The organism is Huintestinicola butyrica (genome assembly GCF_025567215.1).
Classification (GTDB): Bacteria; Bacillota; Clostridia; order Oscillospirales; family Ruminococcaceae; genus Huintestinicola; species Huintestinicola butyrica.
Window position 1 is genome coordinate 1 of sequence record NZ_JAOQKB010000013.1, and the last position, 56,038, is coordinate 56,038.

Consider the following 56,038-nt stretch of genomic DNA (forward strand, 5'->3'; position numbering starts at 1 on the left):
AAAAACAAATCCCCAACATTCCGCAAGGAAATGCACCATTAGCTCAGTTGGTAGAGCAACTGACTCTTAATCAGTGGGTCCTGGGTTCGAGTCCCCGATGGTGCACCAAACGGCCCGTTGGTCAAGTGGTTAAGACTCCGCCCTCTCACGGCGGCATCAGGAGTTCGAATCTCCTACGGGTCACCAAAGAGAGTTGGAAAGCCACCTCTCGGGCATAGTCGGTACAAATAGCTATGAGGTTCCACCTGTTCCCATTCCGAACACAGAAGTTAAGCTCATACACGCCGAAGATACTAAGATGGCGACGTCTTGGGAAAATAGGGCTGCGCCGACACCCTTTGTGTCAGCAGCTAAGTTATTACTTAGCTGCTGATTTTTTAAAGGGCCATTAGCTCAGTTGGTCAGAGCAACCGGCTCATAACCGGTCGGTCCTGGGTTCGAGTCCCCGATGGCCCACCAATTTTACTTTTAGGGGTATAGCTCAGCTGGTAGAGCAGTGGTCTCCAAAACCACGTGCCGAGGGTTCGAATCCTTCTGCCCCTGCCAAATTTAATGCTCTCAAATGACGTAGATGCGTTGTTTGAGAGCATTTTGTTATATTGTGTTTTTTAGTGTTAAATGCGGTTTTGGACGGTATTTTAGTACGTTTTCGTCCCGTTTTCGTTGAGAACTGTTGTATTTTTGTCGTATAAAGTCGTAGAAAAATGTGTAAGTTTATTACCTGTAAATGATGTATTATAGGGATTTGTTTATATATTGTTTTTGTGTTTTTTTGTGTAAAACAACCGTTTATCCTGATTTTTGCGTGTAAATAATCAACTCTACTGACAGTCGGTTGACTTTTTCAGCGTATATACAGTATAATTATGACATAATAAACTTCAAACAGGAGGACGATATTGTGGATATGCAGAAAATTGGCGGCTTTATTGCTGAGGAGAGAAAAGCTAAATCTTTTACACAAAAAGAATTAGCCGCAATGCTTAATATCACTGACAAGGCTGTTTCCAAATGGGAACGTGGACTTAGTCTCCCGGATATTTCTATGCTGAACCCTCTTTCGGAATGCTTAGGGGTATCTGTCAGCGAGCTTCTGAACGGGGAAAGGAACGTTACTTCAACGGACTCAGCGATAGAACTTGACAGTGTCATTACTTATGCACAGCAGTCATCACATAGCATAAACACTACATTTCGCAGAATGGTCGGAACGATTTTTTCAATCGTTATGCTGTTAGGAATTGTAGTATGTATGATTTGTAATTTTGCGGTTACAGGTGCGCTTACTTGGTCACTTTATCCAATAAGCTCAATTATTTTTGTATGGGCTGTAACCTTTCCAATTATAGTTCATCAACAAAAAGGAATGCTCATATCTTTATGCTCGGTTACTGTCCTCCTTTGCCCATTTATCTGGGTATTGAGCCGCCTCACCGATGCGGGAATGGTTTTTGTGGCTGGTTGGCGGATATCTGCAGCTGTTATTTTGTATTTATGGATCGTTTATGTGACAATGAAAATTTGGAGAAAAAGAAAATGGTTTGCGGCAGGAATTGCAATCTTTGGTGGAATTATACTTTGTATAGTAATAAATCTGATAGTATCTGCCTTGTTTTTCGCTCCTGTTACTGATGTATGGGATATTATTGCATATGTAATAATGGGTATGTTGGCAGTTGGTTGCTTTGTTTACGATAGAATAAAGCAGTGAGTAATTTGTTTTTTATGATATGTTATAGCCTAAATTATAACTTTCTAATATAACAAAAGCCGTCCGTTCATAAGTCCGGACGGCATTTTCGTTATAAGCAAGGTCCGTCATTGCTGCGGCTTCTGCTTTTGTCTTTTTCTGTCAGACGGTCATATTCCTCGGCTATGCTGTCACCAAGTCCATATTTGGTGTCTATCTCCTCGGCAAGCTCGGGTTTTTCAAATTTGCGGCAGAGCGCAGAGCCTGCATTGCATATAGCATCAATTACTCTTTGCTGCTGTTTTGTAAGGTCAGCTCTCCATTCATTTTTGGCAAATATGAGTGTTGCGACAGACATACACATATCCCTTATAAACTCCATTGCATCGTTGAATTTGTTCGTCAGTGCTTTGAGGGTAGTTTCCAATATGCTGATTTTTTCGTTCAGTTCCGAAACCTCTTTTTCGTGTTTTTCGGTAAGGATATGTTCCTGCTGTTCCAATGCAGCAGTCAGTCGTTGTTCGTGTGCGTTTTCGTTGCTTACTATCCTACAGTTTAGAGTTTGTATTTTGCTTTCCTTTTCATCAATAAGTGCGTCCAAATTTGCAATTTTGCTGTTTTTCTCGGATATGGTATTGCAAAGGTCGGCAATTTCCGCTTCTTTGCTGTTCAGCTCAACATTTTTCTCAAAAATGATCTCGCCGTAGTATTCGTGAGGACTGTTCTTCTGATTCATCAGTTCACGCCGTTCTTCCTCTATTTCCGATTCCGTCTGTTCAAGCTGAGCTGCAATGGCAAGGTTTCTTTCGGCAGATGCTTCGTTGATTTCAGCCTGCTCATTTACAAGCTGTTCTGCCCTGGCAAGCTCCTCTGACCTTTCCGACAGCTCCTTTTCACGGTTGTCAAGAATAGTCTGCTGTTCGGCACGTTTCTTCTCCCATTCGGCTTTCTCGGAGCTGACCTCAGAGGCCATATTGTCCGCTTCGGTCTTTGCATCTGCTATGATACAGCCTGCTTTTTCCTCGGCAGCCCGAAGGCGTTCTTCTGCTTTTTTATTCTTGCGGTCAGCCTTGTGTTTCTGTTCGGTTAGATCGGAGATTATCGAATCTTGATTGCTTGATATGAGCTGTGTGTTTTCAACAGCCCTGTTCACTCGTTCAAGCTCGGAACGCTTTACAACTACCTTGTCTATTCCGAGGAGCTTGTACACGGCAGAATTTTCTTCGATAGGTACAGCCTTGAACGCTTTAAGGTTTTCGGACATCTTTTTGAGCTGCTTGATTGTTTTGTTTCCGCTTACAGTCGCTCCGTTGAGTATTCCTATATCTTTTCCGAAAACGGCTGTCATATGTTTTGTCAGATCTTGGTGAAATGTACTCAGGTCTTTTCTGGTGATGCGCTCCTTTGCGGAGAGCTTGGGTATTCCTTTTTTCTTGTCTGTCACCACGGGAATAAAACTGTAATGTATATGCGGTGAAGTTTCGTCCATATGAACCGGAGCGGTAATTACATTTTCTCTTCCGTAGCGTTCAGTCAGAAATTTGTAGCACTCATCGAAAAATACGGGAAGCTCGTCCTCTGTCAAATCTTCGGGGGCGGTTATTACCCAATCGCACATTACATTTACATCCGCCCTTTTCAAAACCTTGATCTCACTCATTCTCTTGTGCAGAAAATCAAGGCAGGAGAGGGGCTGATCAGTTTCTGCAAGATTGTAATTGAGGTGTATTCGGCTTTCGTCAATGTTGCTTGTACTGCTTGAATGTGTGCGGTCATAATGTGCAAGCATATGTCCTGTTGCGGCCGCTGTATATTTTTCTAAATGAGCCACTTGCATATCTCCTTTCGGTTGCGTGGTGGAAGAGGGTGACGGCTCGTCCACCCAAACTCCGTTTTGGTGGAGCAAGTTATACCAAAATTCTGAGCCGTCAATTTCGCCGGGGCAATGCTGCCCCAGGTGATCTTGACTGAATTTTGGTTAACTTGCTCTCAAACGCCGAGGGCTTTCGATGTTTCCTGCGGAAACATCGCTTTGGGGGAACGGGCGTGTATCGCCGATATGTAGGATAGTTAATATAAGTTATTTAGCGTCATAACCGCAGAATGCTTCTGCTGCTCTATGACATGATGATAAGTATTCAGAGTAGTTGAAACATCTTCGTGACCGAGAATTTCCGAAACCGCTTTTATGTCAACTCCGTTGCGAATGAGCGTTGTAGCGAATGTGTGACGGAGTGCGTGGACAAGATTTTCCTTGTCGGTTATCCCGCACTTTTTCAGAATACACTCCATCGTCTTGTAAACCTTTCGGGGAGAAGTTATGGTGTGATTCTTTGTGGCGATAACTCTGTCCTTGTCCTTAATGATCTTGCGGAGATGTTCAAGTGCATCAACAGCATTGTCATTTAGCGGAATGTAGCGAGTGGACTTGTCCGTCTTGGGGGTGTCCTGTTCAAGAAGAACGTAACTGCTCTCGGCATTTTCAGCACGATTTTTCACTTCCACAACATTTCCGTGAATGTAGATATGACGCTTTTCAAGGTCAACATCCTTCCACTTTAGATAAAGCGGTTCGCCCTCTCTCATTCCCGTGTTCAGAATGAGAATAATCAGATAGCCGTATCTGTAAACGGGAGCGCCGTTCTTGTAAGTGCGCTTTGCTTCTTCCACGATTGCGGCGATCTCTTCGGGAGTGTATGCAGTGATCTCCTTTCTCTCCTTGGTCTTTGAGGACGGGAGCTTCACACCCTTGACGGGATTTTTGAGAATTTCCCCACGCTGAACGCCCAGCTCCATACAGGCGTTCAGATTGTTGTACGCCTTCTTTGCGGTGGAGTAGGATTTTTCGTTGATGATAGTGTTTATCATTTTCTGAACATCGTTTGAGGTCAGGGCGTTTATCTGGATATGACCGATTGCAGGGAATATCTGATATTTCAAAGACTGCTCCACACGGTCGTATGAGCTTGGCTTCAGCTCGGGCTTTTTTATATCTTCGAGCCAATGGGTCATATACGTTGATACCGTCATTTTTTTGACGTTGGAAATATCATAACGCAATGCTTCTGCAATAAGCTCACGGGCTTTCCTTCGTACTTCCGCTTTTGTTGCTCCGTACACGGACTTTCTGTTGTTGGGCGAAATGGTGACCTTCTGCTCAAAATATCCGTCCTTGCGCTGTTTTATTTCGGGAGGTTTCCTGGACATTGGATTCTCTCCTTTCTGTATCGGGATATATGGGATATGCCCCGATATAATAGTCGTTAGGTTTTCAGCCGATAATGAATGACTTGCCTGCATAGGTGTTCAGCCACTTTTCAAAGGCGGTCTTTTCGATGCGGAGGATACCGCCCATCTTAATGGAAGGAAAGCCCTCGGAGCTGAACAGCTTGTAAACGCTGCTGCGGCTGATGTGCATAATTGCCATAATGTTTTCGGGTGTGTAGAGGACAGGGGCGTTTTCCACGGGTGCTGCGGTTGTCTTTGTTGCATTCATAATGATTTACCTCTTTCTTTTGTGATTTTTATGTTTAAGGGACATTGGGACAATGGAGTATCTTATTGTCGGAAAATCCCTTATTTACATTGGTTTTGCCGAGTTACTCGGTCGGGACAATGGGGGGACGATCATCGGTTTGTCCGGGACAATGACCGTTTTCGAGCAGTATCGGATTAAGAGCATAGCTTTCCTTCCGCCTGTTTCCGCTGTTATGTTCCGGTGGAACATATGATATGTATTTGTGAGCAGTCAGCATTTCAAGAGCGTCCTTGACCTGTTCATCTGTCAGCTTGCGGACGGAACGTTTTATATCCCGAAAGGAAATGGTTGAAATGCCGTTCTTCAAAGCGTGTGCTATCATTTTATCAAGGACAAACTGCGGAGTGTCGTCATAATTATCCGCACACATCATTTTTAGATATTGCTGTCCGTAATACTTTGAGATTTCTATTGCAGCGGACATTGTTTCGTCCGATATACATTTGGAAGGGGAATGTTCACAAAGGTGAAGAAGTCCTGCTATTCTCAGCGTTTTGCCCGGCAGCTTACTGAAAAACTCTCTGTGATCGGCAAGTTTTTCGTTTTCCGACATCTGATATTCGATCTTGTCCGCATAAGCGGTAAACAGATCTGTTGCCTTGCAGGTCAGCTCAATGTACTGCTCGGGGTTAGGCGGCATATTCAGTAGGCGGTAGATAAGTTCCTTGTACCGCTTTGTGACCTCTGTTCCGTTTATATCCTGTATGAGCTTTCGGTGTCCAATCATACTGTCGGGCAGGCAGAACAGAAATCGTTGCGTCAGACCTTTTCCGATAAACTGCTGATTTGATATGACGTTGTTCAGCACTTGCGGTTGGGCGCATATCCCGAAAGTTAGCAGAGGGTGCGAAAGTGTGACAGAGCCGTATTTGCGGTCTATCTTCACAGGCTCGCCGTCATAGCTCGAAAGGAATATGTTCAGATTAATAATGCTGTTGGAGTACATTCCCGAAATTACATCGAAGATACCTCCTTCGGGTGACATAATTCCCATTGTGTCGTTGTTGTCGCTCATAATGGCGGCAAGTGCTTCGGCAGTAACGTCTGTTGTTATCAGCTTCATTTCCTTTACAGGCTGCAAATTATTGATCTCCATTTGAATGTCACGGATAACTGAACTGTCCTCACCTTTTTCAATCGCCTTATTCAGCTTGGAATCAAGCATTTTCTTGGAATTGAAATAGGTCTGCACATCAATGAGGTGAAGTGTATTGTATTCGTTGACAAATTTGTTTATCGGTGAAGTCATTGCTGAAAATACTGCTGATTTGCGTTCTCCCGGAGGTGCTATTATCAGCATATAAAGGTTAAGCTCCTCCGACCAATAGGGGCTGAAACTGACCTTTGCTTTGCCCTGCAGGCAGACAGATAATGCTGCAAGTGCTACTGATGCGGGCATATCGGGATAGACTTGGGTTGTTTCGGAAACGAAGTTCACCATAGCCTGTATTGTCGGTGGCAATGCTCCTATCGGGAATGGCGGCGGAGATTTTGATGGGGCAAGCGGTGTGGGAAAAATATGATCTTTTTTGTTTTCCATGTCAAACTCCTTTTCAAAAATTAATTATTTTTATTTGGGGTAGTGTATTACTTGATTTTTTTTATAAATTGTGGTATGATTTTCTTAATGCGTTTATTTTTGCTTCTTCTAGAACATTATATGCTACAATGTGTAAAATGTCAATATAAAAACGCTAATTTATGTTGCATAATTATAAATTTGTGAAACAGTCACATAAGAGAGGAAGATATATTTGTATGTTTTGGCAAAAGTATGTAGAACTATGTGAGCAGAACAATATTAAACCTAGAATGCTTGCTAAAGAATTAGGGGTTTCTCCGGCTACTGTTACACGTTGGAAGAACGGAAGTGTTCCGGGTAAAGAAACACTAGAGACAATTTCAAAAAAATTTAATGTTACAGTTGATTACTTAATTAATGATGCTGAAATATCGATAGATATCAATAGCAAGAAAAGTACGTTGAAAACCTTAGCAGCTCTTCCGCAAAGATGGGCAAGTCTTAGACATGGTCCTGATATAAATAATGATATTCCAGAAATAATTAAGTTTGTGCGATGTAATCAATTTTTCTTAACAAATTTAAATTATAAAGAGTTTGAGGGTCCATTGTCAGATCGTTCAGATAATAACGTATTAAATCTTTCTACCCTTGATTTGATCCTTGGTATTATGGATAGATGCCCAGACACAGATGAATTGCGTATTATTCAAATACAGTTATCTCATATCGTTCGATATTGGCTTGGTGAATTTAAAACAATTGATCATCCTGAAGGGATAAATTATAAATCGCTTCATTCTCCTGATTTTCCTGGAGTGAGTAATGATAAACTTGATTTTTTATATGATAAAGAAACAATTTTAAACAAATATGATTCAACTTTTAAGTATGGCTTTAACTTTACTGAATTAGATGCGATTCGTGAAGTGTCGGGTGTTTCTTTTTTATATATGTTTACCGGTATAAAATATTCAGAATTATCAAAATACGTTATAGAAGATGATACACTATAAATCGTATGTTCTTTGTCCCCATTGTCCTGAATTGTCCTATCATTGTCACGAATAGGGAAATGACAATAAACAATGATGATAAGCCACTTGACGGTGTTTGAGGACTTCATTGTCCCATTGTCCACAGGATATAAGGGCGAGCTAGGAGTATAGATATGTATGAAAAAGAAAATAAGAGTTTCAGTAGGAGATTATGCTGAAAAAACATATAATATAGTACGAAACAGCGTTATAACTAAATAGGATTGAATTCTGTATATGTCGGATAATTGCTTAAAAAGCTACACATTGTGTAGCGAATTATAAGAATTGTGAACGCACTGTGTTCGCAATTGAACAGTTCGCATTTGGAACACAGCGTGTACCGAATTGAGCAGTTAGCATTATCGTGTGCTGATGTCTATTTACATTGAAAAGTCCGTATAATGGCTTTCTTTGCTCCTGTGCAGGATTTCGACAGAAGTAGTTGAAAAAAGCATCGAGATTATAAGACATTGCGCTTCAGACACAATAAGCACATAAGATATAAGCTAATAACAGCATCAACTGATCATTATGGTTCAGTTGATGCTGTTTTGTGTTTTTGAAAATATTACTATTTTGTAATTGCTTTTTTTGTCTGGATATGATATAATATAAATGGTAGTCAACGATCCGACATCTGTCGGTGCTAACAGTATTTTTTACAGACTGCCAAGTAATATAGCGAGCTGGTCTATTATGACCATAGGAGGGCTACAATGAAAAAAACGATATGTGAGTTATTTGCTGGAGTCGGCGGATTCCGGCTTGGTTTCGAGCGCCTTGATTCAGGTTGGACGACGACCTGGTTCTCACAATGGGAACCAGGAGCAAGAACACAATGGGCGCATGACTGCTATGTAAAGCACTTTGGCGATAGTAAGAATCTAAATGGTGAATCACATACTTGTGATGATATTGGCTTAGTTGATAAGGCTTCTATCCCAGATCATACTCTTCTTGTTGGTGGATTTCCCTGTCAGGACTATAGCGTTGCACACACTCTTGCATCTTCAAAAGGTATCGAAGGAAAAAAAGGCGTTCTTTGGTGGCAGATCAGAGATACGCTCATAGCAAAGAAACCTCCATTCTGTATTTTTGAGAATGTTGATCGTCTGTTGAAGTCACCAGCAAAGCAGAGGGGCAGAGATTTTGGCATAATTCTTTCCTGCCTTGCTGAACTTGGATACAGCGTAGAGTGGAGAGTAGTCAATGCGGCGTTATATGGAGCAGCTCAGCGTAGAAGAAGGACATTTATTTTTGCATATTATAATGGTACAGAGTATGGAAAAAGAATGGCTTTGTTATCCTCAGAGGATATTATAAAGCGGGACGGACTTATGGCTAAGGCTTTTCCGTTAAGTGAAACGGATAAAATAGTATCAACTAAGATAAGTACGGATATAGTTGAGGTAAGCGATAATTTCTCGTTTGGATTTGAAAATGCAGGATATATGACAAATGGCGAGATATACACCGTGAAGATTACAGAACAGGAAGAGCAGCCTATCGTTCTTCGGGACATTGTGGTAGAAAATGCCGAGCAAAAATACTATATCCCAAATGAAAAAATGCAGAAATGGGTTTATTTGAAAGGCGCAAAGAAAATACCCCGAAAATCTGCCGATGGTCATGAGTATGTGTTTTCTGAAGGCCCTATTGCTTTTCCAGATCCTTTGAATAGACCAGGACGTACTATGCTGACTAGTGAATCAACTCTCAATCGTTCAACACACGTCGTATGTGACCCATATACAGGTAGTTTGCGCTTGCTCACACCTGTTGAAGCTGAACGACTGCAGGGATTTGATGATGACTGGACTAATACGGGTATGCCAGATAGAATGAGATATTTCTGTATGGGCAATGCTCTTGTTGTTCCGATGATAACCCGAATGGGAAAAGTTCTAGATAGTATTATCTCTGCTGAAAAATAATGCTTTTGTAATGGATCTTATGCGACATAGCATAGGGTCCATTTTTTGTTTGCAGGAGGGGCTTTTATGGAAGGAACGAAATACACCACTAAGGAAGAAATTCTGAAAAGAGCGCAGGAAGTCATAGGTATACCACTTAAAGAAGTGGACAAAACAGGCCGTCTATCTACCGGAAAGGGTGCTATCGGTACTGTTATCGAAGAAAGCTGGTATGGGTATTCACCTAACTCCGAAGCAGAGCCTGACTTTCCCGAGGCTGGTGTTGAGCTAAAAGTCACTCCATATATCAAAGTAAAGAATGGAGATATAAGGGCTAAAGAACGTCTTGTATGCAATATCATCAACTATATGGAAGAGTATGATAAGACCTTTGAAACAAGCTCTTTTTGGCATAAGAGCCAGACTATGCTCTTAATGTCCTATGAACATATCAAAGACATACCCAAAGGTGAGTTTAAGATAGATAAGGCTATCCTTTTCAGCTTTCCCGAGGAAGATCTTATGATAATAGAGCGTGACTGGAGCATTATAATGGATAAAGTGCGCCGTGGAGAAGCAAATCTTATCTCTGAGGGTGATACACTTTATCTTGCTGCTTGTACCAAGGGTGCTAATTCTTCAAGTGTGCGTCAGCAGCCGTTTTCTGATATTCCTGCTAAGCAGAGAGCGTATTCTCTTAAATCGTCATATATGACGCAGATACTCAATAGGTACATATTTGGTAATGCAGAGAATGAGCGAGTGATAAAGGATCCTAAGCAGCTGCGTACTCGTTCATTTGAAGATATTATCGTTGATAAGCTCCGTCCTTATTTTGGAAAAACGCAGGCACAATTGAAACAGCATTTTTCTGTTGAAAGCACGGCAAAGAATCTTAATGAAGTATTGCTTGCTAAAATGCTTGGGGTAACGGGTAAAATCGCATATACTGATGAATTTCAGAAAGCCTGCATCATTCCTAAAACGATAAGAGTACAACGCAACGGTAAAATAAAAGAGAATATGTCATTCCCCACATTTGACTTTATCAAGCTGAGTAAAGAAACCGAGTGGGAGGATTCTGAGCTTTATAACTATCTTGCTCCGACAAAATTCCTTTTTGTTATCTTTCAAGAGAACGATGACGGAGAATTAGTCCTGGACAGAGTAAAGTTCTGGAATATACCATATGACGACCTTGAAGAAGTGCATCGTGTATGGCAGAGGACAGTTGATACTATCCGTCAGGGAGTAAAACTTGTTCAGACACCTCGTGGAGCATGCAATAATTTGCCTAAACAGTCAGAAAGTCCGGTATCACACGTTAGGCCGCATGGCAAGGACGGAAGCGATAAACTTCCTCTTCCCGATGGACGTATGATGACAAAGCAGTGTTTTTGGCTGAATAATACTTATATTGAAAAGCAAATCAGGGGATGAGTCACATGATTTTCGAAACTTTTTCACATAGACATGCAGAGGCGATAATAATGTCAGATCCAATCTTGAAAAATCGGTATTGTGAGTTTATAAACGTGATATCGAGTATTACAGATGATGATCTAATTAAGGACTTCTTAATCAAAAAGGCAGAACATTCAGAAAGAAATACTGCTTTTAAATCGCTGACACCAAGCATAAACTCTTTACTAAAAGACAGATTAACAAGGATAGATGGATGGAAATCAGAAGTTGATATTTTCAACGATACAAAGGGTGTGTTAGGGAATACTGAATGGAGATTAGATTTTGCTTGTGATAATACATTTTGTGTAGAAGTGGCGTTTAATCATGGAGAAGCAATTGCTTGGAACTTATTAAAGCCTGTTTTATCATGTGAATTAAATCATGTTAAAAAAGCCATTCAGGGACAGATCGGTATATATGTATGTGCTACAGATTTGATGAAAGTAATTGCTAATATAGATTCAGCAAGTGGTTCTTATGAAAAGGTGCTTAGATATTTACCACCAATGATGAATCAACTTACGATTCCTATGATGATAATAGGACTGAAGCCATCGGGAAACTTTAAGATTTCAAAGGAAGAAAAGGAAGTTATACATAGAATTGATCCAATAGATAATCCAATTACAAAAGAGTGGGTCAACAAAAAGGTTATTATTACCAAAAATGACTATACTACACTAATGGGCAAGGTAGTTGATGTTATACCTTCAGATAAAATCGTAATAAAAAATAGAAATAGAAATGTTGATTTGCAAGAACAAGATATTCGATTTATTGAAATCTACAAATCCAAATAAAGCAGCGAAGTAATTCTTTCAGATAACTTAATATATAATTATTTGGAGTGGACTATAGATGAAACACCCTAAAAGTTATGACTCTACACCTGAGATAAGAAAACGAATGAGCAAAGTTCGTCTTAAGAACGGAAAGGCTGAAACTATCCTTGCAAAGAAGATATGGCATAAAGGCTATCGGTACAGAAGAAATTATAAAAAGCTCCCCGGTTCTCCAGATGTTTCTATCCTTCGTTATCGTGTCGCAGTCTTTGTTGATGGAGAGTTTTGGCATGGCGAAAATTGGGAAGAACGAAAAGCTAAGCTAAAGCACAACAGAGAATATTGGATAGAAAAAATTGAAGAGAATATGGCAAGAGATAAGCGTGTTGATGCTCAGCTCCAAGAATTGGGCTGGATCCCTATACACTTTTGGGAGAAACAAGTGCTGAAAAATACCGATGAATGCGTAAATACGATACTAGAGCTTATAAAATAACACGAAGCAATAGTATATCTGGGTAGGTGATGAAATGGGCGATATAAGGACAGTCGAACTATTTGCCGGAGTTGGTGGATTTCGTCTGGGGCTTGAGGCAGCTTCTGAAAGATATAAAGTAGTATGGGCGAACCAATGGGAGCCGCATAAAGCTGACCAATGGGCGTTCGATTGCTACACCTATCATTTTGGACACAGCCCTAACTATGTCTGCAAGGATATTGCACAGGCGAAGAATGATATACCCGATCACGACCTTCTAGTGGGCGGATTCCCTTGTCAGGACTATTCCATAATGAAGAAGAATTCCAAAGGCATCGAGGGTGCAAAAGGCGTTCTTTGGTGGCAGATAAATGACATTTTAAGGGATAAGCAGCCGAGCTATGTTATTTTGGAGAACGTTGACAGGCTGATACGGTCTCCTGCCAAACAATGCGGACGAGATTTCTCCCTTATCCTTCGATGCTTTTATCAAAACGGGTATGCTGTAGAATGGCGTGTCATCAATGCTGCCGATTACGGCCAAGCTCAACGCAGGCGCAGGACTTTTATCGTTGCATATCATAACAGGACACGATTATTTCGGGAATTTGCTGAGCAAGTCTGTATCAAAGGCGTGAAAGCTATGCACAAACAGGTGATGGAAGATGGCATTTTGTCAAAGGCGTTTCCGATAGAATCACATCAACGTGATTATGTTGACCATTGGATAGATGAGATGAAGTTTGAGGACATGGATACTCTTTCAAGGCTTCAAAAGGTGTATTTGTATAATTCCGGAGTGATGATGAATGGCAGAGTGTACTCTGTCGAGGTGATTCCGAGAGTTGAGCCGTTTATCCCTCTAGGAAGGATCCTGGAGCAGGGGGATATAGATGAACGCTTTTTTCTTAAGGAAGAGGATATGGCGAAATGGATATACTTAAAAGGTGCGAAAAACGAGCAGCGACAGAGAAGAGATGGGAGCATATATTGGTTTTCCGAGGGTGCTGTCGGCTTTCCCGATGCTCTGGAAAAGCCGTCACGGACTATGCTTACTTCTGAAACGCAGGTCGGAAGAGCTTCTCATGTTGTCAGGGATATCCAGACAGGGCGATTACGGGTTCTTACGTCTATTGAATGCGAGCGACTGAATGGATTCCCCGATAATTGGACTGATACGGGAATGCCTGAGAAAATGCGGTATTTTTGTATGGGGAATGCGTTGGTTATAGTTTTAGTAAAACGTATTGGAGAAGGGCTGATTGAATATTTATAAAATGATTACAAGAATATCGTGAATATATCTATGACAAGAAATATACAATGGAGGAATATATATGTCAGTATTACATAGTTATGCATTATGGAATAATAAAGGTGGAGTTGGAAAAAGTACAATTACATTTCACTTGGCTATAAGATATGCCGAGTTAAATCCAGATAAAAAAGTATTTGTAATAGATTTATGTCCCCAATCAAATTCAAGTATGATGTTATTGGGCGGAGGTGAAAAAGGAGAAGATATATTAGTAGGGTTATGTTCTGAATCCGTTCCTAAGTCAGTAGTAGGTTATTTAAGTACTGTTATTACCAATGGACGTGGAGCACAGTTGCCAAAGATTGATGACTTTGTAATCAATGTAAGTGAGTATAATAATCAGTTGCCGAATAACATTTACTTGTTATGTGGCGATGGAAATCTTGAGCCTATGGCACCAGCAATAAATGAAACTGCATCGGCTAAAGCACTTACCCCACAAGCCCAACCGTGGAAGTGGACGTTAGAGATTATTAAACGATTAATTCAATCCATAAATGATGATACAGAGAATGATTGTATTGTTTTGGTAGATACTAATCCAAGTTTTAGTATTTATACACAAATTGCAATTTCTGCTGTAGATAGATTGTTGATTCCTATAAATGCAGATAATTCATCAAAAACTGCAGTGTCAGCATTAGTAGCTTTATTGCATGGTACGGAACCACCGCATCCAATCTATGGCTCATGGACGTATGCAGCTATGGCAAAGGAGCAAAAAATTGAAATTCCACAGATTCATTTATTAATTGGTAATAGATTAACGCAGTTTGAAGGACCAGCACGGGCATTCGGAGCTATTTCGGATTCAACGGCTTCCGTTCTATATGGAGTTTTTAAGTCGCACCCTGAATATTTTGTGGCAAGGGATCAATCTATTCAGGATAAGCAAATGTTTATAAATCAGTATTCAGTACCATTGAGAGATTTTAATACAGCTGGTGTTGTATGTGCACATATGGGAAACAAATTATCTGCAATGAAGCAGGGATATTATAATGTGTATTCTGCACAAGTTAAGGTGAATGCTGATAAGATAAAAGAGTGTATAGAAGCTATTGATACTGTTGTTGAAATGCTGTAAACTATATATGAACTAATGCACAAATATATCTTTTGTTTTCGGTAAAATTAGTTCTTTTACATTATCAAGTAATTTCAACTGTGTTTTCCAAATAAGAATAACAAGTGTCAGAAAATAAAAGCCTCAAACGATGTAGAATCACAGATTGAGGATAATAATAGTTTTGTTGATTTTTTGGATTATTAATACAAAACAACGTAAATTGCTGTGTAGTCCAGTATAATACTAATAACCAATAAAACTGTAGACAAAAAATCATCGCATAATCCATATATGCAAGATTATGCTCGATTTTTTGTACAGTTTTTAATTGGTTCTTAGTATAAATCGTCGTAAATTCGTCGTATTTTCCCAAACATCAAAGCCACCAACAGCGTAAATACGTCGATTTCAAGCGATTAGGGACACCACCTCCAAAACCACGTGCCGAGGGTTCGAATCCTTCTGCCCCTGCCATGATTAGTCTGTAAAAACGACGTACTAAAGCCGTTTTTACAGACTTTTTTTATGAGGCAGTGATCTGTCCGTTGTTTGTCCGTTTTTTCTGAAATACTGAAAAACGATGGTTTCATCTGAATTTCTGACCGTCTGTATTGTCCGTTCCGAGAATGCAGTCTGCTACACTGTCCATTGCCATAGCTTGTGCTTTGCGGAACGAGTGAGCATAGATCTTCAAAGTCGTTGTAGCATCATTGTGTCCAAGGCATGCCTGCACAGTTTTTACATCAACACCTTTAAGGATCATGATCGAAGCATTAAAGTGACGGAACGAATGAATATTAACGAATCGTAATCCTGTTCTTTTGCAGAACTTTTCATAGAATTTGTAGGGTGACCGCAAGCCCATAGGCTCTCCATTGATTTTATTAAACAGACGGTCGTTTTCTATCCATTTGGAACCAATAGAATCTTTGTAATCATTCTGCATTTTTCTGAAGTCACGCAGTTTTTCAATAATTACATCGGGAACCTTGATAATGCGTAAGCTGCTGTTGGTTTTAGGCGTATCTGTATATATACCCTTTTCCTTTGTCCATGCAGATGTCCTTTTGACAGATATCAGATGATTATCCCAGTCAATATCTTTCCATTCCAACCCAAGCAATTCTCCTCTGCGAAGCCCTGTGAAAAAAGAATATAACGTATTTCAGGTTGGCTTCGCTTTCCTTTTCAAAAAATGAAAGCATTGACTGCACCTCTTCCAAGGTGTAAACAGTACGTTCTTTAGCAATAAGTTTGGGCAAAGTAACATTGCGGCAAGGGTTGTTCTGTATCATCTGCATTTTGACCGCATAATCAAATACAGTTGAAATAAAAGTTACATAATTTCGTACTGTTTTCGGAGCAAGTCCTCCTTCCGGTATAGGCATATCTGCTTTGTCGTTGGCTGTTCCGTTTCCTGAAAGTACAGATACAAATTTCTGAATTGTTCTTATAGAGATCTTATCCAGTCTCATATGTCCCATATTGGCATATACACGCTTTTTCAATGCATTGTATGTACGGATAGTCTGTGTTTTCAGGTTAATAGATGCATAATCGCAGAACCATTGTTCAGCAAAATCTTCAAACTTTGTTGAAGCGGTAAGATAACCATTGTTGCACGCTTCCTCAAAGAGCACGGTCTGACGTTTCAGTTCCTTTTCAATCTGCTTTGCTGTCATCTTAGGGTCAGGCGTCCATGTCATGGAACGTTCTATTTGTTTGCCGTTAACATTATATCCTTGCGATGTTCTGATTTGATATGAGTTTCCTCTTTTTCTTATTGTTGCCATAATCTGAATCCTCCTATTTCAGATCTATGACACTTCTGTATTTATATATTATCGCTTTACTATCATAAAGCCAAGCTTGCTTACAGAAAAAGTCATATTATTGTTCTACAATTTTTCGTTCCCAATGCAGATATTGCACCGGGAACATTTTTATTTATCTGATGTTATTTATGTAATCAAAAAGCGTTGCTTTACTGATAAGTATCTTTCCACGCTTACCATTACCTGTTCGGATATACGGAATCTTTTTCTGCGCTACAAGCTGACGTATGGTATGCTCCGATAAGCCGGTTATTGCTGCGGCACACTCTTTTATCGTCAGCATCTCAAAAGAACTTTCAGTATTTTTCTTAGCAGGTGATTCCTGATGATTATCATTGTCATCAACAAGCTGTGACAACAGCGCAGCAATCTGCGCAATAATTTCGTTTTTATTTTTCTCCATAAACTTCTCCATTTATCTCAGGCAGATATTCTGATTTTTCAATTTCGGCAATTTTTCTGATTTGTTTAAGTGAATCACCGCAGCAATAAAATGCTCTTGTGATTTTCCTCAGCTCATAAAGATCATATCTTTTCAGATTTCCCTGAACAGCAATTTTGCGAATGAACCTACTTTCAGGAATTTTCAGATATGCAGCTTTTTTGCAAATAGACTCGTATTCACTTTTTGAAAATCTCAGATGACGCATGATATTTCTGCTCATGGAATTTCACACTCCTTGACAATTTCAGGAATCGGAATGCGGAACCTTTCTGTGAAACTTTTCAGAATGTCAAGCTGCGTGCTCAGAGCGTTGATGTTTTTGACGCTTATTTTTCTGTAAATGTTTATTTCTTTGGCAATAGCGTTCAGTTTGTTCCCAACCATTCGGAAACTTATCAGATTGTCATGCAGCGACAAAAGGTCATACCGGAGAATATTGCCGTTCACAGCGGTTCGGCGTATGTATTCGCAGATGCTCACATTTGATTTTGCGGCTTTCCTTCTGAGAATATCATCTTTCTTTTCATTTAATCTTATATGCTTTTCTATATATCTTTTAGCCATAAATATAGCTGCTCCTTTCATAAATCATGGGGCTGGGGATATGCCTCAGAAACGATTTTGTAGGATACAAAATTTACGCTTGCTATCTTCCTGACCCGCCATACCTTGCAATATTGTTGCATCTCTTCTTTCAACACGTTGCAAGCTATCTCTTTCCAAGACCGAAAATACCCTTGCTGACCTTTGCCGCAGCAAGTGCTTCTTTCAGTTCGGAGCATTTATCTTTAAGTGCTGTTATCTCAGATTTCTGACTATCGCAAAGCACCTTTAATGATGCTATCTCACGTTCCAAATCTGAAATGCGGCTGTTCTTTTCATCAACTAATGCAGTAATATCGGATATACGATTTTCCAGCTCACTTATGCGTTTGTCCTTTTCTTGAGATAAGTGAAAATACATGTTCGAATCTGACCTAAAGCTTTCCGAAGCAGTCTTTTCTTTCTGCATCTGACTTTCAATTGCAGAAATATGTTTCTGTAAATTTTCATTATCCGAAACAAGCAAAATATTCTGTATTTGCAGTTTGTTGTTTTCTTCACAAGCTGAATTATACATTTCCGTTGAAATTTTCTTAGGTTTCAGAAAATTGACTGCGTTATCATCAAGTATTTTAACTCCATTGTTGTTTTTGGAAATATGATTTTTCAGTTCTTTTTCGTGTCTGCGGATTGTGGCATAAACGGCCTGATGCGAAATATGATACATTTTGCAAAATTTATTTATAGTCACTTCCTTTGTATATGCCGCCCCGAAAACCGCAGCTGCACGGAGTCAGAACCGCACCCTTGCAGCTCATGAACCGCAGTAGTATAATGATAGTGGCACACGGAAGTGTGACTACTAACATTAGGAGGTTCTGATATGATAGATTATCGGGAAATATTGCGGCTTCATAGCCAGAATCATAGTCAAAGGCGAATTGAAACCAGCGTACACAGTTCGCATCAGACAGTAAAGGCAGTATTGGAGAATGCTGCCAAGTATGGTATCTCATGGCCGCTTGATGATGATATGACAAATGAAAAACTTGATGAGATTCTGAACAACTCTGCAAAAAAGCATGGATTCATTCCTTATGCCGAGCCGGACTATGCCTACATCCACAGGGAGCTTTCCAAGAAGGGCGTAACACTTACCTTGCTCTGGAGCGAATACTGTGAGCGTTGTTATGCAAACGGAGATAAGCCGTACATGAGCACGCAGTTTGGTGACAAATACCGCAGCCGGGCGAGAATCACTAAGGCTACAATGCGTATCAATCATAAGCCGGGCGAAACTATGCAGGTTGATTGGGCAGGCGGAACTATACCCTACTATGATTCGGTAACGGGCGAAGAATACAAGGCATATCTGTTTGTTGCTGTGCTCCCGTGCAGTGGCATAATTTATGTGGAAGCGTGCACGGATATGAAGCAGGAAAACTGGCTGCTTTGCCATGTTCATGCCTATGAATACTTCGGCGGAGTTACAAAAATTCTTGTTCCGGATAACCTTAAAACAGGTGTTACAGCCAATACACGCTATGAAATACAGCTGAACGCAAGTTATCGTGAACTTGCAGAATACTACGGAACAGCCATTGTTACCGCAAGAGTTCGTAAGCCGCAGGATAAAGGACTTGTAGAAAAATCTGTCGGATTTTCAACCACATGGATCACAGCGGCACTTCGTGAGCAGAAGTTCTTATCGTTTTCTGATGTTAAAACAGCTGTTGCGGAGCGTCTTGAGGTTATCAACAACAAGCCGTTTCAGAAACGACCCGGCAGCCGCAGAGAAGCATATGAGAATGAAGAAAAGGAGTTTATGCTTTCTCTTCCTGCACATCCATATGAGCCTGCAATATGGACTCAGGCTACTGTCGGAAACGATTATCTCATAAGTGACGGCCGCAACAAATACTCTGTACCCTTTGATCTGATCGGCGAAAAGGTTCTGATTCGTCTCACGAAGAATACGGTTGAGGTCTATTTCAATGGCAGCCGAGTCACGTCACATAAAAGGCTTGAAAAATACAGTGTTCAGCCTGTTGTCAATCCCGATCATATGCCCGAAAACCATCGTAAATATCTGCGGTACAATGCAGAAGAATTCAGGCGTTGGTCTGCAGATGTGGGTAAATGTACCGAAAGCGTTGTTAGAACCTGTCTTCATAAGAAATGTGTGCGGATTTTCGAGCATAATTTTGTTGCAGAGTAGGCAAAAATCCGCAGGCGGGCTTTCGCCCGGCAAGGATTTTTAACGCAGTCTGCGGCAAAATTTGCCGAAAAGACGTGCGCATATGCTTGTGAAGACGGGTTCTTAAGCATTTTCTGGAAACGGGCAAGGCTCCCGAGCAGGGGTACAAGTCCTGTGTCAGTCTTGTAAAACCGGGTGAAAAATATAGTAAAAAGAAGCTTGAAAGCGCCTGTGAAAGAATGATCCCGCTCTCGTCTGCACCGTCGATCCGTACAATAACCACCATTCTCAAGAACAGCAGACAGCCGTCGGAAAATACTGATGCAAAGTCTGATGCCGAGGACAGTTGCAATAAATATGGCATTACCCGTGGAGCCGCATACTTCAGAAAGGGAGGTGCGGACAATGAATGATATATTCACAGTGCAGCGTTTGCGCAGCATGAAGATGAACGCTTTTGCCTCTGAACCGGAACGTCAGCTTGCGGATAATGCTAACTTTTCAAGTCCTGGATTTGAAGAACGTCTGGGATTGCTTGTTGACTGCGAATGGGACCGACGTCAAGCGAATAAGCTTAACAGATATATACATAATGCACGCTTTTCAGAGAGCAACGCTACTATTGAGAGCATTGAATACCTTGAGGACAGACACCTTGACAAAAAACAGATATTACGTTTCTCCACTTGCAAATACATTGACGATGGGTATCATATCATTCTCAAGGGTGCATCGGGGAATGGAAAGACGTATATTGCCTGTGCTCTTGGCAATTCTGCCTGCCGTAGGTTCAGGACAGTAAAATATATCCGTATGCCTGAACTGCTTGATGAACTTACTGTTGCTAAAGATAACGGTGAATTCAAGAAGGTGATTGACGCATACAAGAAAGTTGATCTGCTTATCCTTGATGAATGGCTTATCCGCAGGCTTACACCTGCAGAATCGTACATTATGCCTGAAATCGCCGAGGCTCGCTGCAAAAGGTCAATGATCTTCTGCACACAGTATGAACCGGAGGGATGGTATGAAAGGATCAATCCTGATCCCGGAAGCAAAAGCCCCATTTCAGAAGCAATCATGGACAGGATCATTCACAACTCATTTATTATGCCGATAGACGGCAGGATATCAATGCGTGAACGTTATGGAGTATCATCGGAGGTTGAGTCATGACGGTGAATGAAGTCATGCTCGATGAACGCTATTCATGGTTATTTCTGCACTGTCAAAACGTTTCCGCTGCAAATGCTGAAATCCTTGAATTGTTTTCTGAAGAGCCTGTTGATGAGCACACCTGGGCGGAGCAGGATATTACCGAGCAGATTAGAATGATCGTTCGCAAGTATGAATAATTAAATGCTGTGGGTCTGTCCGGTGCTGATGTACCGGGCAGGCCTATGCTGACTAATATGTTGGGTAATGTTGATGCACTTTGACACTGCGGTTCTCAAGCGGCAAGGGTGCGGTTCTGACTCCGTGCAGCTGCGGTTTTCGGGGCAGCATATACATCCTTCCTCCTTTCGGTACTTTTTATATGTGCGGTACTCTTATTCCGGTATCATATCGGTACATTTCATTTGTTTAGGATTTTATGACTTGCTTCTTTATTGGTATCACTTCTTTCATTTTGATGCGGAAAAATTTTTTTGTCCGCTGAAATTATTATATCATAATGAATTTTCAAAAAACGCAGCTCTCTTTCGTAGCGGAAACATCGCCAAAATGCGCCAAACGTTGCGAAACGTTCTCAAACGTCACCTGAAATGCAGAATATCTTATATTTGTTAATGGCTTAGACTTAAAATTTGCGTGCCTGAATATTTTGTAAACTGTTATGCGGTATTGTGTTATTTTGTATCAGGCGGTTTACTATAAAGTAGGATGCAGTTTATAAATTTTGCCTATAAACTAAAACAAAGCATTGAAGATTTACGACCTTCAATGCTTCGTTTTTATGGCTATTTGATTGTATTATCCAACCTTTGAGCGTTCTATAGGGAGATACTAAATTTTATTTACAGCTGAGCTAGTTTGTTTTTTATTATATCCAGACTCTTGAAACCACTATGTTCAGATGAAAAGCCAGAAATAATTGCTTCCATCGTTTCGGAACTCCAGTAAATCGTTAGTTTTTTCTTTGTGCGAGTTATTGCTGTGTAAAAAACCCCTTTTGTTATTTTTTCAGAATTAACACTGGGAATAATCACTTTTACAGAATCATATTCTAAGCCTTGTGCTTTATGAATCGAAACGGCATATGCTAACTGGAAAGGTATAATAGTCTTCTTAGCGTCTTCCTCGTCATCAATTTCATCTTCATCGAAAGCATATACAATAAGTTTAATCCGAGTTTTTTCATCAAGTGTGTCAATATACTCAATCTGGTCTGATTTACACTGTTGTTCAGTGATTATAGTTTCGACATCAATAATAAATGCTATTTGATCGTCTGTCTTTTCTATGTCTACAATAATTCCTTTAAGGTTATTATAGAGGTATGTGAAACGAGAGTTATCATTAAAAAGGATTTTGTCTCCCTTTTTAAACCTCCAGCCTTGCCATATTATAGCTTCACCATTTGGATTTGCATTTTGAAAATAACTGTTTATATTATTTAGCCCAAATTTTCCGTCATAGTTTAAGCACAGAACAACTTCATCTGTTACATTAGAAGTAAATATATCTGATCCTATTTCCTTTGAAAAGGGTCCATCTATGACGAGTTTTTCGGTGATCCTAACATCATTGTTCCTTACTTCTTCCCATAGACTCAGTAGGCTTTCTTCCTGAGTCCGCCAAGTATCAAGTAATTCAATATTAGCACCATGTGTAGTTATGATGTGCTTGGCATAATAAAACCAGTTACCAAAATCAATTGATTCGATTTGATTGATGTCTCCTGCAAGGACAAGCAATGAATCCGAACTAATTTTACTAATAAAGTTAAGCATTGTTCGATTATCTATTGTACTGCACTCATCTACAAAAATAATATCATAATCTGGCAAATTAACTCTTCTTGTAAAACTATCAATACAAATAAAATCAGAATCTGATCCTGGATTATCAATTCTTCTTTGAAGGTGTTGAATGGCAGCATGTGTTTTAGTAAGAAAAAGCTTTTTTGATTTGGGCATAAGACTAGATATATAATTAATAAGTGTTGTTTTACCCGTTCCAGCAGCACCATATATCAACAGTATTCTTGAATTAACAAAAGCATATTTAATTGCTTTTTGCTTGGAAACATCAACCTTCTCAAAGAGTGCTGAATGATCTTTTATAAATCGTGCGTTTAGTTCTTTTTGACCTTTAATTCCTGCTTGCGTAAAATCTAACAATCTCTGTAGAATCTTAAGTGTAATGGTTTCATAGGCAGATATTGTAACTAAGCCGCTATCATTTACTATGCTATATCCTTGATCTTGCTCCCACTCAACTAAATACTCATTATAATCGTTAATGGATTTGTCTGAAGCAATTTCGCTTGCTTTGAAATATAATTCACCCGATTTATTTATCGCATTTCTTATTCTTAGATATGGTAAAAGAATATTGATTTTTTCTGTTCCAGATGCACTAAGTATTTTTGTTATACTAACTTCAGCTGTTTTACTATGTGGTAAATTTGCTAGAAGCGGATTGCGTTCAAATGGACGACATCCTGATGCAAGGTAAAGAGGGGAACCAGCTAGCATTTTTGTGAATCTATTAGGCATTACATCAATTAGACTTTTTTCACGAAGATTAATCAAAAGATAACGAACAACATTTTTTCCAAATATTACGGAATCGGAAGAATAATCTCTTCTCAATATCTCAATCACTTCTCTAAAGTGATTAGTGTTTGTATTACCATATATTTGATCGCGAATTGAATGGAAATCCATTTCTTGTAAATCAATAATATCAAGCAACGTCATTCCCGTTTTGGTGAGAAAACTCATTAATTCAGCATACTCGCCATAGCTTGCATTCAACCTTAATGGAATATTTAATATTCTTCCAAGTTTGTTTAAACAAGTAGGTGCAATGGATACCCTCCAGTTTGTGATGATTTTTATATTTGAAGCAATACCCCATAAATCAATCGTTGTGTCGGTATAGCCAATATTAATTGAATAAGCAGTTGAAATATTCTGCTTTGAATAAACAGTTATTCTATTAAATTTAGTAGCATATTTATTGGCTAATTGCAAGGTGATTTCATAATAGCGTTCGGTGCCAACATAAAATGGTGTTTTCTTTTGAACATAAAAACGTGTGCTTTCCAAAGAATGAGGTGATAAATCTGTAGATTCAATTGCTTTTGCAACTATGTTATAGTACTCATTGTCAAGTTGGTCTGTGTTAAGTGGGAACTTTTCAAGATTTTGAAGAATAGATATTCTATTGTTATCCCAGAAGTATTTTCTGATCTGCCACATGAAGTTATAGTATTTTAACATTAAGCGTTCAGATTGACCTTCTTCCGGAATTCGGCAATCAATATACTTTAAGCATCGTAAGAAATTGGCAAGATATTTAGTCCTCAAATCGAGTTGAGCTTGTTCATATGCTAATTGAAGATTTGGCTTTGTGCATCTAATATTATAAGAGTTTTGTAATAATGCAGCTCTGCATAGGTCATTTAATCTTGGTAGAATATCTTGAGATATTTCATCTCTGGTTGCACTACGGTTTTCTATTGTATCAATACTTCTGACTATCGACCTATCACAAGCCATTACAATTCTTTTGATATCATCAAGATTAAGCTGAGTTGAACTAAGCTTATTTACAAATGAATGATGTTCAATTATACGATCAAGTTTTTTACAAAAATCAATAATACTTTCATCGGTATTAAAAATTTCCTCTTCTGCCTCAAAAGCAACAGTTGTACTACCTTTGGAAAAATCAATCGAGTTTATATAGTCCACTGACATATATTTCCAGAAAACACGCTCAGAGCCTCTTTCGTCAGGATCAAGTACAACAAAGAGTATTCCGGGGTCTAAGGTGACATCCATAGCCATCGTTGCTGGGAAACCAAGGCTTTGCAACGAATACTTGATTCTCCCATTATCCTCTTTGTATGAATGTGAACCTTTTATCTGAACAAAGAAATTTTGCTTAGGTCGTCTTGATACATCAGGGTCTGCAACATATTCAAACGTTCCATCGGTGTTAGGCCATTTATCGTTAGATGCAAATAATGGGTTGATGCGTCCATTTGAACGAAAAAAGAATTCTAATGTAGAGACAGCAGCTTTGTCTTCTGCTGATCTTTCCGTATGCGTTTTTATATGCTTTTCTATTAGTTCTTTGGGCTGATCTAACATTTTTTACTCCTTTCTCTGCCTAAGGCAAGCAACCGCATCATTCGACCATATTATAATAATCCAGTCTTAAATCATTAAGTTCTTTTCGTACAGCCCGCCAATCCTTCATGTACAAATCCATATATGAAATAAAAGCTGAGTTATGAGTACGCTCCTTTAAATGGAGAAGTTCATGCAATATTACATACTCTAAACACTCGATTGGTTTCTGTGCAAGCTGTAAATTAAACCATAGTTTTTTCTTCTCTGTATTACAAGTTCCCCAGCGAGTTAACATATATTTGGTTTGCCAAGAATCACAGTATAGCGCGGTAAGCCTTTCCCACTTCGGAAGTAATCTTTCAATTTCCGCTTTTAGTAAGATACGGTACTGCTCTCGCACATAGTTTTCTCTTTGCTTTACTGTACTTTCTTCACGCATAGAGAGTATTACCTTATCTCCTTTTATTTTAAATCCGTTCTTTTGTGAATTAGGCTGAAAGGATAGATAATATTGTTTTCCCCATATGAAAAGCGTTTCTCCGCTTACATACTGACGTTTAGTGCTTCTTTCCTGATGTTGAAACTTTTCAATCTGTTTTTTGATCCAAATAAGATTTGTTCGGGCATATATTTCTATTGCCTTATCATCAATAGATGCCGGAGCAGAGATAACGACGTGTCCATCAGGAGGCTTGACCTGAAGATGCATATTCTTGATATTCTTTTTATGGATATCAATAGGTATGCCAGAAATCATAATTGTCATATATTAGTATTCCTCCTGCTTTTCGATGATTTTAAATAATCTTTCGACTTCAGAATCATCATTAAGAATAATGAATAAAGCTTTCTTTATTCTGTTTTCTTTTATAGGATCACCACGGAATCCGCTCATTTTACTGCTAAGAACAGCATTATGAAGTTTGATTGCTAATATTTCATTACCGTCAGTATTATCGTATAGAGCTTGCAAAGCCTTACTTTTTCTTATGCTTTCAGGATAGTCTTCATTTTGTTCCGGATGTTCAACATTTTTAGCAAGTTTTATTTGTTCCTCAAGGAGTTCCTTATAAGAGATAACGCCTTGCTTTCTTTTTTGAATCAGCTCATCCAGTATTGCTGACATCTTTTCATAATACTTAGGGTTGACCGCAACTTTTTCTACCATTTTACGACGAATATTATTTTCAATCGCTTCAGCTGCTCCTTCTTTTTTATCTGAGGGAGCATTTTCATCAGTCATGGTTTCTCCCTGTTCTGCTACGAAATCAAGCAGTGTTAGATCATCGAACTCACCGATTTTAACGCTATCTGAAGCTGTAATATAGTTGTCGATCAATTTACGCATATCCGGCTCATAAGCTTTAAAATCCAAGAAGTCTCCGCTTTTATTTCCGATTGTCTGTTTCAGCTCAACATAGAATTTTACTTTTTCATCGTATGCAGATACTTCTTTGGCAGTATAAATATCAACCATGTATGGCTTGGCTTCTGCAAATGCACGAACTAAACCACTTACAAGCTTATACAGCCTTTCTCTGAGACGAGAATAGATCTCATCAGTTTCTTCGCTCATGCCGGATTCTCCGCAGAAATAATGCATATACTGTAAATCACCCTTTGGAGCTTCTACGCCTTCGCACAGTTCTTCCAACTGATCGTACACTTCATTGAAATGCTTGATTGCTTCAGCGCTTCTATCTTTGATAAGTCCATCGACATCTTCCGGATCATAGTTTTCAAATGCACCCGATGTATAGGTGTCCATCGCATTCTTTAAATCTCCGAAAAGCTGCTTATAATCAACAATATATCCAAATTCCTTTGTATCACCATCCAGTCTGTTAACACGGCAAATGGCTTGGAACAAACCGTGATCCTGCATACTCTTATCAATATACAGGTATGTACACGGCGGAGCATCAAATCCTGTGAGGAGCTTATCAACCACAATGAGCAGTTTCATATTTGCAGGCTGGTTGATAAATTTATCTTTGACATCCTTTTCAAAATCCTCAACCTTTTTCTGAATGGATAGCTTTTCGGGAAGATTATCAGGATCAAGTCCTAACATACGGAGATATATCTCGTATTTTTCAAAAGTTTCAGTTTCATCATCGGCACTTACAGTATCAGTTCTCAGATCACCGGCTTGCGGAGTGTAAGAGGATATGATGGCACACTTTTTGAAACCTCTCTGCTGGAAGATCTCATAATACTTGCAAGCAGTATAGATCGAATCTGCGACAAGAATTGCGTTTCCGTTGCCATCCATAAGGCGTGGCTTTAAATCAAAATCCTGAATTATATCCCAAGCGACACGTTCAAGCCTTGAACGGGAACTATAGATTTTCTGCATACTTGCCCATTTCTCTTTCAGCTTTGCTTTAGCTCTGCTTGAAAGAGAACGTGTTTTAACGTCAAACCATTGGTCAACTCTGTCATGTGCGCTGAGCTCCTGTGGGATATCTCTGTATTCATATCTCAGATCAAGTACAACACCGTCACGCACTGCTTCGTTATACTTATAGGTATGAATATAAGTGCCGAACACCTCTATACTTGTCTTCTTATCCTTTTTCAGGAGCGGTGTTCCTGTAAAACCGATGAATATCGCATCCGGCATGATTGCCTGCATTGCAGCATGAAGCTTGCCCGACTGCGTTCTGTGACACTCATCAACAAAGACAAAGATTTTTCCTTTCGCCTTAAAGTCAGCAGGGAGCGACCTCTTCAACTCATCAATATACTTGTCATAATCGGATTCAGTAGCTTCTCCGCCACGGCGACCAAATTTATGCACCAATGAACATAAGAGTGAACTGTCATAGGAATTCAGCTTGCGAAGCAGATCATCACAGCTCTTGGTTCTGGTGATCTTTTCATCAACACCAATGTATGTCTTCTCGATCTGCTCGTCCAGCTCATCACGGTCGGTGACGATAAGCACACGAGGGTTTTCTTCTTTACAATTGGCAAGGATCCATTTTGACAGCCATACCATTGTCAGCGTTTTACCGCTGCCCTGAGTATGCCATAGAATACCGCCACGCTGTTTTGCTAATCTGTTCTGAGTACGTTTTATACCGAAATACTGATTATAACGGCACACCTTTTTGATGCCCTTATCAAAGACAACAAAGTTCTCAATGAGGTCAATAAAGCGTTTCTTATCGAACATCTGATACAGCTGCTGAAGCAGAAGATCATCTATATGATCGCAGTATTCCATAATACGTGCATCTTCAGGATCACGCTCGTCTTCGTTTTCATGGAATCCGTCAGGCTTCCATTCCATATAGTATTTTTCACCTGTCAGAATAGTGCCGTAACGCAGACCTTCTATTTCATTGCCTGCCATACAAAACTGCACTGTGGTAAAGAACGATGCAATAAAGCCGTCCTTCTGATTGGTAAGGTTCTGCCTGATACCGTTTGAAACGGACACACTGCTCTTTTTAAGTTCTATAACTGCCATAGCGATGCCGTTGACATAAATAACAAGGTCAGGTCTTTTCTCCTGACGGTCAATAACCGTTACTTCCTCGGCTATTGCAAAATCATTATTTGAAGGGTTATCAACATCAATGAAGTAAACCGTCTTAGGGGAGCTTTCGGGAGTTTCCTTGACCTTGGCACCGTATTTCAGCAGCGTATAGACCTTATGGTTAGCATCATAAAGCCCATGTGTCATATCATCAGCAGCCTTTATAAGTTCGGAAACAGCACCGTCTATCAGCCTTTCACTATAACCGCTAAGGTGAAGGTACGCACGAAGTCGGTCTTCTCGGATATTTTTATTTGCTCTGTCTTTCAGGTTGCCAATATATTTATAATCGAGGATATTTCTGTTCTTAAAGAAATCAATTACACGATTTTGCGTGGTTCTCTCGGTATCACCGATACTCATACGTACATTCCTCCTTAATGTGTTTGTTATTTCATGGAAAAAGTTTTCTGATCAATCCTGCTTTTATGCTTTTATATTTATCACACTTACGCTGATGAAGGGTGATAAGGGTGTCGAGGTTATCAAAAAAGGCACCTATCATCTTTTGCTCTAATAAAGTCGGAACCATAATGTCAAAGTTCTTGATGTCATTTAAACTTAAATGTGGAACAGCAGTTTCCGTCTTGTTCATGTTTATATATGTCAAAAAATCACGTTGAATTGTTTGATACATGAAGTTAGAATCAGCAATCTCATTGTTTGTTCTTGCTCTGGTTACACGTTGCACTAATAACGCAGGTAAGTGGCTTTTTTTGATTATACCGTAGCTTTTTCCAATTAAAGCACCGTCCATTTGAATTATTATATCGTTTTCTTTAAGCAAGTAGCTTTCTAATCCTTTTGACGAATTCCACTTAACACATATTTCACTTGATAAATCAATGTACCCTCTTTTAACATTCATTCCTCGAATCAAGTTTATACCTGTTTCAGAAAAATACTCACTTTCAAATGGATGGCCTGTAATCAAATCATTCTCGTCCCCAAACTTACGCTGTTCCCAAGCGTCAGTAAATCCTTTGAATCTTATTTCAGGCTTATCAGCACCATTTTGGGGAAACATTTTTTTCAGCATAGCCGCTTTGAATTGAATCAACTTGTCATACTTACGCTTATGAAGGGTGATAAGGGTGTCGAGGTGGTCAAAATACTGTCCGATTCTTGCTTGTTCTGTTCTTGTTGGATAAACAATATTTACTGTTTCCAAGTCACTATTATGGAGATGAACGACAGACTTTCCTTGTGCTTTTTTTGCGAGATTTTTCTGTTGCTCACCATTGGAAATTGAAAGTGCTAAAAATGTCGGTTCAATGGTATCATTTGGATAGATTATATTCAAGTCACCACCAAGCAGAATGCCCGATTTTGCGACGTATGAAGCCCTTGCAATATCCTCCGAAGTTTCACCGGAAGCAGGCACGATTACCTCACACCCTTTACTGTAAATCGAACCTTTTTGTGGTTCTGCAAATGTATCAACCTCATATATTTTGGTTTCGTATTTTGTATAGAGCCTACCATACAAAATAAGCGGTGTTCCTTGCTCTTTAATATCGTTTTTAGAATAGCCTGAACCTTTAGCAAATGAAGCAAGCTCTTTCAACTCACGCTGTTCCCAAGTGTCAGTAAATCCTTTGAATCTTATCGCCGGAGTTTTGTTATTATTCGACATTGTTTGAACCTCCGAGCAATTTTATTAACTCTGCAAAAGCTTTCATATCATAATCATCGCCTGTTAATTCACCAAGCATATCTGACAGTGATGATTCTGCTTCGTTTATCTTACTGTCAAGGTCTGTAAGTGTAAGCTCATATCTTTTTGAAAGCTCGGTGATACGCTCGGCAAGCTTATGAGAGATCGCTGTGTACAGATCAATAATTTCCTTGCCTATGGCATAATACCACTTCTTGTTGACAAGCAGTTCCATGATCTCTTCGTCGGTAAGTGAAACATATCTCTCACGAGCCTTTTCATCAAGCGCCTTATCCATTTCTTTTATAAGCTTAGTCGATTCCTCAGACCTTTGTGCAAGCTCAAACGCTTTCTTTAACTCTTCATAGTCATCGGCGTATGCAGCAGGTGCAGGCGCTTCTGCACGGGCTGCACTTAAAGCATTATTTATGGATGCATTGGTTACAGTTCCTTTATCGGTATACGCAACTTTCAGTTCAGTGTGCTTGTCGATATACTGTGTATATTCCTTCTTTTTCATTGACGGAAGAAGATTCAGAAGCGTTACAAGGCTGTCAATAAGCGGAGTATGGACATTTTCCATGATCTTGTCGATTTTCTCCTGAATGTCCTTGCTCTTGACTTTTCCACCCTCTGCAAGTTCTGATAATGCCGAGTCTTCTGCCGATTCCTCGATCATTGCCATGAGTCTTGAATCGGTCTCTGCGACAATATCCATAAGGTCATCTATCGCCTTTTTCTCCTCGGGGAATAGCTCTGAGATAACTATTTCCTTCGGAATAAGCTTGCCTTCCCAGCCTGCAACCTTTAACTCAGGGTTGCCGTCGGCATCGGTTTTCTTTGTCTCCTTCATGATGTTCTCGGTCTCTCTTGCAATTTCATAGCCCTTATCATCCGAGATTATCAAAGAAACATCATCGTTAAGCACTTCGTTCCAGTATGCAAGAAGTATCTGGTAAATATCATACTTGTTGATAAGCAAGATATCTTCAAATGCTTTCATTATATTCTCTGCCAACTCGGATATGAGAGTTTTGGCAGAAACGGAGCTATCAAGTTTTTTCAGCTTTGTATCTGCAAAAGATTTCCAGCCTGTAAATGCCTTGTCGATAAGTTCTCCGTATGCCGAGAATTCATCATTAGCATATATCGTTCTGCGAATGTCGCTTTCTTCCACATTCAGCTTATAATAGCTATCACTAAGCGAACTGAGCAACTCATCTTTCAGCGTCGGGAATGCATCCCAGTATTTACTCAGTGCATCTATATCCACGGCAGGGATACCGCCGTGAATATGAGCATAAATATCCTGAATATCCTCAGGCTCGGAAGAATCTATGTAACGGGAAATATTCAGGTTATAGCCATTCTTCTCTTTGATCTCCTTATTGGGAACAAAGCGAGCATATTTAGGATCATCTGTAATCTGCTCATTGAATGTTGTGACAATACGATAGATATCCTGTTCACGCAGTCTGTTCTTGTTTCCGTCCTTTACAAATCCCTTGCCTGCATCTATCATAAAGATTCCGGAACGGTTTTCAGCACCTTCTTTATCGATTATAATAATACAAGCAGGTATTCCCGTACCGTAAAACAGGTTAGGCGGCAGACTGATTATGCCTTTGATCCAGCCCTTATCAACGATAGCCTGACGAATAGTACCTTCGGCATTTCCACGGAACAGAACACCATGAGGGAGAATGACAGCAGCTTTACCCGTAGATTTCAGTGTTTTTAATATGTGCATCAACCAGTCATAGTCGCCGTTTTTCTCAGGTGGTCTATCTCCATAACCTGAGAACCTTCCATACTCCTTCAAACCATCTGACCAGTTTTTGAGGGAAAAAGGGGGATTCGCAACAATATAATCAAATCGTTCCAGTTCGGAAGCATCTTCATTTTTGATAAACTGAGGATCAGAAAAAGTATTACCTGCCATGATCTTGATAGTAGCTTTATTATGGAGAACGGCATTCATTTTAGCAAGACCTGCCGTCGAACTCTCTTTTTCCTGTCCATAACCTGATATCTCGAAAGGGACCTCTGCAAGTGCTCTGATAAGTAATGAACCACTACCACAAGCAGGATCACATACTGTGGCATCATGATCCGTACATTTATCTATGCCTATGACCTTTGCAAGAATGCGTGATACTTCTGCCGGGGTATAGAATTGTCCTTTACTTTTGCCGCTTTCGGTGGCAAAATTCCTCATAAGGTATTCATAAGCATCACCTATGATATCGTCACCATCGGCTTTATTGTTTGAAAAATTCAATTCCGGGCGCTGAAAAATAGCTATAAGCTTTGTGAGCTTATCGACCATTTCCTGCCCTTTACCGATTTTTGCTTCGTCATTAAAATGTGCGATGTCAATTACACCTTTTAGACTGTCATTTACTTCAGCAAGACGTGCAATAATTTTATCTATACCTTCGCCAATATTCTTCTTGTTTTTGAGTGCAATAAAGTCATCAAAAGAACAGCCTATTCTTTTTTCGGGATCAGGATTGGGATCATGTTCTTTATCGAAAACGGTCAAATCTCCGTATTTCTGTCCCTTATACTTATCCGTTACATACTTCATAAACAAAAGGGTTAGTATGTAATCCTTATACTGTGATGCATCCATTCCTCCGCGCAGTGCATCACAACTTGCCCATAGTGAACTATATAATTCCGTTTTCTTAACCGCCATAATACGAATCTCCTTACAATTAAGTTGCTATATTTCCTACTCAATAGCACTTTTGCCGCTCTTTACCCATGCATCAAGCTCCGAACGTTTAAATTTCCATTGCTTACCGATTTTGTGGGCAGGGATATCTTTATTATTTCGGATCCAACTTCGGATAGTAACAGGCTTTATTCCTAAGTAATCAGCAGCCTCATCAATACTTATCCATTTTTCATTAACAGCGCTATTTTCCATTTTGTCACCTCTTGTAGTAGATGAAATATATAATAATCCACTATAATTATACTATATCGGTTTGAAAATCACAAGAGGTTTAATGTTATTTCGTGATATTTATACTAAGTTTATGTATATGCATTGTGCATTTTCTTAGAGTAAGGAATAAAGCTCTCAGAACCATTCTGAGAGCTTTGCTAAATACTTATGGATATCATATTACATTTCCATTGTCAGCCTATTTATTGCCTACACTTTTAGCACTCGTAGTGACATTTGTTTTTGAAATAATCATTTAAATATATTATATCAAATTATTCCCCAAATACAATAATATTACTCAAACCTAACAATAATTTGCGCTATTAATCTGATTTCAACAGTGATATAATAAATATGAAAACAGCCGTAGTTACCTCAGTGAGAAATATGGCTGAAAAGCAGAAGTGTCATAGATCCTGTCCGTTATTTGTCCGTTAAAGTTATAAAAACATACTCATAAATATGCTAAACTGCCGGAAGCACATACTCAAAAAAAGTACGTATTATAGGCATTTGCGGGAATGTGCAAAAGATACAGGAAACGAAATGCGGAGTTCGATTCCTTCTGCCCCTGCCATTCAAATTCTACAACATAAAAAATGTTGTAATAAGCCAATACGGAATAGTCATTCTATCATCTCTGCTCTCCGTATGAATAAAGCGTCGGGAATAACTTCTCGGCGCTTTTACTTTTCACTAAACAAGAAATCTCCCGCCCTCAAACGAGAGCGGGAGAAAATTTTTACATCACCTTAATAAATGCGCCCGGATAATATTTTTTGACTTTTGCCAAATATGCCTCAGCATTTTCCCTGGAACTAAAAGCCCCGACCTGCACATAGAACAGTTTTGTGTTGTTCTTGCGGTATGACTTAACCAGTTCCGTGAAGCTGTCCCACTTGGGGCGGATATACACGGGGCAGTTTTTATATCCATCGTCCAACTTGTTTAAGGCTTCAATGCTGCCTTTTTTTTCGTTGCGGACATTGCACCAGTAGTTGTGGGTGTACAGATCTCCGCCGTATGTATCCAGCAGATATGCTGTCAAACGTGCGGCATTGTCACGTGCCTGGCAGTCTTTTTTATCGCCGCTGCCGTTCATAATACATTCAATGGATATAGTTTGCATATTTCCGGCAGCACTGCCGTATGCGTCTGCCTTTCCCTTTTGCCCTGCGTGCCAGGACGTGTAGTCAATGGGCAGATTCTGCCATGTCCCCACATCGTCAACATAAAAATGCACACGTACAGTGCCCATGTTTCCGTTAACTGTGGCACGTGTGTACTGCTCAGCGGGCGTTGTGTTGGCTGCTGTGCTGATGCGGTCAGTGTTGTGCAGGGTAAGCTTCTTCTCAGCGTCCGCCCTGCCATTTTCGGCAGCGGATATCTTTTCCTGTGAAAGCTGTTCGGCAGTTTTCTGACTGTCCTGCCACTTGCGGAACGCTTCCATCTCTTCCTTTGAGGGCTGTCCCTTTGCCTGCCTTTCAAGTCTCTGCTTGACTATTGCGTCAAGCTCTGCCTGGGTAAATGTTTTTGCCGTCTGCTCAGGCTCAGACGTAGATACAGCCTTTTCAGGGAGATTTGCTCCGCCCTTTACAGCCTGTGTGGGATCACCTCCGTAGGCTCCCGTGGAGCCATTTTCAGCCTTGTTGGTTTCGGTTACGGTTGTGTTTGTTTCTGCCATTATGATTACCTCCGTTTATAGCCTGTCGGCTTGTTTTTTCCGTCCTCAGTTTAACGCCGTAAGCACGTTTAGGGCATAAAAAAAGCAGCCGTAAAGCTGCTGATTTACTGTTTAACCCCCCTTAATTTCGAGGGGGATATGTTTTGTCGGCTTCAACAAAATATGATTTATAGCCGTTTGCGATATCATATCACATAATGATAAACTCCACATCGTCTTCCGTAAAACGGGTTACATCATCACAGGATTTGTGGGAGCCGTGAATGATATAGCATTCATCGGGCGACATATGAAGGTCAGCGATAAGGCAAATAGGTTCCTTGTCTTTAAGCTTGACCATAGGGTTATGCCTTGCAGTGACCAGCTCGCCCTTGCTATCGAACTGATATGCAGGGATATCATAAGATATTGCGGAAATAAATTCAATTCGGCAGCCCCTGGCAGCTTCCCAATTATCACCGAGAATAAGCATATCGGCATCGGCAAGCAGTTCAAGAGCCTTTGAAAGATATTTCAGTGGGATACAGCCGTTTTTAGGGTCATAATCCTTGAAATAGCTGTCGATAACCTCCACTTCATCTCCGAGTTTTTCCGAAGCCTTGGCGATCATATTGTTTCTTGCTGCGAGGATCTCTTCCTTGCTCTTGCCATTCATCGGCTGAGAAATAAAAATCTTTTTCATAACATCATATCCTTTCATCTTGACATAAAAACAGCGCATATGTTACCGACAAAATGTCGTGAACATACACGCTTGTGTGAGTATAAAAAATCACCCTACTTGTGTAAGGTGATCAAAAGTCGATTATCTCTATATCTCCGCAAATTTCCGATAAGCATTTTCCGTCAAAAAAAGGGCGATCCATAACATCGTCAATGCTGTTGACGGTTAAAGTGTTATCACCGCACCACATATCGAATTTGTTTTTTGAAAACGGGTCAACGCCACAGGATTTGCCGTTGAATTCAAATGTGAAATGTGATGCTATTTCACTTATTCTGCTTTTTATTTTTTTAGCTGTCATAGTATATCACCATTTTCCATGCGTTCCTCATCTGTTAAATTTCGGGCTTCACTACGGGTTACATCTCCGTTTTCATCATATGAATAATCGTGAGCGTGTTCACCGTTTTTGCCAAACGGGTGGTTTTTGGGATTGCCATGATCATGATTTGAAACTTGCTTGGTCTGCTTGCCGTTTCCATCATAATAGTTTCTGTCGATCCCGCCCTTGGTATTTTCTCTTTGGGTAATGCTGTTGGGTTCGCCTGTAAGGTCAGTCCTTTTAACGATTTTTACAGGGGTACCGTTTGCGTTTGTGGTCATATTCATTATACCACTTCCGCTGCCATTGTCAAGCCCTGATTTCGCCTTTCTCTCCGCCCAAACCGTCTTGCTGCTCTTGCTCCTGTCATACCCATAAACCTGAGTGCGGTCATTGTGCTGCTTAAGCCCCGTCTCCTTGCAGTAAGCCCTGTATTTCTCCCTCTGATTGCGAAGCCGTAAAGAAGCCTTCTGCAAGCCCTCAGTGTCGCCCACCTCCTGCAGCATCATACATTCACGCTTGGCGGCTCTGATGCCCCGTTCCATAGCTCTCTGCTGCTGAAACTGCATATACCGCCTGTCATTTTCCTCTTTCGGATAAGGAAAATACCGCTGGAAATTTATGCCCGGAACAAACGGATATTGAACGTGCCCGCAGTTGATACCGAGTATTCCGTCAGGCTGTCCGTAACTCGTCTGAGAAAAAGGCGTAAAATGTATTTTATTTCCTGCGCCGTCTGTGGTTACTCCGCTTGTGCCGTCACGGGAATAAATTTTTCCTTGGTCAATGGCACATTTGGGACGTGCGCCCAGATGTGCGCTTAGTTCGATAAGGTTTATCCCGTATTCATCACAACGTGCATTCTGCGCCGCCCTCGCAGTGTTTCCGAGAGTTGACCGCATATCCATCATAACGTAAGCCTCGGGAGACCATTCACGCCCACGCTTGTCAACGAAAGCGGGAATGCCCTTTTGAGCAAGCTCCCGTATGGTTTTCCTTGTTGCTTCCTGCAAGGACATCTGCCCCGATACAGCCTTGGCCGCACCCTTGCCCATAATGTCAAGAGCGCCCTGTCTGCCCTCGGCAGTGTCACGATAAATGGCATTGACCGCATTTACATACGCCGAACCTGCCTTGTACTGCATAACCGTGTTTACAAGGTTAAGGTCACTCGCCGCTTGTTTCCGGAAAGCCTTAGCCGCACCGAGAGCCGATTCCTCCGCAGGAATGTCCGAGAAATATTCCGACAGCCCCGCAGCATTCGCCGCCTGCACCGCATTGTCAAGATATCCTATCTCAGTCTCAGCCGCCGTCAGAACAGCGTCCATAGCCTGACCGCCCTCGACCTCGGAATATCCCGCAATGATAGCCGCCGCCCGCTTGTCGAAACGTCCTGCCCTTGCAAGCTGCCTTATCCGCCATTTTGACGTGTCGGAAATATCCCCGTCCCGTGAAAGCTGCGCCGCAATTTCCCGCAGGATATCGTCTTCCATATCGAGAAGCACCCGCACCAGAGGCGCCGAAAGCTCGTCATACTGTTCCCTTGTCACCTGCATCACCGCCCGAAGTTACAAAGCCGTCACCGTCCGAAACTCCAAGAACAGCGCTCTCCGCATTTATCCTTTCAAGCTCTCGCCTTGCCGCCTCTTCATCACACTTCATAACCTCCATAATGGCGGAAATCTTTGACTTTAGCCCCGCCGTTACAAGACTGATGTTGTTTGCGATAAGCGTGTTGTCATCAATAACAACGCTGTCCTTAAACGCCACAGTGACCTCAAAATCGCCCCGAGGGACTTCACCTGTTATCTGTGCCAGTTTCAGCACAGCCCTGCACATTTCCTCAATGAACTCAACAAGGAGATTTTTCTGACAGCGTATCGTAACAGCCGTCTTGTTTTCCTCGGATACAACTTCGGTCGCAGTCTTAACACCGCCCGCCTTGTCGAATGACAGCGAGCCGGGAGAAAGCCCCACCTGAAAGCACAGAATATTCAGCAGCGCATTGATACCGTCAACGTGTTCCTGTATTCTCAGCGTTACCGTGTTGTCCGTGATTTTCAGATCCTTGTCTTCATCGCATTTGAGTGCCTGATAAACCTCGTCATCAGCGTCAAAATACCGCTCTGTCTCACCCGTTTCGGGATTGACCACAGTACGAATGCAGGAGCTTGGCACGATTATTCTCTTCTTTCCGAGAACAAATTCCCTTGCAAAGCTGTCAAACGCCACATCAAGGGCTTTGAGCGTGTCCTCGCAGTTTGCAAAGCAGCTTATGCCGAGAGGCAGCTCCATGGGGATGTTGCTTGGGAAATCGGTCTTGAAATACTGAAACAGGGGAGTGTCCATAGCATATGTGAACGTGTCTGCCATATCGGGATAAAGCACCGACAGCGGCACTCTGTCACCCGGAGCATTGAGGTCAGAAGAACGAAACAAAAAGCACTCCACAAGGATATCATCATCCTTGACGGAATGCTTCTCGAATAACGTGTAATAATATTTGCCCTTGGCTGATACCGTGCCGAAAATGCCCTCGGTAATGTCCCTGTTGTCCCATTTCAATGGGTAGAACTGCCGCCCCTCAACAAACGAGAGCCGCACCCTGCCCCGTTCTATGTATTCTCTCAGAACACAGCCGCCCTGAGCAAATGCCGAAGAGAGAAGCCGTGGAATGTTCTTCCAGAAGCCCTCACGGCATAAAAAATCACGAATGAATGTGTCATAAACCTCCGAGCCGCAGGTTATGTCCACCTGCTCCGCAAAGCACTTGTGTGAAAACTCGTCGCACAGTATCTTTGCCGTGTTCAGCATATTCATCTGCCGCACAGTGCCCCTGTTCAGCCCCGCACGCTTTACCTCACGCCATTTGGGGCGACCCTCGTAAATGTCCTGCCACCTGTCCATATATCCGCTGTAAAAGCCGTTATCCCCGGGAAATTCTTCCTCGGGAAACGCCTGCCGCATTTTTTCTATCATCATCTGCCTGTCACCTCATTTCAATAATATCGCTCATATACGGCTCAAAGCTGTATTCAAAAGCGTCAAGGCTGTCAATGTTGTAATTGCCGTCATCGACACGTATATCCTCAGTAGGATCCTTGTCCCACACCGCCGTGCTCAGAGCCGCAATGAAATTTTTGCACCCCGATATGACCTGAAAACGCATTTGGGACATAATCATATTCGTAAGCCGTATGCGCCCGAGTATCTCCGTCTTTTTGGCATTGCGTATCTGAACGGGAAGCTGTTCTTCGGCACAACTGCATTTGATGCCTCTCAGAAGCGTTGTCTCCGCATTATCGAAATACGCCTCGGGGACATTGAAGCGAGCCTGACAGCGGCGGATAAACTCCACCACATCATCTTCAAGTTCTTTCGGCGTAATAACTTCCTTGCGGTAATATTCATCAAGCACAACGATTTTTCCGAAACGGCGGCTGAACCCCGTGCATATTCCTGCGTGAGCCGAGCCGTTGCCGCCGAAGTCGAAGCCAATGTTTGCAAACAGAATATCATCGGGAACAGTGTCAATTACATACAGCGCAGGATTATCCGCAAACTGCTTGTAAATAACGCCCTCTGCAGATACCCATAAACCCTTGATGTACCTGTCGTGGAATACCCCCGAAAACTGCCTGTCAGCATTTTCAAGCTGTTCAGGGGTAAGAATGGGATTGTCCGACATTAGAAAATGCAGGTGCAGAGCCTTGCGCTCATCAGCCTTTTTTACCCACTCAGTGTAGAACCAGTGATTAGGCGTATCGGGATTGCAGTTGAACCACAGCTTAGCACCTTGCACCGACAGCGTTCTCGCTATAGCCTGATCCACGAAAGAACGGGGCATAAGTGCCACTTCATCGAACAACACCCCCGAAAGCGTAATGCCCTGTACAAGCGTATATGAGCTTTCGTCCTTGCCGCCGTAAACGAAGAAATTATTCTGTACACCGTTGCCCTCTACGGTCAGCAGATTTGCCGACCGTGAGTAAGATATGCGGAAATAACAGGTAATGTCGGCAATGCTCTGAATAGGGATAATGATGTTTCTCTCAGCAGACCGTACCGTTTTGCCGCATATGCCGAAGGTCGCCCCGTTAAAGCGTCTCATCGCCCACAGAATGAATGAAGTGACCATACATATGGTCTTGCCCGAACGAACCGCTCCATCGCATATGATAGCTTTGTATTCGTCCTTGTAGCACCATCTGAATATCTTCTTCTGCTTTGCCGAAAGCTTTTCAAACGTCATTCGTCATCAGCCTCCAGTGCTTTGTAAAGTGTCGGGACCTCAGAAGCCGCATTGCTTTCACTTGCAGCTTTCTCCCAAAGCCCTAAATGCTTTCCGAGAAGCTCCAGAGCCTTGACCTTATCGTATGATGAGACCTCAGTTCCGAATTTGCCTTCTTTTATGCCCGAAATGATTTTCTTGACATCATCGGGCAAGCTGTCAGTAGGGGTAAACTTAACACTGCCGTTCTTATCCACCTTAGCAAGCTCTGTACGATCAGCAAATGCAATAGCGGCAAGCTCTGCAATTACCTTGTCGGCAGTAACTTCAGTGCGCTTTGACTGCTTGGAGCGGAGCAAAGAAATACGTTCTTGAACCTTAACATTTACTAACAGTCTTGCCGACTGAACATCAGCCGTTTTTGAAGAATATCCCGCCCGAATAGCTGCCTGAGTAGCGTTTAAGTCGATGAGGTATTCCTCGCAAAAACGCTCCTGCTTCGGCGTGAGCTTTTTCTCTGCAATAATACCTCACCTCCGCAAATAAAAAGCGCCCCGAAGGACGCATAAGTTTTTTGTCAGCAAAGGAAGCCCGCCGATAAGCGAAAGCTAAGGCTCCCGCCCTCGGCTTGGCTTCATTATGTTCTTTGCTGATTATAATTATATCACAGGGTAATAGTGCCATTCAATGCCATACTTTGAAGTGCTGCGCCGTGGATTTTGTAAATGTGGCGGATATTATAATTCATCACAAATGCAATATCCTCCCACCTCTGCCCGATTATGTATCGCCGTGTAAGCACTTCACGCTGAACAGCGTCGGGAACAGTGCCGATAACCTTTTCTACCCGCTGACGCACCCCCAGCATTTCCATCATCAGCCTGTCCGCCTCTGCCTGATAATCAGCGAGACAGCAGTATGTGCGTTCTACAGTATTGCCGTTCTTCTCGTGTGTGCTACCGTCGCTGTCGTATCTGACGGCTTTGCCTCCCATAATCAGCTGAGCGTAAGAATTTGCCTTGTCTCTCGCCAGCCTGTACGCTCTTTCCGCTTCTCGGGCTGAGCTAAGTATTCTTTTCACTTCCTGTACTGTCATCTTCAGCCCTCCTGTTTTTAAAATACCTAATAATTATTTTTGCAGATTCTTTCGGGTGACGGAAAATGAGATGCACGATTGACTTACGCATTACCACATCGCTGTCTCCCTCGTAGGTTTTTCCGCAAATCTTGCACCGTTGCGTGACCATGAAAGATATGCTGCCGTTGAATTTAATCATCTTTCTCACCGTCCTCTAGCAATTCGGGATTATCGTAAATGTTGCCGATGACTTCTGCTGCAAATTCGTCTGTCTTACCCAGTGAAACACATCTCAAAATAGATGAATTTTCCCAAGCGGTAGGATTTGGGGCGTTGACACGGCGCACACCAAAGCTTGAAATTTCATCAATCCAAACAATCACACCAATTGTTGTAGCAGAATATGCAGTGCCCTTAACGATATCCCCCTCGAAAATCATTACACCGTTCTTGTCGGTATGCCCTGTGTACTGTCCGACTGTTTTGGGAACTACTTCAACACCTGTAACATCGTTGTTTCTGCCGTTTGTGTTGTCCACGATACACAGGATATAACCGCCGTGACCGTCAGATATATGACGTAAATCGCCATATATCCACTCGCCGCTATTCTTTTCTTTGCCACGAAATAATATTTCACGCATCTGTTATTCTCCTTCTTGTCAGAATGGATATCCATTGTCATAGATATTGCCTATGACCTCGATTTGCCTCAGGTCCTGATAATGCCCAAATGGCAGGGTCTCACTTTTCGAGTAAACCAGCCCAAAATATGCTGTCCCGTTTCGTTGCTCAAAAACCACTTCATGGATTGTATCGCCGTACCTTACAATATCCCCCTCGAAAATATTTACACCATTCTTATCGGACAATCCCGTAAACTGTCCTATGGTTTTACAATCAACCTCTATTCCGCTTACGCCTAACGTATTAGTCATTTCAGCGGGTAAATCATACCTTTCATTATAAGGTCGAGTTAATAATCCATAGACCCAATCGCCGTTCTTATACGTTGTTCTGTGATACCCTTCATCGCGATTTATGGCTTTTCCTCTGAACAAAATTTCACGTTTGAACAAAATTTCACGTTCCATTGTTTTCACCTCCATCCATCTTCGCCCCGCAGGTGGGGCAATATCGGTAAGACTGCCTAAATGCGTCAAACAACATTTTATTGCTTTCACCCTCAAAAGTGACCTCAAAGCATTCTCCGCATACATCGCATTCGGCTGTAGTGTAATTTCCGTAAAAATTCAACCATTTGCCATGCTTCACGGGTGTATCTCCCGCAGCCATCACACACGCAATAACCGCAATTACATCTATACCGATGATAAAACCTATCAGAAATCCGCCCAGAAACATCATTCTTCACCGCCTTTTATCGTTCTGAGCAACTCCATAAGCATTGTCCTTCGGTCACCGTAATTCATTCTGCGTTCCTCAGCCTTCGCCTTTTCGATATCCACTTTGCGGATTTCATGATTGCAGATCGCAATCTCACTGCTTATAGCATCAGCAATGAAATCATTGCGTTTAACCGCATCAATAGCAGCCTGCAGCGCTTCTGCGTCCTGGTGGAATATTTCATCATCGCCGTCATCGGTAAAATGACCCTCAGCTTCTTTTTTTAAATTCTCAAGATGACTTATGATTTGATTTGCATTCATTTTTGCATATCCTCCTAATTTCAATTTAAATGCCATTTTAAGACGCTTTGTACTTTGACGTGATTTTACCCTACCCACACCCATAAAGCCTCATACAGTTCATTTTTGCGGGCTTGTCGTTGATTTGATTGCACTCATGGCATTCAGTTTCTGCAAAACAGTCTTTTCGGTGACGTTTTCGCTTCTTGCCGCAGATATCACAGCAAGCGCAGTCCTCAGTGCCTCGGTAACATCTTCGGGAAGTTTCAGCGGAGCCTTGCAGAGAGCTGCGCAAAGGCTCTCAGTCGCCTTGATAGCCTCCTGGTGCTTTCGGCACGCATCGACATAAAGAAATCGCTGCTGGATATCCTCGTTGTACTGAGACAGGAGGCGCTGCTTTTCGGCAGCAGCCTGCTCCAGACTTATGGCTTTGCTTTTGAACATCGCATATACGCCGCAAAGTCGTGCAAAATATCTGTACTCAGCCGCAGGAAACTCAGAGTAATCAATTACCTGACCCTTGCAGCCTGCATTATAGCAGTCGGTCTCCAGCTGCTTGAAAACAGCCGGATCAGAAAAGCATTTCTTCAATTTACACCTCCGGTTTATTGTTTTTTGCATGCTCCATTATCCGCTCAATGTCGAAGGACGGCTGCCGTTTAGGTTGGATATTGTCTGATGTGAGCCACTTGACAATGGTTTCATAATGATTTGGGAATGGCTTCTTGCCGTTTGAATCGAGATACTGCCCGATCTTGGCAATGTAACGGTCTATTATTTCCTTTCCGTATTTTCCGCAAAGATCATTATATTGCTTTTCGGTCAGGTGTACGTTGGTGGTGGTTGTGCCCGTTCCGGGCACGGTATTATTATGTAATACACTACCACTATCACTATCATTTACAATATCAATGTCATTTTCAATATCAATATCACTACCAATATCACTATCACTATGCAAATTGATGCAAGTCATTGCATTTGTATGCTTTTGTATGCTTTTGCACTCTTTTTCGACGTCATTGTTAATAGCCTCGGCATCGTCATTTTTCTGCCATCGCCTTTTTGCGCTTTCGGCTCTTTTTTGGCATACTGTCTCATACTTCTGCAAGTCGCTGTCAAGCTGATTTGAAATGAAAGAAAAAGCCATTGCCGCCATTCCGTCAAGGTCGGGCAGCCTGCCTTCGTTCACATATTCAAAAATCGCCTTGAACAGCTTCCCTGCTTCATCGTCTGATAATCGTTCTATATGCTTTATATAATCCGCATAAAGGATAAAGCTCTTCTTTTTCGGCATTCATACCACCTCAGACTCAGAACGGAAGATCGCTGTCGCTCACAACTTCCTCAAAGTCCGAAAGGTCGGCAGGAACGGGAGCAGGTGCAGCCGCTGCCGTATTGTTTCGCTGAGGAGGGGAAGAGCTTTTGTTTCCGCCGCTGTCACCGCCGAAATATGCGTGCTCCGCAAGCACCTCAGTGACATAATGCTTTACATCGGGGTAACGCTTGTCATCATAATTTCTCGTTCTGATAACGCCCTCAATGCCTATCATCTTGCCCTTGGAGAAGTATCGGCAGATAAATTCAGCCGTCTGTCTCCACGCCGTGCAGCTGATAAAATCGACCTGCCGCCCGCCGTTCTGATCCTTATACCCCCTGTCAACAGCCACGCTGAAGCTACAGGACGATATGCCGTTTACGCTCTGCCGCAGCTCAGGGTCTGATGTAAGACGTCCCATTAAACACACTCTATTCATGTTGCACCTCCTAAAATTTTGGCTATCATATAGCCTGTCATACGCTTGTCGCAGAATACGAAATCAACATCATACCGCTGACCAATGGTAAAGAGTATCTTGAAAAGCTGCTTTCCGCTGACAGCTTTGGGAGACGTTCTGAGGCGGGGATTTACCCACCCCTGAACATCTGCAAGTGTCTTGATATTGCTTCCGTGTTCGCAAAGAATAATGATCTTTATCCCATTTTCCCGCGCACGTTTAAGCTCATTGATGAACCTTTCGTGCTGCTGGCAGACATTACCGCATATTTCCTGTAAATTCTGCTTGCGGTCAATTACGACCCTCGGATTGTCAAGGCTCATATAATCACCTACATAAAGCTTTGACGTATAATGCTGAATGCCTGTTTCATCAAAATAGCTCACTATCTGTTTAATGGCTCTTGATTTTTCTCTGGTATCAATCTGTATAGTCACTTTTAAACTCCTCCGAGGTCAGGACCTTGTCAAGCTGTTTTGTAAATTTACAGTAATCACAGTGTCCGCATCTGGTCGGTTCTTCCTTTCCAGACTTTATTGCCGCATATCTTCCGATATTTGCCTTGACGATCTCCATAGCCGCATCAAGCTCAGCCTGATCCAGACTTATGACCTGTAAGTCGGTCTCCTTTTCCTTTGTGGCTGCAGCAAGGACAAAGGGGAGAGTTTCCCCTGTGTTCTGCCTTACTATCTCCTGATATACAGCGCCCTGAATGTCATAGCCCCAGGCTTCATAAAAGCTGAGCCTGCCTCTGCCGTTTACAAATATGGGGGAAAAGTCCTTTATGACCTTGAGGTCAACTATGGTCTTGTGCTCCCGATAGCTGTCAATTTTTATCTTGACAGGCACGCCTTCAATCTCGCCCACCATAATTTTCTGCTTTTCTCCGTCCATAGCCTTCATGAAAAAGCTGTCTCGTTCGATTCGGTTGATTATGTAATCCGCCTGATTATATTCAGCTTTCAACGCACCGTCACGCTTGAATATTTCGGGGTTCTTTGCCTTGAAAATATCAAGCGTGCCCTCGAAATGCGCATCGACATACGAGCCTACAAGAAGTGCGGTAGTCTTTTCGGGAGCATATTCACCGTGCAGCTCCGCAAGGGCTGCCGCCTCACATTTTTCAAAGCTTTTGAACTGAGACACGCCCATATATTTCAGATTGTTCTCCGGCGAAAAATAGTCGGTCTGAGTTATGCTGTGGGGTATCATAAATATGTTACCTCCATTTCCGCACTGTCAGTTGTCCTTGTGGCGATGAACTGCACACCCTTTTCCCTGCACTTGTTGTACAGCTTTTCACGGTTTTCCGCACTGAGCTTTTCAGCGCCGTCGATGAGAATTATCTGTAAATTGTTGGGCTTGCTCAGAGCAACGTCAACGCAAAGCTCAAGCTGTTCACCCTCTGAGAGGTTGGAAACGGGGAGACCGTGTATAAGGGGAATGCCGTTCTCCACCGTGAAGCCCTCAATGGGGATAGAAGCGGTTTCGAGTATCTTTCCGGGAAGACTGCGGGCAAGCTCTATCTTTGCTGTAAGCTTATCCGAAGCGGCGGTAAGCTCCTTGACCTCTGCCTGCATAGTTTTCATACGGTTGTATTCGTTGATATACTTCTTCATCTGCTCGGCATATGTTGCCTGCTGTTCAAGGGGAGCCGTGTCAACGGGTGTTTTGTCAGCATATTCATCTGCGACCTTGATGTCAGAATCAAGCCTTGCCACATTTTCGTTATAACGGCTTTCCGCAAGTGCTATCTTATCCGCAAGTATCCCGTCAAGGGAAGCAAGCTTGCTTTCGTTGGCAGCGATCTCCGCTTTCATGCGTTCGATAGATTTCAAAATAGCTTCACGCTGGTTGGATATCGCCATCTTTTCGGCAGCTACAGCGGATTCCTTTTCGCCCTGAAAGCCCCTTATCTTGTTGGCATAACTGTCCTTGAACGCCTTTGCACGCTGAATACGGCTGTTGTGTTCCCTGGCGCTGTTTATCTTCTTATACGCTTCCGCAAGGTCGAAATTCTCCCATTCCTCCGCATTGAAATGCTCGGGTATATCTTTGGCGATATCCTCGATGAACGCCTTCTGATTGCGGATATCACGGTTGATGTCCTGCCTGCGCTTAAAGTAGTCCCCATTTTCGGACTGGATATCCGAAAGTACCTGCAGTATGTTCTGGCTGTAATCAATGCCCTGCGGTATCTCACCGAACTGCTGATTTATCCAGTTAAGGTCCCAGGGAAATTCGATGAGGTCAAGAATGGCCCTGTTCTGCTCCTTTTTGGTCATCTGGGTAAAAGCTACAGGGTCAAGCTGCAAGGGCGTAAAGAGCTGCTTAAGAAAGTTTTCGGGAGAAGATACTTCCTTGCCGCAGTCCTTTACGGATTTATAATCAGCCTGCTCGGTGCGCTTCTTACGATTGATGTAAATACCTGTGTCAGTCTCAACAATGATCTCGCCCTCTTTTTCGCCCTTGTGGATAACATAATCACGGGAGCTTCCATTGGTAAGAGCATATCTGATAGAATCTATTACCGATGTCTTGCCTGTACCGTTTGTACCTGTGATCTCGACAGATCTGCCGTCAAGCTCGGTCTCGGTGATGCCGAAAAGGTTCTTTATTTTTATCTTGGTAGCCTTCATTTTTCATATCCTCCGTTACAGTTCAATTCTTTCAACGGGCTGAATGTCCTCAGCCTCGCCCTCAACGTGTACGCCCATAAGGACTTCGGGGCAATAGACCCTCGCAAAGAATGACGATGCCCTGTATGCAAGCATAAGCTCGGGCATATTCGTCCATTTTGGGTTTTTACCGAGCCACCCCTCAGCCCTCGCCATTTTCAGCGTGACCTCGGGACCTTCCACTCTGTCACCCGTGTCAGCCCATACAGCCGACAGATAACAGCCTCGGTCATCGGTGCCCTTTGTGCCGATATATACAGGGCGGACGCTGCCCGGCTTGAATTTGCCGCAGCCTTCAATGAGAGCCTTGCAAGCCTGCCCGCTCCATGAGGGCTTTCCTTTGACCACATAAAGGTTTTGCATGACCATCATTGGAGATACACCCATTCTGTCAGCCATATCTACAGCGATGGCGCAGTCGGCAGGCTTGTTTTTGTAGTTATCGGGTATTATATCCGCTGTAGAGATTACCTTTGCGAGCTTATATGCTCTTGAAAAATCAGCAACTATATTTGTGGAAGGCTGCTGCACAATTTCCGATATTGCGGCGCTGCTCTGAGCAGGAGCCTGTATTATGTCGTTTGTTTCCATTTTTATTCCTCCTCAAAAAGTGAAATTTGTTCGTTGCTTTCGGGGATATCCTCCCATTTTACGCCTATGTAATCAAGGACACGTCCCCAGCCGTATTCTGTGCCGTCCTCGTCTTTGCAAACATGGTACATCCAATATTCCCAAGCTTTGGGATTGGCTTCCCTCAGACGGTCAAATCTATGCGGACGGGCTTCCATATGTATTCCGAAACCGCATATATCACAGCCTGTCCTTTGTGCCTTGGTCGTGTACAGGGTGCCGTTTCCTTTGCGCTCAATGGTGCCGTATATCTCGGGAACGGGGACGTGCAAATCTAACGCCAGCTGCAAAATATCCTGCCTGTTGAATATGGCAAACGGAGCGGAACGGACCGTATCTTTGCCATAATAATTACAGCCGTGCATTTTTAGTGATTTTTCACGCCTGCCGCCCTCCGAAGCCATAAGCCCCAGATAAGGGAAGCTGTTATGCTCTTTCGCCCAATCGTCGCATGGCTTTTCTTTCAGCCAATAGCAGCACTGCGAACTGACTTTGAACGGCGGCGTTTTGTAATTAACGCCCTCGTTTTCGTTTTCATATCCGCCGAAAAGATACAGCCATTTTAACGGCAGCTTCATTCGGCTGTTCTTCTGCCAGCCGCCGTATTCTCCCGTTTCGCCCGTAATGATAGCGTGTCGGATAGTAGCATTATTTTCGGTCGGGTTCTGCAGATGCTCGATTTTCGCCGCTTTTTCCTTACTGATAACGGGAAATCCGTATTCCTGCAAAATCCTGTGTTTGGAGTATGGCTTTCCGTCCTTGTCTCGGGACGTTTTCAACTGTATAACACCGAGCTGTTTATGTATGCGCTGAATGCTCCTGTCCTCAATGCTTGAAACTGATATTGCAGGAACGTCAATGCCTATACTGCGAAGAAAAAGCAGCAGGGTAATGCTGTCAAGTCCGCCCACAGACACATGACAGTTTGCGTAATATTCTCCCACGGGAGAAGTGATGGTATTATAAAAATCCTTTGCCATTTTTGCGGCGTGAGACAATTTCGATTCATACGGCAACTGCTGTAACTGCAGGAAACGCTGAATATTTTCGTCAATGTGCTCCCGTTCCTTGCGTTCAAGGACGTTTTCCTTGTACTTCTTTGCGCCGCTCCTCGGGGTGATCTGCTCGTCCTCGATCAGGGTGAGTTGTTCCATCAGTCCCTTGCCTCCCCGTAAATCCTGCGGTAACATGAAACGCAGTAGCACAGCCCGAGAGACTTGTAAAACGCCTTGCGCCTGCCGCATTTGCGGCATAGGCATATTTTGATTTTCATCTTGACATTCTCCTCATTATCTGCTATAATGCAGATGATAATATATCTGTTTATTATTTTTCCTCCGCCTGACCTCGGCTGCAACCGAATCAGGCGGATTTTTTATCCCTGCACAGGGCACTCGCTGATTGACAGTATCCGAGCCGCACCAACAAACTGCTGAGCGCATTCATTCGCCATCTCAAAGCTGTGTGCCTGAATGCGGCAGCTGTACTTCCTGCCCTCATAGGCGTATCTAAGGATATACCATTTCATTTTTACACCTCCCTGCAAACATCTGTGATAACCGCCTCGACCAGATCGTCAAGACTGTTTTCAGCGAAAATCCTGTCCTTTGCCTTAGCTTCGGCAGCTTCTCTCGACCCAGCCGATACGCTGTACACATCGTTGAATGCGCCGCCCTTGAACCTGAGGTGGACATATACGTTGTATGTGCTCATTACTTTACACCTGCCTTTTCCTTAGCCGCTTCGAGCAGCTTCTTGTCGATGATACGCTTGAGACATTTTGCCATAATCTCAGGGCTTGGCTCGTTCACGAGTATGATCCTGCGTCCGCTTTCGGACATCATTTCTCTGGTGATGGGCTTTGTGGTTTCATTCATATTTATTTCTCCTTGGCAAAATTTAGTTTTCTTTGGCGGAGTGCGAATGTACTTCGCCGCTTTTTTTGAACAGTACCTGTACCGGAACATCTGAAAAGTATTTTTCATGTATTGCAAGAGCTTCATCAAGTGTGAAGCCTGAACGCCCCGTCAGTTTTTTGCTCAGGTAGTCAGCGCTGATCCCAACTGCTTTCGCTATGTCTTTCTTCTTTATTTGCCTGCAGGCAATTTCTACTTCCAGTGCCGGATAAGCGGGTTTAACGGTTCTGTATGGCAACTTCTCCTCATCTCCTTCCTGTCCCGGACAGATAATAAGTTTACTGCTCAATGATCTCCATATGGTCATAAGCAAATTTGATCATATCGTAAGTGGTCTGAGCTTTGGTGTGATTGGTGATCTGCATGACCTCCTCAACCATTTTTGCGGCTTCGGGGTAAGTTCTCAGCTGGGCAAACTCGATAGGCGCTTCCTTTGGCGCTCTTTTGACTTTGAATTTCTCTTCCATGTTTTCAACTCCTTGACAATTCCCTAGTTATAGCTGTATAATTGTGGTAATAAAGCGGAAAGGGGCTACATAATTTTGAATGAACTTTTTGAAATAGTTACTAATGATTATGTTTGCACATATATAGCATTAGCGGGATTTATTATATCAATAGTCAATTCAATTTATTTGGTTTCGGTCAATTCCTTCAAAGCGGCTCTCGTTCAAAAGAGCTATGCTTTTTGTGACAATCGTAACGGACATCCGGCATATTTTGAATTAGCTATCGAAAATAAATCCAGGATTCCTATGTCAGTCTCACGAATGTTTTTGATTATAAACAATCAAAAGTATGAATTTCAATGGGAAACAGAACGTATTGGACACTTTGCGTTTAAAACCAATGGTAAAGTTACAGAAGAATATTCAACCTATTCATTAACATTACCACAGAACATATCCGGAATGGGAGCTATCGGCGGATTTTTCTTTGTCCCTACCGATGATTTGATTTCCAGAAGTGACTTTATAAATTCGCAACTTTGGATTGAGATTCATACTAATCGTGGCAAGAAAAAATTTAAAATTGACTTGTCAAAGTTATCTGACCACCCATAATGCGTATTCGTTCTTTGCATTCGTCAAGAATTTCGTAAGAGACCTCAAATGTTATATGGTTTGCTGCAAGGCAGTTCAGAATTTCGGAAATACACTTTTCGCATTCTGAACTGCTATTTTTTTCACTTGAAATGTCTCTCTTTCCGCTAATGTCGGAACGCACTTCAACCATTGTTCTCACTTCCTTTCCTTAGTGCCGATAACCATCTCAGCAATGGAATCGGGGTTGATTTCCAGCGCCTTACACAGGGCAATAAACTCATCTCCCATGATTTTTCTCTTTCCGTTAAGTGCGGAGCAGAGCTTGTTTTTTGCATCCTTGACATTTCCTTCCCTCCCGCAGTATAATTGTGGTAATTAAATCGGAAAGGAGGAATTTTGTATGAGCTTCTGTCCTTTTATGAGTAATGGTAAGGACATAAAGAATTGGTGTGGCTGTATAACTTCTTGTGAGCTTCGTATTAACAATAGTTGCGCATTGAAGATATTGGCTCAAAAGGCGTTATTTGATGTCAAGCATCAAAAGTCACAGATTGAAGAGAGCAAGCAGAGCGTTGCAGATAGCAGCCGTTAATCTGTCAAGCCCCTCAGCGGTATGCTCCCTTTTCGCCTCCTCTGAGAGCATTTTTATATGTTCCCAGAGGAGATTTTTTGCTTCCGTGGCTGTAAAGTTAGATTTGTTCTCCATTTTCTCACTTCCCTTCATTTTTGTCTGTCCTAATTTTCGCCCAAATGCGGTGCTATACTGATATAGAAAGGATTTCGTTGATAGCTGAAACAACCTTACCGCTTGTTATATCCCCCACAAGAATTTTGTACAGGTTGGAACTGTCAACATAGATGCCGGGATATCGGCGTTTGATTTCAGATATTAGCCATTCCTGCCTTCGATTTTGCTCCATAAGAGCAAGCTTGACCTTTTTACCGTAATTGCATAATGGCTTTTTGTATTCTGACAAATTAACACCTCCCATATTGTAAAATATCACGATTGACAGTTACGGAAAAATGTAATATAATATAGTTGCAAGATATTATTTTTACGTTCTGCCGTAACTGTGATTTTATTATATTACGTTTAGGCGTAAATGTTAATAGTAAAATTACGGATTGGCATAACTTTGTCAGTGTGTATAAAAGCAGGTGCATATTTATGTCTAAATTGTATGAAACTATCGAACAACTTTGCAAAAACAAAGGCGTTAATATAACGAAAATGTGTAAAGATGCAGGAGTGAGCAGGGGATCGTTAACAGACCTCAAAATGGAAAGGTCAGCAGAATTGAGTACAAGCTCGATGAGTAAACTTGCAGAATATTTTGGCGTATCAACAGATTACCTTCTTGGCAAAGACGCTAATAGCGTAAAAGCCTATGATGAGCACGGGGAGCCTCTATTTATAGATGACGAAGTCAGAGAAATAGTTGACAGCCTCCGCACCCGCCCAGAAATGAAAATCCTCTTTAGTGCCAGCAAAAAAGCAACTAAAGAGGATATATTGAAAACTGTAAAAATCATTGAAGCTTTAAGGAATGGTGAGAATGATTGATTACATAATCAGGTACATAGATCTGCCGTACACCATTAAAGGCGTGACAGTAATGGACTCTGACGGATTTTATAATGTTTACATAAATTCTCACCTGTCGTGGGAAGAACAGAAAAAGGCAGTCAAACATGAACTGGAACATATACGCCGAGATGACTTCGATAATATTTGTGCATCGCTTGAAGAAGTCGAGGCTATGTAAAATATAACAATACTAACTAAGGACGTGATTTTATGGGACTTAAGTTCAGAAAAAGCGTAAAATTGGGCTGTGGCGTTAGAATAAATTTTAGTAGTTCAGGCATAGGCTATAGTATTGGAACAAAGGGCTTTAGAACAACCATAAGCCCTCACAGACGAGTTACAAGCAGAATAACCATACCAGGCACGGGTCTTTATTATACTTTAGGCAGCAAGGGGCGAAAAGGCGGCGGAAGGCCGTCCCATGCGTCACAACCATCGCCAGAAACCGAAAACATTCAAATAGGGCTTGGCGTTACATCAAATACCACAAGTGCAGATATAACTAATTTTCAGCCAGCTGAATATGATGATTTATTAAAACGTCTTAAAATCGCCTATTACTCGCAGATGCTCGCCATTATTTTGGCTATCTTCGGTCCCTGTATATCCGTGGGGTTATATGACCGATTTTCTTTTTCCCCCGTTATAATGTACATATCTATCGCTGCTTTTTTAGCGGTGTCTATTGCAATCCTGCTTCTCGCTGTTGTTGATATGGATTATAATCTCGATGCCGAATCCAGCGAAAATTATAATAACTATTGTGCATCATGGGATTTTGTAAATACAAGCAGAGGGAAATGGCAGCAAATTACATCAACAGCTGTAACAGATAGAAAATATCACTCAGGCGCAAATACTGTTGTAAATTTAAAACCATTGACAATGACACATAGATGTCCTCGCTTTATGCGCACAAACATCGATATATGTTGTATAAATATGTTTTCAGAAAAACTGGTCTTTCTTCCTGATAAACTACTGATTATACGCAGCGGAAAAATAGGCGCTGTAAACTATGATGATATAAAAATATCGTATTCCAAGCGTAACATCACTGGTGCACAAGTTTGCTCCGACTCTGAGATAGTAGGATATACATGGAAATATGTAAATCGCAATGGCAGTCCAGACAAACGATTTAAGGATAATAAAAAACTTAATATCTGCAAATGCGGAGAAATAACATTAACGTCAGCTTCTGGCTTAAATGTCATCATAGTATTATCAAATAATAAGGTAATCGATGATTTAATGAAATAAAAAATCCCCCGAACCATACGGAACGGGGAGAGAGGAAATGTTCAGGAGATGAAAATATGGTTGACAAATTAAATGAGATTGTAGATTCTGCAAATAAAGCAAAAAAGATTGAGTATCGTGATTGTTATGTCGCTTTTTTAGATATTCTGGGTTTTAAGGAGCTTATTAAGACAAGTGAATGTTCTGATATATTTAACCTTATGGAAGAATGCGTGAATAGCTGTAAATTTTATATTGATGATGTGTCGGAAACTTCCAGGATAACTAAAGAATATCTGGATAGTGTTTTTGAGGAGATAACTTTAAATCTTATTTCAGACAGTGTTGTTATATCAGTTCCAAGTGATAGGAAATGCTCATTAGATGTACTGGTATTTGTTATATGCTCATTGATAATTAAGTGCTTCAAAGACTATGGCGTTCTATTCAGGGGTGGAATATCCAAAGGAGATTTTTTTGCATTTGAAAACAAAGTATATGGTCCTGCGTTGAATGATGCATATTTACTTGAAAGTCAAAATGCAAAATTCCCACGTGTTATTTTTACTACGGAACTTTTAGAAGATTATTTAGTAGAAAATTTCAACAGAGATTTCAATATTCTTTCAACAGCGATAGAAGTAGATAAAAATGATTATTTCAATTTTGTTGATTACTTATTCTTCCTTATGCATCAGGGAAAAGCCAATGCCGAAACCGAGGAACAAAAGAAAGGATTTTCAAACTTAATTGATAAATTTAATAAAAAAATATCTGATGAACTTGCAACTGAAAAGAATCCGGGAGTAAGAGAAAAATACGTTTGGCTTAAGGAATATATGAAAAGAGCAAAGAAAAGAGATTCAGAACATACCGCTTTTACCCATAATGGTGTCACCCTCTAAGCTTACAATTTTGTGAATTGGTTCTTTGCCCACATCATCAAAGCTTTTGCTCGGTGGTACAAAGCCAAGATTTATTGATGCAAAATCCAAATTTGCATCTTCGCATACCAATTCAGCTAATTTGTTGATAAACGGTTTTAGCTGTTCTACTGTAATATCTTCCCGTTCGCTTACATTTTTAAGTCGTGATACAGTGCGATATAATGAATAATCTGCGGAGCGTGGAATAGTTATTTTCATATAAAACACCCTTTCAAATCTTGTAATAGCGATATGTATATATTTATATTATATCATATATTTTATTACATATCAAGAGATAAATAAAAAAAACGCCCCAAAAGATGCTGGAACATCTCTCGGAGCGCAGGAGAATGTGGTACATTCACCATTCATACAATGTGAATTATACCATATCCTCCAAGAAAAGTCAAGGAGGAATTAAATGAAAACCGCCGTAATATACGCCCGATATTCATCGGACAAGCAGACGGAGCAGTCCATCGAGGGACAGCTTTATGACTGCTACAACTACGCCAAGCAGCACGGCATAACAGTCGTGCAGGAATACATAGACCGAGCCATGACGGGCAAGAACGATGACCGCCCTGCGTTTCAGCAGATGCTTCATGAAAGCGCCATGCACAAGTGGGATAGTGTTATTGTGTGGAAACTTGACCGCTTTGCACGCAACACCATAGACAGTGCCGTAAACCGTCAGATTTTAGCTAAAAACGGCGTGAAGCTGCTGTCCGTCATGGAGAGCTTCGGGGACGATGCCAGCGGTCAGATGATGACCCATATCATTGAAGCAATAAACGAATACTACAGCGCCGACCTTCGGGAAAAGACTATCCGAGGAATGAGGCAGTCGGCAATGAAGGCCCAGACCACAGGGCATATCCCGTTAGGGTACAAGGTCGTTGACAAGAAGCTGGTCATTGATGATGAGACCCGAATTATCCCCGAAACTGTGTTCAGGATGTACGCAGAAGGGGAGAGGCTCACCGACATAGCCGAGCATCTGAACGCCCAGGGCTATCGCAACCGCCGAGGCAGGCCGTTCACCACAAACAGTTTTTACAATATGCTGGCTAATGAAAAATACATAGGCATTTACAAATACGACGATATAGTGATCGAGGGAGGAATACCGCAGATGATACCCAATGAAGTTTTTGAGGCTGTAAGAGAAAAGCTGATAACCAACCGCAAGAGAGCCGCCAAGAACACCGCCAAAGCCGATTATTATTTG

The 56,038-nt window shown here is 41.7% G+C and carries 62 protein-coding genes, 4 tRNA genes and 1 rRNA gene; 23 read left to right on the forward strand and 44 right to left on the reverse strand.

Going from position 1 to position 56,038, the window contains the following annotated elements; translation table 11 throughout:
- The first annotated feature begins 32 nt into the window (after positions 1–32).
- The 6 genes from OCV68_RS11935 (at position 33) to OCV68_RS11960 (ending at position 1,711) form a co-directional block, all read left to right on the forward strand.
- Positions 33–108 (forward strand) — tRNA-Lys (locus tag OCV68_RS11935).
- A 3-nt stretch (positions 109–111) separates the two neighbouring features.
- Positions 112–186, forward strand: a tRNA-Glu gene (locus OCV68_RS11940).
- Positions 187–217: 31 nt separating this feature from the next.
- A 5S ribosomal RNA gene (rrf, locus tag OCV68_RS11945) occupies positions 218–334 on the forward strand.
- A 48-nt stretch (positions 335–382) separates the two neighbouring features.
- A tRNA-Ile gene (locus tag OCV68_RS11950) sits at positions 383–459 on the forward strand.
- A gap of 11 nt (positions 460–470) precedes the next feature.
- Positions 471–546 (forward strand) — tRNA-Trp (locus OCV68_RS11955).
- Between the two features lie 361 nt (positions 547–907).
- Positions 908–1,711, forward strand: coding sequence for a helix-turn-helix domain-containing protein (locus OCV68_RS11960; RefSeq protein WP_262573111.1), 804 nt, complete (start codon positions 908–910; stop codon positions 1,709–1,711).
- A 91-nt stretch (positions 1,712–1,802) separates the two neighbouring features.
- Here the strand turns inward: OCV68_RS11960 and mobV are convergent, their stop codons facing one another.
- The 4 genes from mobV to OCV68_RS11980 all read right to left on the reverse strand — a co-directional run bounded on the left by mobV (position 1,803) and on the right by OCV68_RS11980 (position 6,768).
- Positions 1,803–3,521: a MobV family relaxase gene (gene mobV / locus OCV68_RS11965; RefSeq protein WP_262572920.1), complete on the reverse strand. Its 1,719-nt coding sequence runs from the start codon at positions 3,519–3,521 to the stop codon at positions 1,803–1,805.
- A 239-nt stretch (positions 3,522–3,760) separates the two neighbouring features.
- The gene (locus OCV68_RS11970; protein WP_262572923.1) at positions 3,761–4,897 is read right to left on the reverse strand and encodes a tyrosine-type recombinase/integrase; all 1,137 of its coding nucleotides are present in this window, start codon (positions 4,895–4,897) and stop codon (positions 3,761–3,763) included.
- A 64-nt stretch (positions 4,898–4,961) separates the two neighbouring features.
- Positions 4,962–5,186 carry a helix-turn-helix domain-containing protein gene (locus OCV68_RS11975; RefSeq protein WP_147623149.1) on the reverse strand — a complete coding sequence of 75 codons (225 nt, stop codon included), beginning with the start codon at positions 5,184–5,186 and terminating at the stop codon, positions 4,962–4,964.
- Between the two features lie 103 nt (positions 5,187–5,289).
- A complete protein-coding gene (locus OCV68_RS11980; RefSeq protein ID WP_262572928.1) occupies positions 5,290–6,768 on the reverse strand; it encodes a YfjI family protein in 1,479 nt (492 codons plus the stop codon).
- 218 nt (positions 6,769–6,986) lie between these two features.
- Here OCV68_RS11980 and OCV68_RS11985 point away from each other — a divergent pair, with 218 nt between their 5' ends.
- From OCV68_RS11985 to OCV68_RS12015, 7 genes are all read left to right on the forward strand, one after another.
- A complete protein-coding gene (locus tag OCV68_RS11985) occupies positions 6,987–7,766 on the forward strand; it encodes a helix-turn-helix domain-containing protein (protein WP_262572930.1) in 780 nt (259 codons plus the stop codon).
- A 740-nt stretch (positions 7,767–8,506) separates the two neighbouring features.
- Positions 8,507–9,724 carry a DNA (cytosine-5-)-methyltransferase gene (gene dcm / locus OCV68_RS11990; protein ID WP_262572932.1) on the forward strand — a complete coding sequence of 406 codons (1,218 nt, stop codon included), beginning with the start codon at positions 8,507–8,509 and terminating at the stop codon, positions 9,722–9,724.
- 66 nt (positions 9,725–9,790) lie between these two features.
- Positions 9,791–11,143: a Sau3AI family type II restriction endonuclease gene (locus OCV68_RS11995; RefSeq protein WP_262572935.1), complete on the forward strand. Its 1,353-nt coding sequence runs from the start codon at positions 9,791–9,793 to the stop codon at positions 11,141–11,143.
- 50 nt (positions 11,144–11,193) lie between these two features.
- A complete protein-coding gene (locus tag OCV68_RS12000; protein WP_262572938.1) occupies positions 11,194–11,970 on the forward strand; it encodes a BglII/BstYI family type II restriction endonuclease in 777 nt (258 codons plus the stop codon).
- A 58-nt stretch (positions 11,971–12,028) separates the two neighbouring features.
- Positions 12,029–12,448 carry a very short patch repair endonuclease gene (locus OCV68_RS12005; protein WP_262572940.1) on the forward strand — a complete coding sequence of 140 codons (420 nt, stop codon included), beginning with the start codon at positions 12,029–12,031 and terminating at the stop codon, positions 12,446–12,448.
- Positions 12,449–12,482: 34 nt separating this feature from the next.
- Positions 12,483–13,706 carry a DNA (cytosine-5-)-methyltransferase gene (gene dcm / locus OCV68_RS12010; RefSeq protein WP_262572943.1) on the forward strand — a complete coding sequence of 408 codons (1,224 nt, stop codon included), beginning with the start codon at positions 12,483–12,485 and terminating at the stop codon, positions 13,704–13,706.
- Between the two features lie 61 nt (positions 13,707–13,767).
- Entirely contained in the window at positions 13,768–14,835 is a 1,068-nt protein-coding gene (locus OCV68_RS12015; RefSeq protein ID WP_262572946.1) for a ParA family protein, read from the forward strand.
- A gap of 568 nt (positions 14,836–15,403) precedes the next feature.
- On the opposite strand, the gene OCV68_RS14695 is transcribed toward OCV68_RS12015, so the two are convergent.
- From OCV68_RS14695 to OCV68_RS12040, 6 genes are all read right to left on the reverse strand, one after another.
- The gene (locus tag OCV68_RS14695; RefSeq protein ID WP_317259214.1) at positions 15,404–15,931 is read right to left on the reverse strand and encodes a site-specific integrase; all 528 of its coding nucleotides are present in this window, start codon (positions 15,929–15,931) and stop codon (positions 15,404–15,406) included.
- Positions 15,912–16,610, reverse strand: a complete 699-nt coding sequence (locus OCV68_RS14700; RefSeq protein ID WP_317259215.1) for a tyrosine-type recombinase/integrase — start codon at positions 16,608–16,610, stop codon at positions 15,912–15,914. The genes OCV68_RS14695 and OCV68_RS14700 overlap by 20 nt, the downstream gene beginning before the upstream one ends.
- Positions 16,611–16,764: 154 nt before the next feature.
- Positions 16,765–17,055: a helix-turn-helix domain-containing protein gene (locus tag OCV68_RS12025; protein WP_262572949.1), complete on the reverse strand. Its 291-nt coding sequence runs from the start codon at positions 17,053–17,055 to the stop codon at positions 16,765–16,767.
- A complete protein-coding gene (locus OCV68_RS12030) occupies positions 17,042–17,317 on the reverse strand; it encodes a plasmid mobilization protein (protein ID WP_262572951.1) in 276 nt (91 codons plus the stop codon). The genes OCV68_RS12025 and OCV68_RS12030 overlap by 14 nt, the downstream gene beginning before the upstream one ends.
- Complete coding sequence (locus OCV68_RS12035; RefSeq protein ID WP_262572952.1) at positions 17,314–17,661, reverse strand: plasmid mobilization protein; 348 nt, start codon at positions 17,659–17,661, stop codon at positions 17,314–17,316. The genes OCV68_RS12030 and OCV68_RS12035 overlap by 4 nt, the downstream gene beginning before the upstream one ends.
- A gap of 145 nt (positions 17,662–17,806) precedes the next feature.
- Positions 17,807–18,391: a hypothetical protein gene (locus OCV68_RS12040; protein WP_262572954.1), complete on the reverse strand. Its 585-nt coding sequence runs from the start codon at positions 18,389–18,391 to the stop codon at positions 17,807–17,809.
- A gap of 132 nt (positions 18,392–18,523) precedes the next feature.
- Between OCV68_RS12040 and istA the strand changes: the two genes are divergently transcribed.
- The 4 genes from istA (at position 18,524) to OCV68_RS12060 (ending at position 21,192) form a co-directional block, all read left to right on the forward strand.
- A complete protein-coding gene (istA, locus tag OCV68_RS12045) occupies positions 18,524–19,858 on the forward strand; it encodes an IS21 family transposase (protein ID WP_262572956.1) in 1,335 nt (444 codons plus the stop codon).
- 218 nt (positions 19,859–20,076) lie between these two features.
- Positions 20,077–20,250 carry a hypothetical protein gene (locus OCV68_RS12050; RefSeq protein WP_262572958.1) on the forward strand — a complete coding sequence of 58 codons (174 nt, stop codon included), beginning with the start codon at positions 20,077–20,079 and terminating at the stop codon, positions 20,248–20,250.
- On the forward strand, positions 20,243–21,013 hold the full coding sequence (locus tag OCV68_RS12055; protein WP_262572960.1) for an ATP-binding protein: 771 nt from the start codon (positions 20,243–20,245) through the stop codon (positions 21,011–21,013). The genes OCV68_RS12050 and OCV68_RS12055 overlap by 8 nt, the downstream gene beginning before the upstream one ends.
- Positions 21,010–21,192: a hypothetical protein gene (locus OCV68_RS12060; RefSeq protein ID WP_147623139.1), complete on the forward strand. Its 183-nt coding sequence runs from the start codon at positions 21,010–21,012 to the stop codon at positions 21,190–21,192. The genes OCV68_RS12055 and OCV68_RS12060 overlap by 4 nt, the downstream gene beginning before the upstream one ends.
- Positions 21,193–21,855: 663 nt before the next feature.
- Here OCV68_RS12060 and OCV68_RS12065 read toward each other — a convergent pair.
- From OCV68_RS12065 to OCV68_RS12215, 31 genes are all read right to left on the reverse strand, one after another.
- Entirely contained in the window at positions 21,856–25,164 is a 3,309-nt protein-coding gene (locus tag OCV68_RS12065) for an ATP-dependent DNA helicase (protein ID WP_262572962.1), read from the reverse strand.
- A 37-nt stretch (positions 25,165–25,201) separates the two neighbouring features.
- Entirely contained in the window at positions 25,202–25,912 is a 711-nt protein-coding gene (locus OCV68_RS12070) for a M48 family metallopeptidase (RefSeq protein ID WP_262572964.1), read from the reverse strand.
- A gap of 3 nt (positions 25,913–25,915) precedes the next feature.
- Entirely contained in the window at positions 25,916–29,056 is a 3,141-nt protein-coding gene (locus OCV68_RS12075) for a type I restriction endonuclease subunit R (RefSeq protein ID WP_262572966.1), read from the reverse strand.
- A 31-nt stretch (positions 29,057–29,087) separates the two neighbouring features.
- Complete coding sequence (locus OCV68_RS12080; protein WP_262572968.1) at positions 29,088–30,329, reverse strand: restriction endonuclease subunit S; 1,242 nt, start codon at positions 30,327–30,329, stop codon at positions 29,088–29,090.
- The gene (locus OCV68_RS12085) at positions 30,319–33,051 is read right to left on the reverse strand and encodes a type I restriction-modification system subunit M (RefSeq protein WP_262572970.1); all 2,733 of its coding nucleotides are present in this window, start codon (positions 33,049–33,051) and stop codon (positions 30,319–30,321) included. The genes OCV68_RS12080 and OCV68_RS12085 overlap by 11 nt, the downstream gene beginning before the upstream one ends.
- A gap of 36 nt (positions 33,052–33,087) precedes the next feature.
- On the reverse strand, positions 33,088–33,285 hold the full coding sequence (locus OCV68_RS12090; RefSeq protein WP_262572972.1) for a helix-turn-helix domain-containing protein: 198 nt from the start codon (positions 33,283–33,285) through the stop codon (positions 33,088–33,090).
- Between the two features lie 766 nt (positions 33,286–34,051).
- On the reverse strand, positions 34,052–34,993 hold the full coding sequence (locus OCV68_RS12095) for an N-acetylmuramoyl-L-alanine amidase (protein ID WP_262572974.1): 942 nt from the start codon (positions 34,991–34,993) through the stop codon (positions 34,052–34,054).
- 190 nt (positions 34,994–35,183) lie between these two features.
- The gene (locus tag OCV68_RS12100) at positions 35,184–35,675 is read right to left on the reverse strand and encodes a hypothetical protein (RefSeq protein WP_262572976.1); all 492 of its coding nucleotides are present in this window, start codon (positions 35,673–35,675) and stop codon (positions 35,184–35,186) included.
- A 112-nt stretch (positions 35,676–35,787) separates the two neighbouring features.
- The gene (locus OCV68_RS12105; protein ID WP_262572979.1) at positions 35,788–36,018 is read right to left on the reverse strand and encodes a hypothetical protein; all 231 of its coding nucleotides are present in this window, start codon (positions 36,016–36,018) and stop codon (positions 35,788–35,790) included.
- The gene (locus tag OCV68_RS12110; RefSeq protein WP_262572981.1) at positions 36,015–37,589 is read right to left on the reverse strand and encodes a phage minor capsid protein; all 1,575 of its coding nucleotides are present in this window, start codon (positions 37,587–37,589) and stop codon (positions 36,015–36,017) included. Before OCV68_RS12110 ends, OCV68_RS12105 begins: the two co-directional genes overlap by 4 nt.
- Positions 37,570–39,021: a phage portal protein gene (locus tag OCV68_RS12115; RefSeq protein WP_262572983.1), complete on the reverse strand. Its 1,452-nt coding sequence runs from the start codon at positions 39,019–39,021 to the stop codon at positions 37,570–37,572. Before OCV68_RS12115 ends, OCV68_RS12110 begins: the two co-directional genes overlap by 20 nt.
- Positions 39,022–39,028: 7 nt before the next feature.
- The gene (locus tag OCV68_RS12120) at positions 39,029–40,291 is read right to left on the reverse strand and encodes a PBSX family phage terminase large subunit (protein WP_262572985.1); all 1,263 of its coding nucleotides are present in this window, start codon (positions 40,289–40,291) and stop codon (positions 39,029–39,031) included.
- Positions 40,288–40,797, reverse strand: coding sequence for a terminase small subunit (locus tag OCV68_RS12125; protein WP_317259217.1), 510 nt, complete (start codon positions 40,795–40,797; stop codon positions 40,288–40,290). The genes OCV68_RS12120 and OCV68_RS12125 overlap by 4 nt, the downstream gene beginning before the upstream one ends.
- Positions 40,798–40,934: 137 nt before the next feature.
- On the reverse strand, positions 40,935–41,366 hold the full coding sequence (locus OCV68_RS12130; protein WP_262572986.1) for a hypothetical protein: 432 nt from the start codon (positions 41,364–41,366) through the stop codon (positions 40,935–40,937).
- Positions 41,367–41,539: 173 nt separating this feature from the next.
- Positions 41,540–41,992, reverse strand: a complete 453-nt coding sequence (locus OCV68_RS12135) for a YopX family protein (RefSeq protein ID WP_262572987.1) — start codon at positions 41,990–41,992, stop codon at positions 41,540–41,542.
- A gap of 18 nt (positions 41,993–42,010) precedes the next feature.
- Positions 42,011–42,442: a YopX family protein gene (locus OCV68_RS12140; RefSeq protein WP_262572989.1), complete on the reverse strand. Its 432-nt coding sequence runs from the start codon at positions 42,440–42,442 to the stop codon at positions 42,011–42,013.
- The gene (locus OCV68_RS12145; RefSeq protein WP_262572990.1) at positions 42,432–42,716 is read right to left on the reverse strand and encodes a hypothetical protein; all 285 of its coding nucleotides are present in this window, start codon (positions 42,714–42,716) and stop codon (positions 42,432–42,434) included. Before OCV68_RS12145 ends, OCV68_RS12140 begins: the two co-directional genes overlap by 11 nt.
- The gene (locus tag OCV68_RS12150) at positions 42,713–43,054 is read right to left on the reverse strand and encodes a hypothetical protein (RefSeq protein WP_262572992.1); all 342 of its coding nucleotides are present in this window, start codon (positions 43,052–43,054) and stop codon (positions 42,713–42,715) included. The genes OCV68_RS12145 and OCV68_RS12150 overlap by 4 nt, the downstream gene beginning before the upstream one ends.
- A gap of 63 nt (positions 43,055–43,117) precedes the next feature.
- Complete coding sequence (locus OCV68_RS12155) at positions 43,118–43,588, reverse strand: hypothetical protein (RefSeq protein WP_262572993.1); 471 nt, start codon at positions 43,586–43,588, stop codon at positions 43,118–43,120.
- 1 nt (position 43,589) lies between these two features.
- Positions 43,590–44,294 (reverse strand): DUF6291 domain-containing protein, encoded by a 705-nt coding sequence (locus OCV68_RS12160; protein ID WP_262572995.1) that lies wholly within the window; start codon positions 44,292–44,294, stop codon positions 43,590–43,592.
- A gap of 16 nt (positions 44,295–44,310) precedes the next feature.
- The gene (locus OCV68_RS12165; RefSeq protein WP_262572997.1) at positions 44,311–44,754 is read right to left on the reverse strand and encodes a single-stranded DNA-binding protein; all 444 of its coding nucleotides are present in this window, start codon (positions 44,752–44,754) and stop codon (positions 44,311–44,313) included.
- On the reverse strand, positions 44,751–45,212 hold the full coding sequence (locus tag OCV68_RS12170; RefSeq protein WP_262572998.1) for an ERCC4 domain-containing protein: 462 nt from the start codon (positions 45,210–45,212) through the stop codon (positions 44,751–44,753). The genes OCV68_RS12165 and OCV68_RS12170 overlap by 4 nt, the downstream gene beginning before the upstream one ends.
- A complete protein-coding gene (locus OCV68_RS12175) occupies positions 45,196–45,987 on the reverse strand; it encodes a PD-(D/E)XK nuclease-like domain-containing protein (RefSeq protein ID WP_262573001.1) in 792 nt (263 codons plus the stop codon). The genes OCV68_RS12170 and OCV68_RS12175 overlap by 17 nt, the downstream gene beginning before the upstream one ends.
- Entirely contained in the window at positions 45,984–47,414 is a 1,431-nt protein-coding gene (locus OCV68_RS12180) for an AAA family ATPase (RefSeq protein ID WP_262573003.1), read from the reverse strand. Before OCV68_RS12180 ends, OCV68_RS12175 begins: the two co-directional genes overlap by 4 nt.
- A 15-nt stretch (positions 47,415–47,429) precedes the next feature.
- Entirely contained in the window at positions 47,430–48,044 is a 615-nt protein-coding gene (locus tag OCV68_RS12185) for a recombinase RecT (RefSeq protein ID WP_262573005.1), read from the reverse strand.
- A 2-nt stretch (positions 48,045–48,046) separates the two neighbouring features.
- Positions 48,047–49,237 (reverse strand): hypothetical protein, encoded by a 1,191-nt coding sequence (locus OCV68_RS12190; protein WP_262573008.1) that lies wholly within the window; start codon positions 49,235–49,237, stop codon positions 48,047–48,049.
- A gap of 221 nt (positions 49,238–49,458) precedes the next feature.
- Positions 49,459–49,611: a hypothetical protein gene (locus tag OCV68_RS12195; protein ID WP_262573010.1), complete on the reverse strand. Its 153-nt coding sequence runs from the start codon at positions 49,609–49,611 to the stop codon at positions 49,459–49,461.
- A 2-nt stretch (positions 49,612–49,613) separates the two neighbouring features.
- Positions 49,614–49,796, reverse strand: coding sequence for a hypothetical protein (locus tag OCV68_RS12200; RefSeq protein WP_262573013.1), 183 nt, complete (start codon positions 49,794–49,796; stop codon positions 49,614–49,616).
- Positions 49,796–49,960 (reverse strand): hypothetical protein, encoded by a 165-nt coding sequence (locus OCV68_RS12205; RefSeq protein ID WP_262573016.1) that lies wholly within the window; start codon positions 49,958–49,960, stop codon positions 49,796–49,798. Before OCV68_RS12205 ends, OCV68_RS12200 begins: the two co-directional genes overlap by 1 nt.
- A gap of 22 nt (positions 49,961–49,982) precedes the next feature.
- Entirely contained in the window at positions 49,983–50,288 is a 306-nt protein-coding gene (locus OCV68_RS12210) for a helix-turn-helix transcriptional regulator (RefSeq protein ID WP_262573019.1), read from the reverse strand.
- Positions 50,278–50,466 (reverse strand): hypothetical protein, encoded by a 189-nt coding sequence (locus OCV68_RS12215; RefSeq protein ID WP_262573022.1) that lies wholly within the window; start codon positions 50,464–50,466, stop codon positions 50,278–50,280. Before OCV68_RS12215 ends, OCV68_RS12210 begins: the two co-directional genes overlap by 11 nt.
- 75 nt (positions 50,467–50,541) lie before the next feature.
- Between OCV68_RS12215 and OCV68_RS12220 the strand changes: the two genes are divergently transcribed.
- Positions 50,542–51,063, forward strand: coding sequence for a hypothetical protein (locus OCV68_RS12220; protein ID WP_262573025.1), 522 nt, complete (start codon positions 50,542–50,544; stop codon positions 51,061–51,063).
- A gap of 526 nt (positions 51,064–51,589) precedes the next feature.
- Here OCV68_RS12220 and OCV68_RS12225 read toward each other — a convergent pair.
- Both OCV68_RS12225 and OCV68_RS12230 read right to left on the reverse strand, forming a co-directional pair.
- Positions 51,590–51,751, reverse strand: a complete 162-nt coding sequence (locus tag OCV68_RS12225; RefSeq protein WP_262573028.1) for a hypothetical protein — start codon at positions 51,749–51,751, stop codon at positions 51,590–51,592.
- A 52-nt stretch (positions 51,752–51,803) separates the two neighbouring features.
- Positions 51,804–52,022: a hypothetical protein gene (locus tag OCV68_RS12230; protein WP_262573030.1), complete on the reverse strand. Its 219-nt coding sequence runs from the start codon at positions 52,020–52,022 to the stop codon at positions 51,804–51,806.
- A 194-nt stretch (positions 52,023–52,216) separates the two neighbouring features.
- Here OCV68_RS12230 and OCV68_RS12235 point away from each other — a divergent pair, with 194 nt between their 5' ends.
- Genes OCV68_RS12235 through OCV68_RS12250 form a run of 4 tightly spaced genes read left to right on the forward strand, consistent with a single transcriptional unit; the run spans position 52,217 to position 54,783 of the window.
- A complete protein-coding gene (locus OCV68_RS12235) occupies positions 52,217–52,612 on the forward strand; it encodes a helix-turn-helix domain-containing protein (RefSeq protein ID WP_262573033.1) in 396 nt (131 codons plus the stop codon).
- The gene (locus OCV68_RS12240) at positions 52,605–52,814 is read left to right on the forward strand and encodes a hypothetical protein (RefSeq protein ID WP_262573036.1); all 210 of its coding nucleotides are present in this window, start codon (positions 52,605–52,607) and stop codon (positions 52,812–52,814) included. Before OCV68_RS12235 ends, OCV68_RS12240 begins: the two co-directional genes overlap by 8 nt.
- Before the next feature lie 32 nt (positions 52,815–52,846).
- Complete coding sequence (locus tag OCV68_RS12245) at positions 52,847–53,899, forward strand: DUF4236 domain-containing protein (RefSeq protein WP_262573039.1); 1,053 nt, start codon at positions 52,847–52,849, stop codon at positions 53,897–53,899.
- A 56-nt stretch (positions 53,900–53,955) separates the two neighbouring features.
- Entirely contained in the window at positions 53,956–54,783 is an 828-nt protein-coding gene (locus OCV68_RS12250; protein WP_262573043.1) for a hypothetical protein, read from the forward strand.
- On the opposite strand, the gene OCV68_RS12255 is transcribed toward OCV68_RS12250, so the two are convergent.
- A complete protein-coding gene (locus tag OCV68_RS12255; RefSeq protein WP_262573046.1) occupies positions 54,742–55,023 on the reverse strand; it encodes a hypothetical protein in 282 nt (93 codons plus the stop codon). The two genes, OCV68_RS12250 and OCV68_RS12255, sit on opposite strands and share 42 nt — an antisense overlap.
- A gap of 205 nt (positions 55,024–55,228) precedes the next feature.
- Here OCV68_RS12255 and OCV68_RS12260 point away from each other — a divergent pair.
- On the forward strand, positions 55,229–56,038 hold an 810-nt coding region (locus OCV68_RS12260; RefSeq protein WP_262573049.1), incomplete at its 3' end, for a recombinase family protein.

Excerpts from the sequence above, each read along its gene's own strand:
- OCV68_RS11960 (WP_262573111.1), top strand. The coding sequence starts at position 908 with ATGCAGAAAATTGGCGGCTTTATTGCTGAGGAGAGAAAAGCTAAATCT.
- OCV68_RS11970 (WP_262572923.1), bottom strand. The coding sequence starts at position 4,897 with ATGTCCAGGAAACCTCCCGAAATAAAACAGCGCAAGGACGGATATTTT.
- OCV68_RS11975 (WP_147623149.1), bottom strand. The coding sequence starts at position 5,186 with ATGAATGCAACAAAGACAACCGCAGCACCCGTGGAAAACGCCCCTGTC.
- OCV68_RS11980 (WP_262572928.1), bottom strand. The coding sequence starts at position 6,768 with ATGGAAAACAAAAAAGATCATATTTTTCCCACACCGCTTGCCCCATCA.
- OCV68_RS11985 (WP_262572930.1), top strand. The coding sequence starts at position 6,987 with ATGTTTTGGCAAAAGTATGTAGAACTATGTGAGCAGAACAATATTAAA.
- dcm (WP_262572932.1), top strand. The coding sequence starts at position 8,507 with ATGAAAAAAACGATATGTGAGTTATTTGCTGGAGTCGGCGGATTCCGG.
- OCV68_RS11995 (WP_262572935.1), top strand. The coding sequence starts at position 9,791 with ATGGAAGGAACGAAATACACCACTAAGGAAGAAATTCTGAAAAGAGCG.
- OCV68_RS12000 (WP_262572938.1), top strand. The coding sequence starts at position 11,194 with ATGTCAGATCCAATCTTGAAAAATCGGTATTGTGAGTTTATAAACGTG.
- OCV68_RS12005 (WP_262572940.1), top strand. The coding sequence starts at position 12,029 with ATGAAACACCCTAAAAGTTATGACTCTACACCTGAGATAAGAAAACGA.
- dcm (WP_262572943.1), top strand. The coding sequence starts at position 12,483 with ATGGGCGATATAAGGACAGTCGAACTATTTGCCGGAGTTGGTGGATTT.
- OCV68_RS12015 (WP_262572946.1), top strand. The coding sequence starts at position 13,768 with ATGTCAGTATTACATAGTTATGCATTATGGAATAATAAAGGTGGAGTT.
- OCV68_RS14700 (WP_317259215.1), bottom strand. The coding sequence starts at position 16,610 with ATGGCAACAATAAGAAAAAGAGGAAACTCATATCAAATCAGAACATCG.
- OCV68_RS12025 (WP_262572949.1), bottom strand. The coding sequence starts at position 17,055 with ATGGAGAAAAATAAAAACGAAATTATTGCGCAGATTGCTGCGCTGTTG.
- OCV68_RS12030 (WP_262572951.1), bottom strand. The coding sequence starts at position 17,317 with ATGAGCAGAAATATCATGCGTCATCTGAGATTTTCAAAAAGTGAATAC.
- OCV68_RS12035 (WP_262572952.1), bottom strand. The coding sequence starts at position 17,661 with ATGGCTAAAAGATATATAGAAAAGCATATAAGATTAAATGAAAAGAAA.
- istA (WP_262572956.1), top strand. The coding sequence starts at position 18,524 with ATGATAGATTATCGGGAAATATTGCGGCTTCATAGCCAGAATCATAGT.
- OCV68_RS12050 (WP_262572958.1), top strand. The coding sequence starts at position 20,077 with ATGATCCCGCTCTCGTCTGCACCGTCGATCCGTACAATAACCACCATT.
- OCV68_RS12055 (WP_262572960.1), top strand. The coding sequence starts at position 20,243 with ATGAATGATATATTCACAGTGCAGCGTTTGCGCAGCATGAAGATGAAC.
- OCV68_RS12060 (WP_147623139.1), top strand. The coding sequence starts at position 21,010 with ATGACGGTGAATGAAGTCATGCTCGATGAACGCTATTCATGGTTATTT.
- OCV68_RS12065 (WP_262572962.1), bottom strand. The coding sequence starts at position 25,164 with ATGTTAGATCAGCCCAAAGAACTAATAGAAAAGCATATAAAAACGCAT.
- OCV68_RS12070 (WP_262572964.1), bottom strand. The coding sequence starts at position 25,912 with ATGACAATTATGATTTCTGGCATACCTATTGATATCCATAAAAAGAAT.
- OCV68_RS12075 (WP_262572966.1), bottom strand. The coding sequence starts at position 29,056 with ATGAGTATCGGTGATACCGAGAGAACCACGCAAAATCGTGTAATTGAT.
- OCV68_RS12080 (WP_262572968.1), bottom strand. The coding sequence starts at position 30,329 with ATGTCGAATAATAACAAAACTCCGGCGATAAGATTCAAAGGATTTACT.
- OCV68_RS12085 (WP_262572970.1), bottom strand. The coding sequence starts at position 33,051 with ATGGCGGTTAAGAAAACGGAATTATATAGTTCACTATGGGCAAGTTGT.
- OCV68_RS12090 (WP_262572972.1), bottom strand. The coding sequence starts at position 33,285 with ATGGAAAATAGCGCTGTTAATGAAAAATGGATAAGTATTGATGAGGCT.
- OCV68_RS12095 (WP_262572974.1), bottom strand. The coding sequence starts at position 34,993 with ATGGCAGAAACAAACACAACCGTAACCGAAACCAACAAGGCTGAAAAT.
- OCV68_RS12100 (WP_262572976.1), bottom strand. The coding sequence starts at position 35,675 with ATGAAAAAGATTTTTATTTCTCAGCCGATGAATGGCAAGAGCAAGGAA.
- OCV68_RS12105 (WP_262572979.1), bottom strand. The coding sequence starts at position 36,018 with ATGACAGCTAAAAAAATAAAAAGCAGAATAAGTGAAATAGCATCACAT.
- OCV68_RS12115 (WP_262572983.1), bottom strand. The coding sequence starts at position 39,021 with ATGATGATAGAAAAAATGCGGCAGGCGTTTCCCGAGGAAGAATTTCCC.
- OCV68_RS12120 (WP_262572985.1), bottom strand. The coding sequence starts at position 40,291 with ATGACGTTTGAAAAGCTTTCGGCAAAGCAGAAGAAGATATTCAGATGG.
- OCV68_RS12130 (WP_262572986.1), bottom strand. The coding sequence starts at position 41,366 with ATGACAGTACAGGAAGTGAAAAGAATACTTAGCTCAGCCCGAGAAGCG.
- OCV68_RS12135 (WP_262572987.1), bottom strand. The coding sequence starts at position 41,992 with ATGCGTGAAATATTATTTCGTGGCAAAGAAAAGAATAGCGGCGAGTGG.
- OCV68_RS12140 (WP_262572989.1), bottom strand. The coding sequence starts at position 42,442 with ATGGAACGTGAAATTTTGTTCAAACGTGAAATTTTGTTCAGAGGAAAA.
- OCV68_RS12145 (WP_262572990.1), bottom strand. The coding sequence starts at position 42,716 with ATGATGTTTCTGGGCGGATTTCTGATAGGTTTTATCATCGGTATAGAT.
- OCV68_RS12150 (WP_262572992.1), bottom strand. The coding sequence starts at position 43,054 with ATGGCATTTAAATTGAAATTAGGAGGATATGCAAAAATGAATGCAAAT.
- OCV68_RS12160 (WP_262572995.1), bottom strand. The coding sequence starts at position 44,294 with ATGCCGAAAAAGAAGAGCTTTATCCTTTATGCGGATTATATAAAGCAT.
- OCV68_RS12165 (WP_262572997.1), bottom strand. The coding sequence starts at position 44,754 with ATGAATAGAGTGTGTTTAATGGGACGTCTTACATCAGACCCTGAGCTG.
- OCV68_RS12175 (WP_262573001.1), bottom strand. The coding sequence starts at position 45,987 with ATGATACCCCACAGCATAACTCAGACCGACTATTTTTCGCCGGAGAAC.
- OCV68_RS12180 (WP_262573003.1), bottom strand. The coding sequence starts at position 47,414 with ATGAAGGCTACCAAGATAAAAATAAAGAACCTTTTCGGCATCACCGAG.
- OCV68_RS12185 (WP_262573005.1), bottom strand. The coding sequence starts at position 48,044 with ATGGAAACAAACGACATAATACAGGCTCCTGCTCAGAGCAGCGCCGCA.
- OCV68_RS12190 (WP_262573008.1), bottom strand. The coding sequence starts at position 49,237 with ATGGAACAACTCACCCTGATCGAGGACGAGCAGATCACCCCGAGGAGC.
- OCV68_RS12195 (WP_262573010.1), bottom strand. The coding sequence starts at position 49,611 with ATGAAATGGTATATCCTTAGATACGCCTATGAGGGCAGGAAGTACAGC.
- OCV68_RS12200 (WP_262573013.1), bottom strand. The coding sequence starts at position 49,796 with ATGAGCACATACAACGTATATGTCCACCTCAGGTTCAAGGGCGGCGCA.
- OCV68_RS12205 (WP_262573016.1), bottom strand. The coding sequence starts at position 49,960 with ATGAATGAAACCACAAAGCCCATCACCAGAGAAATGATGTCCGAAAGC.
- OCV68_RS12215 (WP_262573022.1), bottom strand. The coding sequence starts at position 50,466 with ATGGAAGAGAAATTCAAAGTCAAAAGAGCGCCAAAGGAAGCGCCTATC.
- OCV68_RS12225 (WP_262573028.1), bottom strand. The coding sequence starts at position 51,751 with ATGGAGAACAAATCTAACTTTACAGCCACGGAAGCAAAAAATCTCCTC.
- OCV68_RS12235 (WP_262573033.1), top strand. The coding sequence starts at position 52,217 with ATGTCTAAATTGTATGAAACTATCGAACAACTTTGCAAAAACAAAGGC.
- OCV68_RS12240 (WP_262573036.1), top strand. The coding sequence starts at position 52,605 with ATGATTGATTACATAATCAGGTACATAGATCTGCCGTACACCATTAAA.
- OCV68_RS12245 (WP_262573039.1), top strand. The coding sequence starts at position 52,847 with ATGGGACTTAAGTTCAGAAAAAGCGTAAAATTGGGCTGTGGCGTTAGA.
- OCV68_RS12250 (WP_262573043.1), top strand. The coding sequence starts at position 53,956 with ATGGTTGACAAATTAAATGAGATTGTAGATTCTGCAAATAAAGCAAAA.
- OCV68_RS12255 (WP_262573046.1), bottom strand. The coding sequence starts at position 55,023 with ATGAAAATAACTATTCCACGCTCCGCAGATTATTCATTATATCGCACT.